This window comes from Salmonella sp. 5800 (genome assembly GCF_046558195.1).
GTDB lineage: Bacteria > Pseudomonadota > Gammaproteobacteria > Enterobacterales > Enterobacteriaceae > Salmonella > Salmonella enterica.
On sequence record NZ_JBGDOX010000001.1, the window covers coordinates 115,207 to 169,672 of the forward strand.

A 54,466-nucleotide genomic window follows, 5' to 3' on the forward strand; every position below is an offset into this window, starting at 1 on the left:
TATGAAAATAGAGAGGGACATGTTGACCGACAAAAGTACGTAATGACAGTTTTTTGCTTTGCGCCGGCCCCTGGATGGTTTGCATTGCCTGGTCCAGTAACGGCAGTAACGCTGTTTCTTCCATATGTAATGTGAAATGACCAGACTCGATGCGTGAAAAATCCAGCAGATTATTAATAATAGCTAACAAAGACAGTGTACAATTCCTGGCGGTATCAGCTAATCCTTGCTGCTCTATGTTTAAAGGGGTGGTTTGTAATAATTCAATCGCACCGAGTACGCCATTCATCGGAGTACGTAACTCATGACTTATTACCGTAAGATGAATGCTTTTACGTTTGTTAGCTTGCTCAGCGCGTTTTTTTGCTTCATTTAGCGCCTGGGTGCGCTCTGCGACTTTGTTTTCCAGATTGTCGTATTGGACTTGTAGAGTATCAAGCAGTTGGTTAAAAGCACCGGCAATACTATCTAATTCATCCAGTCGTTGTGCTGGTAAACGTGTGCTCAGCGGTGCAGTTGCGGTTTTATTAATGACATCGACAAAACGCCATAACGGTTTGGCCAGTGAGCGATGTAGTAACCAGCAAAAAGCCGACGTCATCAACACCAATGCTGTTAATGTAAAGGGGATTTGTTGAAGGATAATTTTTAAGATGCGATTATGTAGATTACCGTATGGGTACAGCGTAACCAGACTCCATCCGGGGCCATGCAAGGTTGTGCGTAATATCAGAAATCCGGGAATTTGCTGCCATCCATCATGCAGCGTTACATTCTCTAACTGTGTACGTATTTTTTGCGGGATGTATGAAAACGGCAATAAGTGGTTGTTTTGATCCAGCCATACTCGAATACTATCATCTAATGGCAGGTGGCTCTTAGTAATGAGATCGGGAAGTTTAACCGTCACCCCAAAAAATACGCCTTGCGGATCGGCAACCGCAACGGAAGCGTGCCATCCTTTGCCGTTTATGTATTCTGGTTCACTCCAGTAAAACCCGGCATGGGTTGGGTATAAAGGAAAGCTTTTTCGCGTTAAAGGCTGTAGAGTTGAATAATCTGAAGGGTTATCAGTAGATAATAACGAAATCTCATTTTTATGGTTAAGAATAAAACTATCGCGACGAAAGCTTTTTTCATCGATATCAGAGGACTGCAGAAAGAGACGGTGCTTCTCTCCGTTTAGCGTCGGCGTGCAATTTGAAGGACCGACAGAAAGATGCCGGCTCACCTCAGGGAAAATATCGTTATGATGAATCTCAGTCGCTAATGAGCATTGATACATTAAATTTTTAGCATCACGTTCAGCTTCTTCAAACCGTTGATTGCTTAGTACAATATTCATCTCGGATAGAACGGATAAATCCTCTATTATATGCTGCCGTTTCTGAATCATTGATATATAAGCTGCGGTAAGCACAGATAGCAGCCAAATAATTATTATTGTTAATAAAAATAAAAAAGTTAGCCTGATTACTAAAGATGTTTGCAGCGTATTCTTGAGATTGAGCAAATTCATAATGCTTTCCTCCAGTTGCCTGTTGCAAAATCTTTGGCACTTGATCACTATCGCAGTACATATAGTTTCATCAGAAGATTAATCGATGGTGTTATCATTAGGAAGATAAATTTCTTCATATATAACCCAGTCGATGACTACAATTACTTTTTAATAAGGTGGCGATGTAAAAACATCGTAACAGTTTATTTAATAAATAATTTTTCAAATTGTAATTTTTTATGTCAATGCTGAAAGTGTAATTGTGAATTTATCGGAAAATCCGAATGATAGAATCGCCTGTGACAAGGTATATGTAGACAGCATCCTGATATTGTACAAGAAGAGTATAGTCGAAATAAATGTGAATCAGGCTTTTTACGGATGTGGTTGTGAGCGAATTTGATAGAAACTCCCATTTATGTCTGAGGAGGGATTCATGCTGGCAGTTTTAAAAGGCATTCCATTAATTCAGGATATCAAGGCCGAAGGTAATAGCCGATCCTGGATAATGACTATTGATGGGCACCCTGCCAGAGGAGAAATTTTCTCAGAAGCATTTTCTATTTCTTTGTTCTTAAATGACCTGGAAAGCTTACCTAAGCCTTGTCTTGCCTATGTGACACTACTGCTTGCAGCACACCCGGACGTCCATGATTATGCTATACAGCTCACAGCGGATGGGGGATGGTTAAACGGTTATTATACCACAAGTAGTAGCTCTGAGCTTATTGCTATTGAGATAGAAAAACACCTGGCTTTAACTTGCATTTTAAAAAATGTAATACGCAATCACCATAAACTTTATTCGGGTGGGGTATAAAATGGTAGTAAATAAACGTTTAATTTTAATTTTACTATTTATACTCAATACGGCAAAGAGTGATGAGTTATCATGGAAAGGTAATGACTTCACCCTTTATGCCAGACAAATGCCATTAGCAGAGGTTTTACATCTGCTCTCAGAGAACTATGATACGGCTATTACTATTAGCCCATTGATAACAGCTACATTTAGTGGAAAAATTCCGCCTGGACCACCGGTCGATATTTTGAATAACCTGGCAGCACAATATGATTTGCTTACCTGGTTTGATGGCAGCATGTTATATGTATATCCTGCATCGTTATTAAAACATCAGGTTATCACTTTCAATATTTTATCTACTGGGCGGTTCATTCATTACTTACGCAGCCAGAATATCCTTTCATCACCGGGATGCGAGGTTAAAGAAATTACCGGTACCAGCGCTGTGGAGGTGAGCGGTGTTCCCAGTTGCCTGACCCGTATTAGTCAATTAGCTTCAGTGCTGGATAATGCGTTAATCAAACGAAAAGACAGTGCGGTGAGTGTAAGTATATATACGCTTAAGTATGCCACTGCGATGGATACCCAATACCAATATCGCGATCAGTCCGTCGTGGTTCCTGGGGTCGTGAGTGTATTGCGTGAGATGAGTAAAACCAGCGTCCCGGCGTCATCGACGAACAATGGTTCACCCGCTACACAGGCATTGCCCATGTTTGCTGCCGACCCACGCCAGAATGCAGTGATCGTTCGTGATTATGCGGCCAATATGGCCGGGTATCGGAAACTCATCACAGAATTAGATCAACGCCAGCAGATGATAGAGATTTCGGTGAAAATTATCGATGTTAATGCTGGAGATATTAACCAGTTAGGCATCGACTGGGGAACGGCAGTGTCGCTGGGTGGCAAGAAAATTGCGTTCAATACAGGTTTGAATGACGGTGGAGCTAGCGGTTTTTCAACGGTAATCAGCGATACCTCAAACTTTATGGTGCGTTTGAATGCCCTGGAAAAAAGCTCTCAGGCTTATGTACTTTCCCAGCCATCTGTGGTGACTTTAAATAATATCCAGGCTGTGCTGGATAAGAATATTACTTTCTATACCAAACTGCAGGGAGAAAAAGTGGCTAAACTTGAATCCATCACTACGGGTTCTTTGTTGCGCGTTACACCTCGCTTGTTAAATGACAATGGCACGCAAAAAATAATGCTTAATCTTAATATTCAGGATGGACAACAAAGTGATACGCAAAGCGAAACAGACCCGCTGCCCGAAGTGCAAAATTCTGAAATTGCTTCGCAGGCCACATTATTGGCCGGACAAAGTCTATTGCTGGGAGGATTTAAACAAGGTAAACAAATCCACTCGCAAAACAAAATTCCTTTATTGGGCGATATTCCTGTCGTAGGTCATTTGTTTCGCAATGATACGACTCAAGTACATAGTGTAATCAGGCTTTTTTTGATTAAAGCCTCAGTAGTAAATAATGGCATATCTCATGGTTAATCCAAAGAGTTCATGGAAAATACGTTTTTTAGGTCACGCCTTACAAGGCCGGGAAGTATGGCTGAATGAAGGTAACCTGTCACTGGGGGAGAAAGGATGCGATATTTGTATTCCGCTTACTATAAATGAAAAAATTATTCTGAGAGAACAGGCAGATAGTTTATTTGTTGATGCCGGGAAAGCCAGAGTTAAAGTTAACGGCCGCAGATTTAATCCAAATAAGCCGCTACCATCCAGTGGGGTTTTGCAGGTTGCGGGAGTGGCTATCGCGTTTGGTAAACAGGATTGTGAACTTGCTGATTATCAAATACCCGTTTCCAGATCAGGGTACTGGTGGTTGGCTGGCGTATTCTTGATTTTCATCGGTGGAATGGGTGTCCTGTTAAGTATTGGCGGTCAGCCTGAAACGGTAAATGACTTACCTTTGCGGGTTAAGTTTTTATTAGACAAAAGCAATATTCATTATGTGCGGGCGCAATGGAAAGAAGATGGCAGCCTGCAGTTGTCCGGTTATTGCTCGTCAAGCGAACAGATGCAAAAGGTGAGAGCGACTCTCGAATCATGGGGGGTCATGTATCGGGATGGTGTAATCTGTGATGACTTATTGGTACGAGAAGTGCAGGATGTTTTGATAAAAATGGGTTACCCGCATGCTGAAGTATCCAGCGAAGGGCCGGGAAGCGTGTTAATTCATGATGATATACAAATGGATCAGCAATGGCGTAAGGTTCAACCATTACTTGCAGATATTCCCGGGTTATTGCACTGGCAGATTAGTCATTCTCATCAGTCTCAGGGGGATGATATTATTTCTGCGATAATAGAGAACGGTTTAGTGGGGCTTGTCAATGTTACGCCAATGCGGCGCTCTTTTGTTATCAGTGGTGTACTGGATGAATCTCATCAACGCATTTTGCAAGAAACGTTAGCAGCATTAAAGAAAAAGGACCCCGCTCTTTCTTTAATTTATCAGGATATTGCGCCTTCTCATGATGAAAGCAAGTATCTGCCTGCGCCAGTGGCTGGCTTTGTACAGAGTCGCCATGGTAATTACTTATTACTGACGAATAAAGAGCGTTTACGTGTAGGGGCATTGTTACCCAATGGGGGAGAAATTGTCCATCTGAGCGCCGATGTGGTAACGATTAAACATAATGATACTTTGATTAACTATCCATTAGATTTTAAGTGAGTGGAAAATGACAACTCTGACCCGGTTAGAAGATTTGCTGCTTCATTCGCGTGAAGAGGCCAAAGGCATAATTTTACAATTAAGGGCTGCCCGGAAACAGTTAGAAGAGAACAACGGTAAGTTACAGGATCCGCAGCAATATCAGCAAAACACCTTATTGCTTGAAGCGATCGAGCAGGCCGAAAATATCATCAACATTATTTATTATCGTTACCATAACAGCGCACTTGTAGTGAGTGAGCAAGAGTAAAGTAAAAATATCTTAGAGCCTATCCCACCAGGCGTTAATTGGCGCAGCCAGCCTGGACACGGATAGCGCGCAAAAACCGGAGCGTACACGTAGTACGTGAGGATTTTGAGCACTGCCCAGGTCCAAAATGGCAAGTAAAATAGCTCTAATGGGATAGGCTCTTAGTTAGCACGTTAATTATCTATCGTGTATATGGAGGGGAATGATGATAAAGAAAAAGGCTGCGTTTAGTGAATATCGTGATTTAGAGCAAAGTTACATGCAGCTAAATCACTGTCTTAAAAAATTTCACCAAATCAGGGCTAAGGTGAGTCAACAGCTTGCTGAAAGGGCAGAGAGCCCCCAAAAGAGCAGAGAGACAGAGAGTATTCTTCATAACCTATTTCCACAAGGCGTTGCCGGGGTTAACCAGGAGGCCGAGAAGGATTTAAAGAAAATAGTACGTTTGTTTAAACAACTTGAAGTACGACTGAAACAACTTAATGCTCAAGCCCCGGTGGAGATACCGTCAGGAAAAACAAAAAGGTAAAGCATAATGTCTTCAGGAAACATCTTATGGGGAAGTCAAAACCCTATTGTGTTTAAAAATAGTTTCGGCGTCAGCAACACTGATACCGGGGGGCAGGATGACTTATCCCAGCAAAATCCGTTTGCCGAAGGGTATGGTGTTTTGCTTATTCTCCTTATGGTTATTCAGGCTATTGCAAACGATAAATTTATTGAAGTCCAGAAGAACGCTGAACGTGCCAGAAATACCCAGGAAAAGTCAAATGAGATGGATGAGGTGATTGCTAAAGCAGCCAAGGGAGATGCTAAAACCAAAGAGGAGGTGCCTGAGGACGTAATTAAATACATGCATGAACACGGTATTCTCATCGATGGTATGACCATTGAGGATTATATGGCTAAATATGGCGATCATGGGAAGCTGGATAAAGGTGGTCTACAGGCGGTCAAAGCGGCTTTGGATAATGACGCCAACCGGAATACGGATCTTATGAGTCAGGGGCAGATAACAATTCAAAAAATGTCTCAGGAGCTTAACGCTGTCCTTACCCAACTGACGGGGCTTATCAGTAAGTGGGGGGAAATTTCCAGTATGATAGCGCAGAAAACGTACTCATGAAAAAAGACCCGACCCTACAACAGGCACATGACACGATGCGGTTTTTCCGGCGTGGCGGCTCGCTGCGTATGTTGTTGGATGACGATGTTACACAGCCGCTTAATACTCTGTATCGCTATGCCATGCAGCTTATGGAGGTAAAAGAGTTCGCCGGCGCAGCGCGACTTTTTCAATTGTTGACGATATATGATGCCTGGTCATTTGACTACTGGTTTAGGTTAGGGGAATGCTGCCAGGCTCAAAAACATTGGGGGGAAGCGATATACGCTTATGGACGAGCGGCACAAATTAAGATTGATGCACCGCAGGCGCCATGGGCCGCAGCGGAATGCTATCTCGCGTGTGATAACGTCTGTTATGCAATAAAAGCGCTAAAGGCCGTGGTGCGTATTTGCGGCGAGGTCAGTGAACATCAAATCCTCCGACTGCGTGCAGAAAAGATGTTACAGCAACTTTCTGACAGGAGCTAAAAATGAATCGAATTCACAGTAATAGCGACAGCGCCGCAGGAGTAACCGCCTTAACACATCATCACTTAAGCAATGTCAGTTGCGTTTCCTCGGGTTCGCTGGGAAAGCGCCAGCATCGTGTGAATTCTACTTTTGGCGATGGCAACGCCGCGTGCCTGTTATCAGGGAAAATTAGTCTTCAGGAGGCAAGCAATGCGTTGAAGCAACTGCTTGATGCCGTACCCGGAAATCATAAGCGTCCATCATTGCCTGACTTTTTGCAGACCAATCCCGCGGTTTTATCAATGTTGATGACGACATTAATACTCAGCGTCTTTGGTAATAACGCTCAATCGTTATGCCAACAGCTTGAGCGGGCAACTGAGGTGCAAAATGCATTACGTGATAAGCAGGTAAAGGAGTATCAGGAGCAGATCCAGAAAGCGATAGAGCAGGAGGATAAAGCGCGTAAAGCGGGCATTTTTGGCGCTATTTTTGACTGGATTACCGGCATATTTGAAACTGTGATTGGCGCCTTAAAAGTTGTGGAGGGTTTTCTGTCCGGTAATCCCGCAGAAATGGCTAGCGGGGTAGCTTATATAGCCGCAGGTTGTGCAGGAATGGTTAAAGCCGGAGCCGAAACGGCAATGATGTGCGGTGCTGACCACGATACCTGTCAGGCAATTATTGACGTGACAAGTAAGATTCAATTTGGTTGTGAAGCCGTCGCGCTGGCACTGGATGTTTTCCAGATTGGCCGTGCTTTTATGGCGACGAGAGGCTTATCTGGCGCAGCTGCAAAAGTGCTTGACTCCGGCTTAGGCGAAGAAATGGTTGAGCGTATGGTAGGTGCAGGGGAAGGAGAAATAGAGGAGTTGGCTGAAAAGTTTGGCGAAGAGGTGAGCGAAAATTTTTCCAAACAATTTGAGGCGATTGAACGTGAAATGGTTTCGCCGGGCGAGATGGAAGAGGAGTCTGCTGAGTTTTCTCGTAAGGTAGAAAATAATATGACGCGAAGCGCGGGAAAAAGCTTTACGAAAGAGGGGGTGAAAGCCATGGCAAAAGAAGCGGCAAAAGAAGCCCTGGAAAAATATGCGCAAGAAGGGGAAAAATTTCTGTTAAAAAATTTTCGTAAGAAAGTTCTCTGGAATATGTTCAAAAAAATCCTGTATGCCTTACTGAGGGATTGTTCATTTAAAGGCTTACAGGCTATCAGATGTGCAACCGAGGGCGCCAGTCAGATGAATACTGGCATGGTTAACACAGAAAAAGCGAAGCTCGAAAAGAAAATAGAGCAATTAATAACTCAGCAACGGTTTCTGGATTTCATAATGCAACAAACGGAAGACCAAAAAAAGATAGAACAAAAACGCTTAGAGGAGCTTTATAAGAGTAGCGGTGCCGCGCTTAGAGATGTATTAGATACCATTGATCACTATAGTAGCGTTCAGGCGAGAATAGCTGGCTGTCGCGCTTAATCTGAGGATAAAAATATGGAAGCGAGTAACGTAGCACTGGTATTACCAGCACCTTCCTTGTTAACGCCTTCTTCCAGTCAAGCTCCCTCCGGGGAGGGAATGGGTACTGAATCAATGCTTCTGTTATTTGATGATATCTGGACGAAGCTAATGGAGCTTGCCAAAAAGTTGCGCGATATCATGCGCAGCTATAACGTAGTAAAACAACGGCTGGGCTGGGAACTGCAAGTCAATGTTTTACAGACGCAAATGAAAACAATTGATGAAGCGTTTAGAGCATCAATGATTACTGCGGGTGGTGCAATATTGTCGGGCGTGCTGACGATAGGATTAGGGGCTGTAGGCGGGGAAACCGGTCTTATAGCGGGTCAAGCCGTAGGCCACACAGCTGGGGGCGTCATGGGCCTGGGGGCTGGTGTAGCGCAACGTCAAAGTGATCAGGATAAAGCGATTGCCGACCTGCAACAAAATGGGGCCCAATCTTATAATAAATCCCTGACGGAAATTATGGAGAAAGCAACTGAAATTATGCAACAAATCATGGGCGTGGGGTCGTCACTGGTCGCGGTTCTTGCTGAAATACTCCGGGCATTAACGAGGTAAACATGGTGCAAGAAATAGAGCAATGGTTGCGTCGGCATCAGGTGTTTACTGAGCCTGCATATTTAGGGGAGACCGCCATATTACTTGGGCAACAGTTTATATTATCGCCTTACCTGGTGATCTATCGTATTGAGGCAAAAGAAATGATTATTTGTGAGTTCAGGCGCCTGACGCCCGGGCAACCTCGACCACAGCAATTGTTTCGCTTACTGGGACTTTTACGCGGGATATTTGTGCATCACCCGCAGTTAACATGTTTAAAGATGTTGATAATCACCGACGTTCTGGATGAAAAAAAAGCCATGCTACGCAGGAAATTATTGCGCATCCTGACAGTAATGGGAGCGACCTTTACACAGCTTGATGGCGATAACTGGACAGTTTTATCCGCCGAGCATCTTATCCAGCGACGTTTTTAAATAACCTTCCTGACGTAAATCATTATCACGTGAAAATAACAATCAATAGGTATGATGATGAAAGAAGATCAGAAAAATAAAATACCCGAAGACATTCTGAAACAGCTATTATCCGTTGATCCCGAAACCGTTTATGCCAGTGGTTACGCCTCATGGCAGGAGGGGGATTATTCGCGCGCCGTAATCGATTTTAGCTGGCTGGTGATGGCCCAGCCATGGAGTTGGCGTGCCCATATTGCATTAGCTGGCACCTGGATGATGCTTAAAGAATACACGACGGCCATTAATTTCTATGGACATGCCTTAATGCTGGATGCCAGCCATCCAGAACCGGTTTACCAAACGGGCGTCTGTCTCAAAATGATGGGGGAACCCGGGTTGGCGAGAGAGGCTTTTCAAACCGCAATCAAGATGAGTTATGCGGATGCCTCATGGAGTGAGATTCGCCAGAATGCGCAAATAATGGTTGATACTCTTATTGCTTAAATAACAGAACGAAATATGAAAATTCATATTCCGTCAGCGGCAAGTAATATAGTCGATGGTAATAGTCCTCCTTCCGATATACAAGCGAAGGAGGTATCGTTTCCTCCCCCTGAAATTCCAGCCCCTGGCACCCCCGCAGCCCCTGTGCTGCTTACGCCTGAACAAATAAGGCAGCAGAGGGATTATGCTATACATTTTATGCAATACACTATTCGTGCGCTGGGTGCGACAGTCGTGTTTGGGTTATCGGTTGCTGCAGCGGTAATTTCTGGCGGGGCAGGATTACCCATTGCTATTCTTGCGGGGGCGGCGCTCGTGATTGCTATTGGGGATGCTTGCTGTGCGTATCATAATTATCAATTGATATGTCAGCAAAAGGAGCCGTTACAAACCGCCAGTGATAGCGTTGCTCTTGTGGTCAGTGCGCTGGCCTTAAAATGTGGGGCAAGTCTTAACTGCGCTAACACTCTTGCTAATTGTCTTTCTTTATTAATACGTTCAGGAATCGCTATTTCTATGTTGGTTTTACCCCTACAGTTTCCACTGCCCACGGCTGAAAATATAGCAGCCTCTTTGGACATGGGGAGTGTAATTACCTCCGTTAGCCTGACGGCGATAGGTGCGGTACTGGATTATTGCCTTGCCCGCCCCTCTGGCGACGATCAGGAAAATTCTGTTGATGAACTTCATGCCGATCCCAGTGCGTTATTGGCGGAACAAATGGCATCGCTCTGTCAATCTGCTACTGCACCTGCATTAATGGACAGTTCTGGTCATACATCTCGGGGAGAACCATGAAACCTGTTAGCCCAAATGCTCAGGTAGCAGGGCAACGTCCTGTTAACGCGCCTGAGGAATCACCTCCATGTCCCTCATTGCCACATCCGGAAACCAATATGGAGAGTGGTAGAATAGGTCCTCAACAAGGAAAAGAGCGGTTATTGGCCGGACTTGCGAAACGAGTGATAGAGTGTTTTCCAAAAGAAATTTTTAGTTGGCAAACGGTTATTTTGGGCGGACAGATTTTATGCTGTTCCGCTGGAATAGCATTAACAGTGCTAAGTGGTGGAGGCGCACCGCTCTTAGCCCTGGCGGGAATTGGCCTTGCTATTGCCATCGCGGATGTCGCCTGTCTTATCTACCATCATAAACATCATTTACCTATGGCTCACGACAGTATAGGCAATGCCGTTTTTTATATTGCTAATTGTTTCGCCAATCAACGCAAAAGTATGGCGATTGCTAAAGCCGTCTCCCTGGGCGGTAGATTAGCCTTAACCGCGACGGTAATGACGCATTCATACTGGAGTGGTAGTTTGGGACTACAGCTTCATTTATTAGAGCGTCTTAATGATATTACCTACGGACTAATGGGTTTTACTCGCTTCGGTATGGATGGGATGGCAATGACCGGTATGCAGGTCAGCAGCCCATTATATCGTTTGCTGGCTCAGGTGACGCCAGAACAACGTGCGCCGGAGTAATCGTTTTCAGGTATATACCGGATGTTCATTGCTTTCTAAATTTTGCTATGTTGCCAGTATCCTTATGATGTTTTTATTTTAAGGAAAAGCATTATGGATATTGCACAATTAGTGGATATGCTCTCCCACATGGCGCACCAGGCAGGTCAGGCCATTAATGACAAAATGAATGGTAATGATTTGCTCAACCCAGAATCGATGATTAAAGCGCAATTTGCCTTACAGCAGTATTCTACATTTATTAATTACGAAAGTTCACTGATCAAAATGATCAAGGATATGCTTAGTGGAATCATTGCTAAAATCTGAAGTTATTAGCGACGATGTTCGACGGTTGCTGCTGGAAATCATGTTTGCGGGCGTTAACCATAGCCTGATTTCCCAGGTACATGCGATGTTACCAGCGCTAACGGTTATTGTTCCGGATAAAAAATTACAGTTGGTATGTCTGGCATTATTGTTGGCGGGTTTAAATGAGCCGCTAAAAGCCGCGAAAATTTTATCGGATATTGATTTGCCAGAGGCTATGGCGCTGCGTCTGTTATTTCCTGCACCAAATGAGGGGTTTGAAAATTGAATATTTCTGATATGAGCGTAGTGCCTGTAAGCACTCAATCTTATGTAAAGTCCTCTGCAGAACCGAGCCAGGAGCAAATTAATTTTTTTGAACAATTGCTGAAAGATGATGCATCCACCAGTAACGCCAGTGCTTTATTACCGCAGGTTATGTTGACCAGACAAATGGATTATATGCAGTTAACGGTAGGCGTCGATTATCTTGCCAGAATATCAGGCGCAGCATCGCAAGCGCTTAATAAGCTGGATAGCATGACATGAAGGTTCAGCGTATAGTATTTCTTACTGTCCTTACGTTCTTTCTTACGGCATGTGATGTGGATCTTTATCGCTCATTGCCAGAAGATGAGGCGAATCAAATGCTGGCATTACTTATGCAGCATCATATTGATGCGGAAAAAAAGCAGGAAGAGGATGGTGTAACCTTACGTGTCGAGCAGTCGCAGTTTATTAATGCGGTTGAGCTACTTAGACTTAACGGTTATCCGCATAGGCAGTTTACAACGGCGGATAAGATGTTTCCGGCTAATCAGTTAGTGGTATCACCCCAGGAAGAACAGCAGAAGATTAATTTTTTAAAAGAACAAAGAATTGAAGGAATGCTGAGTCAGATGGAGGGCGTGATTAATGCAAAAGTGACCATTGCGCTACCGACTTATGATGAGGGAAGTAACGCTTCTCCGAGCTCAGTTGCCGTATTTATAAAATATTCACCTCAGGTCAATATGGAGGCCTTTCGGGTAAAAATTAAAGATTTAATAGAGATGTCAATCCCTGGGTTGCAATACAGTAAGATTAGTATCTTGATGCAGCCTGCTGAATTCAGAATGGTACCTGATGTACCCGCGAGACAAACATTCTGGATTATGGACGTGATCAACGCCAATAAAGGGAAGGTGGTGAAGTGGTTGATGAAATACCCTTATCAGTTGATGTTATCGTTGACAGGACTGTTATTAGGAGTGGGCATCCTGATCGGCTATTTTTGCCTGAGACGCCGTTTTTGAGCCGACCTGATCCCGAGGTGTTGCAACTTTATCGTTATTTTTGGCAACCTGCTCGTTACGCTGTACCGGAATGGCTGGATAAGCTGGGCTTTCATCTTTCAAACTGCTGGCGTTATGGCAATCGGCCCGAATTGGATCGTCTTCTTGACAGAGCGTTAAATAGACTAAGGGGAAGCTCTGTTATTCCAGCCTGTTTAAATGACAGGCAAAAACGGCAGGTTCGTCTTGCGCCGCGTATATCGGCATTTGCCTTTGGGCTGGGATTATTCAAACTCAGGTGTAGTGACTATTTTATGCTACCAGAGTATCGGCAATTGCTTCTACAGTGGTTTAGCGAGGATGAGATCTGGCAGCTATATGGTTGGTTGGGGCAAAAAGATGGCAAATTACTTCCTCCGCAAGTGATGCAACAAACTGCATTGCAGATCGGTACCGCCATTCTTAATCGGGAAGCGCATGATGATGCGGTTTTACATGCGCTATTAGTATTATTACCCCCTCCGCAGCGTATACTTTGGCCGAAGACTTCTCTTACCGAGATTATCTTCATGGAGCATTTGCTATGAGTTTTACTTCACTTCCTCTGACGGAAATTAACCATAAGCTACCCGCTCGAAATATTATTGAGTCACCGTGGATAACATTACAATTAACTTTATTTGCACAAGAGCAACAAGCTAAGAGAGTTTCACATGCTATTGTGAGCTCCGCTTACCGTAAGGCTGAAAAAATCATCCGAGACGCCTATCGTTATCAGCGTGAACAGAAAGTTGAGCAGCAACAAGAACTAGCGTGGTTGCGTAAAAATACGCTGGAAAAAATGGAAGTGGAATGGCTGGAACAGCATGTAAAACATTTACAAGAAGATGAAAATCAATTTCGTTCATTGGTCGATCAAGCAGCGCATCATATTAAAAATAGTATAGAACAGGTTCTGTTGGCCTGGTTCGACCAACAGTCGGTAGACAGTGTTATGTGCCATCGTCTGGCACGCCAGGCCACGGCTATGGCGGAAGAGGGAGCGCTTTATTTGCGTATTCATCCTGAAAAAGAGGCATTGATGCGTGAAACTTTTGGCAAGCGGTTTACGTTGATTATCGAGCCTGGTTTCTCTCCCGATCAGGCTGAACTTTCCTCAACACGATATGCCGTTGAATTTTCACTTTCTCGTCATTTCAACGCGTTACTGAAATGGTTACGTAATGGTGAAGATAAAAGAGGTAGCGATGAATATTAAAATTAATGAGATAAAAATGACGCCCCCTACAGCATTTACCCCTGGTCAGGTTATAGAGGAACAAGAGGTTATTTCGCCTTCAATGTTAGCTCTCCAGGAGTTACAGGAAACGACGGGGGCAGCGCTCTATGAGACGATGGAAGAAATAGGAATGGCGCTGAGTGGTAAACTGCGCGAAAGTTATAAATTCACGGATGCTGAGAAACTGGAGCGCAGACAGCAGGCTTTACTGCGTTTGATAAAACAAATACAGGAGGATAATGGGGCAACGTTGCGTCCGCTTACTGAAGAGAATAGTGATCCTGATTTACAGAATGCGTATCAAATTATCGCTCTTGCAATGGCGCTTACTGCCGGCGGGTTGTCAAAAAAGAAAAAACGCGATTTGCAATCGCAACTGGATACGCTTACAGCGGAGGAGGGATGGGAACTTGCCGTTTTTAGTTTACTGGAACTTGGCGAAGTGGATACCGCTACGCTGTCCTCGCTGAAGCGTTTTATGCAACAAGCGATAGACAACGATGAAATGCCCTTATCGCAGTGGTTCAGACGCGTGGCAGACTGGCCGGATCGCTGTGAACGGGTCCGTATTTTGCTAAGAGCAATAGCCTTTGAACTTAGCATATGCATCGAACCCTCGGAGCAAAGTCGTTTGGCCGCAGCATTAGTACGTTTGCGTCGTTTGTTGTTATTCCTTGGCCTTGAAAAAGAGTGCCAGCGTGAGGAGTGGATTTGCCAGTTGCCGCCTAATACATTACTGCCGCTACTACTCGATATCATTTGTGAGCGTTGGCTTTTCAGTGATTGGTTGCTTGATAGACTTACCGCTATAGTTTCTTCATCGAAGATGTTCAATCGGTTACTCCAACAACTTGATGCGCAGTTTATGCTGATACCCGATAACTGTTTTAACGACGAAGATCAACGTGAACAAATTCTCGAAACGCTTCGTGAAGTAAAGGTAAATCAGGTTTTATTCTGATACCTGGCTTTCAATATTTAGGTAAATTGGCGTTCTGGCTCATCATGAGGCGGCAGGATGGATTGGGATCTCATTACTGAACGTAATATTCAGCTTTTTATTCAATTAGCAGGATTAGCTCAACGGCCTTTAGCAACCAATATGTTCTGGCGGCAAGGACAATATGAAACCTATCTAAACTATCATAACGGTCGTATTCACTTATGTCAGATACTCAAGCAAACCTTCTTAGACGAAGATCTGCTTTTTAAAGCCTTAACTCACTGGAAACCTGCAGCGTTCCAGGGTATTCCGCAGCGATTATTTTTGTTGCGCGATGGGCTTGCAATGAGCTGTTCTCCTCCTCTTTCCAGCTCCGCCGAGCTCTGGTTACGATTACATCATCGACAAATAAAATTTCTGGAGTCGCAATGCGTTCATGGTTAGGTGAGGGAATCAGGGCGCAACAGTGGCTCAGTGTATGCGCGGGTCGGCAGGATATGGTTCTGGCGACGGTGTTATTAATCGCTATTGTGATGATGCTGTTACCTTTACCGACCTGGATGGTTGATATCCTGATTACTATCAACCTTATGTTTTCAGTGATCCTGCTCTTAATTGCTATTTATCTTAGTGACCCTCTCGATTTATCGGTATTTCCGTCTTTATTACTTATTACTACATTATATCGTTTGTCACTCACAATCAGCACATCACGGCTGGTACTGTTACAACATAATGCCGGTAATATTGTGGATGCTTTCGGTAAGTTTGTCGTAGGAGGAAATCTCACCGTTGGGTTGGTCGTATTTACCATCATTACTATCGTGCAGTTTATTGTCATTACAAAAGGTATCGAGAGGGTGGCGGAAGTTAGCGCACGTTTCTCGCTTGATGGGATGCCAGGCAAACAAATGAGTATCGATGGCGATTTGCGTGCCGGAGTTATCGATGCAGACCATGCCCGTACATTAAGACAGCACGTCCAGCAGGAAAGCCGTTTTCTCGGTGCGATGGACGGTGCGATGAAATTTGTTAAAGGCGATACGATTGCCGGTATTATTGTTGTTCTGGTGAACATTATCGGCGGTATTATTATCGCTATCGTACAATATGATATGTCGATGAGTGAGGCTGTTCACACTTATAGCGTACTGTCAATCGGAGATGGTTTATGTGGGCAAATTCCATCGCTGCTGATTTCCCTTAGCGCGGGAATTATTGTCACCCGTGTTCCGGGTGAGAAACGCCAGAACCTGGCGACAGAGTTGAGTTCTCAAATTGCCAGACAACCTCAGTCGCTCATATTAACCGCTGTGGTTTTAATGCTCCTCGCTTTAATTCCTGGCTTTCCTTTTATCACTCTCGCTTTCTTTTCAGCGTTGTTAGCATTGCCAATTATCCTCATTCGCCGCAAAAAGTCTGTGGTTTCCGCAAATGGCGTCGAAGCACCGGAAAAAGATAGTATGGTTCCCGGCGCATGTCCTCTAATCTTACGTCTTACCCCGAAGTTACATTCTGCCGACCTGATTCGTGATATTGACGCCATGAGATGGTTTTTATTTGAGGATACTGGCATCCCTCTCCCTGAGGTGAATATTGAAGTTTTGCCTGAACCCACCGAAAAATTGACGGTACTGCTATATCAGGAACCCGTATTTAGTTTATCTATCCCCGCCCAGGCGGATTATTTATTGATAGGCGCGGACGCTAGTGTGGTGGGTGACAGCCAGACGTTACCGAACGGGATGGGGCAGATCTGTTGGCTTACAAAAGAGATGGCCCATAAGGCGCAAGGTTTTGGACTGGACGTTTTCGCGGGCAGCCAACGTATCTCTGCCTTATTAAAATGTGTCCTGCTTCGCCATATGGGAGAGTTTATTGGTGTTCAGGAAACGCGTTATCTAATGAATGCGATGGAAAAAAACTACTCTGAGCTGGTGAAAGAGCTTCAGCGCCAGTTACCCATTAATAAAATCGCTGAAACTTTGCAACGGCTTGTATCAGAACGGGTTTCTATTAGAGATTTACGTCTTATTTTCGGCACCTTAATTGACTGGGCGCCACGTGAAAAAGATGTCCTGATGTTGACAGAATATGTCCGTATCGCGCTTCGCCGTCATATTCTGCGTCGTCTTAATCCGGAAGGAAAACCGCTGCCGATTTTGCGGATCGGCGAAGGTATTGAGAACCTCGTGCGTGAATCCATTCGCCAGACGGCAATGGGGACCTATACTGCGCTGTCGTCTCGTCATAAGACGCAGATCCTGCAACTTATCGAGCAGGCGCTGAAGCAGTCAGCCAAATTATTCATTGTCACTTCTGTCGACACCCGACGTTTCTTGCGAAAAATTACAGAAGCCACCTTGTTCGACGTACCGATTTTGTCATGGCAGGAATTAGGAGAGGAGAGCCTTATACAAGTGGTAGAAAGTATTGACCTTAGCGAAGAGGAGTTGGCGGACAATGAAGAATGAATTGATGCAACGTCTGAGGCTGAAATATCCGCCCCCTGATGGTTATTGTCGATGGGGCCGAATTCAGGATGTCAGCGCAACGTTGTTAAATGCGTGGTTGCCTGGGGTATTTATGGGCGAGTTGTGCTGTATAAAGCCTGGAGAAGAACTTGCTGAAGTCGTGGGGATTAATGGCAGCAAAGCTTTGCTATCTCCTTTTACGAGTACTATCGGACTTCACTGCGGGCAGCAAGTGACGGCCTTAAGGCGACGCCATCAGGTTCCCGTGGGCGAAGCGTTATTAGGGCGAGTCATTGATGGCTTTGGTCGTCCCCTTGATGGCCGCGAACTGCCCGACGTCTGCTGGAAAGACTATGATGCAATGCCTCCTCCCGCAATGGTTCGACAGCCTATCACTCAACCATTAATGACGGGGATTCGCGCTATTGATAGCGTTGCGACCTGTGGCGAAGGGCAACGAGTGGGTATTTTTTCTGCTCCTGGCGTGGGGAAAAGCACGCTTCTGGCGATGCTGTGTAATGCGCCAGACGCAGACAGTAATGTTCTGGTGTTAATTGGTGAGCGTGGACGAGAAGTCCGCGAATTCATCGATTTTACACTGTCTGAAGAGACCCGAAAACGTTGTGTCATTGTTGTCGCAACTTCTGACAGACCCGCCTTAGAGCGCGTGAGGGCGCTGTTTGTGGCCACCACGATAGCAGAATTTTTTCGCGATAATGGAAAGCGAGTCGTCTTGCTTGCCGACTCACTGACGCGTTATGCCAGGGCCGCGCGGGAAATCGCTCTGGCCGCCGGAGAGACCGCAGTTTCTGGAGAATATCCGCCAGGCGTATTTAGTGCATTGCCACGACTTTTAGAACGTACAGGAATGGGAGAAAAAGGCAGTATTACCGCATTTTATACGGTACTGGTGGAAGGCGATGATATGAATGAGCCGTTGGCGGATGAAGTCCGTTCACTGCTTGACGGACATATTGTGCTATCCCGACGGCTTGCAGAGAGGGGGCATTATCCTGCCATTGACGTGTTGGCAACGCTCAGCCGCGTTTTTCCAGTCGTTACCAGCCATGAGCATCGTCAACTGGCGGCGATATTGCGACGGTGCCTGGCGCTTTACCAGGAGGTTGAACTATTAATACGCATTGGGGAATACCAGCGAGGAGTTGATACAGATACTGACAAAGCCATTGATACCTATCCGGATATTTGCACATTTTTGCGACAAAGTAAGGATGAAGTATGCGGACCCGAGCTACTCATAGAAAAATTACACCAAATACTCACCGAGTGATCATGGAAACTTTGCTGGAGATAATCGCGCGGCGTGAAAAGCAATTACGCGGCAAACTTACCGTACTTGATCAGCAGCAACAGGCGATTATTACGGAACAGCAGATTTGCCAGACGCGCGCTTTAGCAGTGACTACCAGACTGAAAGAATTAATGGGCTGGCAAGGTACGTTATCTTGTCATTTATTGTTGGATAAGAAACAACAAATGGCCGGGCTATTCACTCAGGCGCAGAGCTTTTTGACGCAACGGCAGCAGTTAGAAAATCAGTATCAGCAGCTTGTCTCCCGGCGAAGCGAATTACAGAAGAATTTTAATGCGCTTATGAAAAAGAAAGAAAAAATTACTATGGTATTAAGCGATGCGTATTACCAAAGTTGAAGGAAGTCTAGGGTTGCCATGCCAGTCTTATCAGGATGATAACGAGGCGGAGGCGGAACGTATGGACTTTGAACAACTCATGCACCAGGCATTACCCATTGGTGAGAATAATCCTCCTGCAGCATTGAATAAGAACGTGGTTTTCACGCAACGTTATCGTGTTAGTGGCGGTTATCTTGACGGTGTAGAGTGTGAAGTATGTGAATCAGGGGGGCTAATCCAGTTAAGAATCAATGTCCCTCATCATGAAATTTACCGTTCGATGAAAGCGCTAAAGCAGTGGCTGGAGTCTCAGTTGCTGCATATGGGGTATATAATTTCCCTGGAGATATTCTATGTTAAGAATAGCGAATGAAGAGCGTCCGTGGGTGGAGATGCTTCCAACGCAAGGCGCTACCATTGGTGAGCTGACATTGAGTATGCAACAATATCCAGTACAGCAAGGGACATTATTTACCATAAATTATCATAATGAGCTGGGTAGGGTGTGGATTGCAGAACAATGCTGGCAGCGCTGGTGTGAAGGGTTAATTGGCACCGCTAATCGATCGGCTATCGATCCTGAATTGCTATATGGAATAGCTGAATGGGGGCTGGCGCCGTTATTGCAAGCCAGTGATGCCACCCTCTGTCAGAACGAACCGCCAACATCCTGCAGTAATCTACCACATCAGCTAGCGTTGCATATTAAATGGATAGTTGAAGAACATGAGTTCCATAGCATTATTTTTACATGGCCAACGGGTTTTTTGCGCAATATAGTCGGAGAGCTTTCTGCTGAGCGTCAACAGATTTATCCTGCTCCTCCTATTGTAGTCCCTGTATATTCAGGCTGGTGCCAGCTTACATTAATTGAACTTGAGTCTATCGAAATCGGCATGGGCGTTCGGATTCATTGCTTTGGCGACATCAGACTCGGTTTTTTTGCTATTCAACTACCAGGGGGAATCTACGCAAGGGTATTGCTGACAGAGGATAACACGATGAAATTTGACGAATTAGTCCAGGATATCGAAACGCTACTTGCGTCAGGGAGCCCAATGTCAAAGAGTGACGGAACGTCTTCAGTCGAACTTGAGCAGATACCACAACAGGTGCTCTTTGAGATCGGACGTGCGAGTCTGGAAATTGGACAATTACGGCAACTTAAAACGGGGGACGTTTTGCCTGTAGGTGGATGTTTTGCGCCAGAGGTGACGATAAGAGTAAATGACCGTATTATTGGGCAAGGTGAGTTGATTGCCTGTGGCAATGAATTTATGGTGCGTATTACACGTTGGTATCTTTCCAAAAATACAGCGTAAACCTGATAAGAAAAATAATATGCGAACAATATAATAGCGTTCCAGGTCGTGTCATGAGAGATACAGTATGTCTTTACCCGATTCGCCTTTGCAACTGATTGGTATATTGTTTCTGCTTTCAATACTGCCTCTCATTATCGTCATGGGAACCTCTTTCCTTAAACTGGCGGTGGTATTTTCGATTTTACGAAATGCTCTGGGTATTCAACAAGTTCCCCCAAATATCGCACTGTATGGCCTCGCGCTTGTACTTTCCTTATTCATTATGGGGCCGACGCTATTAGCTGTAAAAGAGCGCTGGCATCCGGTTCAGGTCGCTGGCGCTCCTTTCTGGACGTCGGAGTGGGACAGTAAAGCATTAGCGCCTTATCGACAGTTTTTGCAAAAAAACTCTGAAGAAAAGGAAGCCAATTATTTTCGGAATTTGATAAAACGAACCTGGCCTGAAGACATAAAAAGAAAGATAAAACCTGATTCTTTGCTCATATTAATTCCGGCATTTACGGTGAGTCAGTTAACGCAGGCGTTTCGGATTGGATTACTTATTTATCTTCCCTTTCTGGCTATTGACCTGCTTATTTCAAATATACTGCTGGCTATGGGGATGATGATGGTGTCGCCGATGACCATTTCATTGCCGTTTAAGCTGCTAATATTTTTACTGGCAGGCGGTTGGGATCTGACACTGGCGCAATTGGTACAGAGCTTTTCATGAATGATTCTGAATTGACGCAATTTGTAACGCAACTTTTATGGATCGTCCTGTTTACGTCTATGCCGGTGGTGTTGGTGGCATCGGTAGTTGGTGTCATCGTAAGCCTTGTTCAGGCCTTGACTCAAATACAGGACCAAACGCTACAGTTCATGATTAAATTATTGGCAATTGCAATAACCTTAATGGTCAGCTACCCATGGCTTAGCGGTATCCTGTTGAATTATACCCGGCAGATAATGTTACGAATTGGAGAGCATGGTTGAATGGCACAACAGGTAAATGAGTGGCTTATTGCATTGGCTGTGGCTTTTATTCGACCATTGAGCCTCTCTTTATTACTTCCCCTATTAAAAAGTGGCAGTTTAGGGTCCGCGCTTTTACGTAATGGCGTGCTTATGTCACTTACCTTTCCCATCTTACCAATCATTTACCAGCAGAAGATTATGATGCATATTGGTAAAGATTACAGTTGGTTAGGGTTAGTCACCGGAGAGGTGATTATTGGTTTTTTAATTGGGTTTTGTGCGGCGGTTCCCTTTTGGGCCGTTGATATGGCGGGGTTTCTGCTTGATACTTTACGTGGCGCGACAATGGGTACGATATTCAATTCTACAATGGAAGCTGAAACCTCACTTTTTGGCTTGCTTTTCAGCCAGTTTTTGTGTGTTATTTTCTTTATAAGCGGCGGCATGGAGTTTATATTAAACATTCTGTATGAGTCATACCAATATTTACCACCGGGGCGTACTTTATTATTTGATCGGCAATTTTTAAAATATATCCAGGCAGAGTGGAGAACACTTTATCAATTATGCGTCAGTTTTTCTGTTCCTGCCATAATATGTATGGTATTAGCCGATCTGGCTTTAGGTCTTTTAAATCGGTCGGCACAACAATTGAATGTATTTTTCTTCTCAATGCCGCTCAAAAGTATATTAGTTTTACTAACGCTCCTGATCTCATTCCCTTATGCTCTTCATCACTATTTGGTTGAAAGCGATAAATTTTATATTTATCTGAAAGACTGGTTCCCATCTGTATGAGCGAGAAAACAGAACAGCCTACAGAAAAGAAATTACGTGATGGCCGTAAGGAAGGGCAGGTCGTCAAAAGTATTGAAATAACATCATTATTTCAGCTGATTGCGCTTTATTTGTATTTTCATTTCTTTACTGAAAAGATGATTTTGATACTGATTGCGTCAATAACTTTCACATTACAATTAGTAAATAAACCATTTTCTTATGCATTAACGCAATTGACTCATGCTTTGATAGAGTCATTGACTTCTGCACTGCTGTTTCTGGGCGCAGGGGTAATAGTTGCTACTGTGGGTAGCGTGTTTCTTCAGGTGGGGGTGGTTATTGCCAGCAAGGCCATTGGTTTTAAAAGCGAGCATATAAATCCGGTAAGTAATTTTAAGCAGATATTCTCTTTACATAGCGTAGTGGAATTATGTAAATCCAGCCTAAAAGTTATCATGCTATCTCTTATCTTTGCCTTTTTCTTTTATTATTATGCCAGTACTTTTCGGGCACTACCGTACTGTGGGTTAGCCTGTGGCCTGCTTGTAGTTTCTTCTTTAATAAAATGGTTATGGGTAGGGGTGATGGCTTTTTATATCGTCGTTGGCATACTGGACTATTCTTTTCAATATTATAAGATTAGAAAAGATCTAAAAATGAGTAAAGATGACGTAAAACAGGAGCATAAAGATCTGGAGGGAGACCCTCAAATGAAGACACGGCGTCGGGAAATGCAGAGTGAAATACAAAGTGGGAGTTTAGCTCAATCTGTTAAACAATCTGTTGCGGTAGTGCGTAATCCAACGCATATTGCGGTTTGTCTTGGCTATCATCCCACCGATATGCCAATACCACGCGTTCTGGAAAAAGGTAGTGATGCTCAAGCTAACTATATTGTTAACATCGCTGAACGCAACTGCATCCCCGTTGTTGAAAATGTTGAGCTGGCCCGCTCATTATTTTTTGAAGTGGAACGTGGAGATAAAATTCCTGAAACGTTATTTGAACCCGTTGCAGCCTTGTTACGTATGGTGATGAAGATAGATTATGCGCATTCTACCGAAACACCATAAATGCCTTTGGTATGCTTCTTCAGGCCACTGCGAAGGTTAAGAGGGGTAATAGCGTATAGAGCAGCGCGTTGATTTGTTTGACGATAAAGATGAGAGACTGAAAATAATCGCGTTTAGCCTGACACAAGCACCAGATAGCGTATTATAAAATTAAACAAGATAATGGATTGGTGCGTCTGAATGGACTCGAACCATCGACCCCCACCATGTCAAGGTGGTGCTCTAACCAACTGAGCTACAGACGCATTAAAATGATGGTGCGTTCAATTGGACTCGAACCAACGACCCCCACCATGTCAAGGTGGTGCTCTAACCAACTGAGCTATGAACGCAACGTTGTAGGTGACAACGGGGACGAATATTAGCGTCACAACTGCAATGAGGCAAGAGGGAAATCGCAATTTTCTTCCTGAAATCACCTGATTGCGGTGGAAATATGCAACATGTCGAGAAAATAGCCGCCATGCGACGGCTATCGTCGTATTATCGCGCAGCGCGCTGCAAAATGATGGCGGACGGCTGACGTTGTAGATAGCGCATCCGTAGCATCATTAACACCGCCGCCGAGGTCAGGCCGATGATGAACCCCATCCAGAAGCCTGCCGGTCCCATACGATCCACCACCAGATCCGTTAACGCCAGGATATAACCGCTGGGTAAACCTAACACCCAGTAGGCGGTAAAGGTGATAAAAAAGATGGAACGCGTATCTTTATAACCGCGTAGAATACCGCTGCCGATAACCTGGATAGAGTCGGAAATCTGATAAACCGCAGCGAGCAGCATTAATTGCGCGGCAAGCGCCACGACCTCAGGGTTGTCATTGTAGAGCAAAGCAATATGTTTACGCAGAGTAACGGTAAAGATCGCGGTAACCACAGCCATACAAATGCCGACGCCTAAACCGGTGCGCGCTGCGGTTTGCGCATCCAGCGTTGAGCCCTGGCCCAGACGATAACCCACTCGAATCGTTACCGCCGCAGCCAGCGACATCGGCAGCACGAACATCAGCGAGCTAAAGTTAAGCGCAATCTGATGACCCGCGACATCCACAATACCTAATGGCGAAACCAGCAGCGCAACGACCGCAAACAACGTCACTTCAAAGAACAGCGCCAGCGCAATCGGCAACCCCAGTTGAATCAGGCGCTTCATGACGACGCTATCGGGTTTGCCAAAGCCTGTTTCATTACGAATATCACGCATTGAACGCGCGTGTTTAATGTAAGAAAGCATGGCGATAAACATCACCCAATAGACCGCCGCGGTTGCAACGCCGCAGCCGATACCGCCGAGTTCAGGCATACCAAAATGACCATAGATAAAAATATAGTTCACCGGAATATTCACCAGCAGGCCCAAAAATCCCATCACCATACCCGGTTTGGTTTTGGCCAGACCTTCGCACTGGTTTCGCGCTACCTGAAAGAAAAGGTATCCTGGCGCGCCCCACAGCAGCGCGCGAAGATAACCCACGGCTTTATCGGCCAGCGCCGGATCAATATTATGCATGGAGCGGATAATGTATCCGGCATTCCACAGGACGATCATCACCAGCACGGAGACAAAGCCCGCCAGCCAGAACCCTTGTCGAACCTGATGCGCGATACGCTCACGACGGCCGGAGCCATTGAGTTGCGCAATCACAGGCGTCAAGGCCAGCAGTAAGCCGTGACCAAACAAAATGGCGGGAAGCCAGATAGAGGTGCCGATAGCGACGGCAGCCATGTCCGTAGCGCTATAGCCTCCTGCCATGACGGTATCGACGAATCCCATTGCGGTCTGTGCCACTTGCGCAAGGATCACCGGTATCGCTAACGCTAATAACTGACGCGCTTCACTGGTATACTTCTGCACGTATTCACCTTTTATTTTGTTGTTATATGAAAGACTAAAAAGCCGCCGTAGTGGCAGCCAAAAGAAATAGCAGGGGAAATTTCAGTCTATTGTAGCGGGGTATTACTATTTCTCCAGCGAAAAAACAGTTGTTAACGGCGCATTGCTGGCAAGCTGTTTTTCCACCTGCTATTGTGCTGAACAGTTCTGCTTTTATTTATTTCAGGAGTTGAAGATATGTTTACGGGGATCGTACAGGGTACCGCGAAACTGGTATCGATTGATGAAAAACCCAACTTTCGCACCCATGTGGTGACGTTACCGGACTACATGCTGGAGGGGCTGGAGACGGGGGCGTCGGTAGCGCATAACGGATGCTGTTTGACGGTGACTGAAATAAACGGCAACCAGATAAGCTTTGATCTGATGAAAGAAACGTTGCGCATCACCAATCTGGGCGCGTTGAGGGTAGGTGATGAGGTCAACGTAGAGCGCGCCGCCAAATTCAGCGATGAAATCGGTGGTCATCTGATGTCGGGGCATATTATTACGACGGCGGAGATCGCGAAAATCCTGACCTCCGAAAATAACCATCAGGTGTGGTTTAAAGTGCAGGATGCGTCCCTGATGAAGTATATCCTGTATAAAGGCTTTATCGGCGTCGACGGCATCAGTTTGACCGTCGGCGAGGTAACGCCAACGCGCTTCTGCGTGCATCTCATTCCGGAAACGCTGGAACGTACTACGCTTGGCAGAAAAAAACTGGGTGAGCGTGTGAATATCGAGATCGATCCGCAAACGCAGGCGGTTGTCGATACCGTAGAACGCGTACTGGCTGCGCGAGAAAATGCGGTCAGAAATCAGGCCGACATTGGCTAACGGAAAATAAGATTCCCCCGCATGAAATGCGGGGGAGATGATTAGCGAGGAACGCGCAGTCCGTTTTCAACGCCGCGCGTAAATACCACCTGCCAAAGCTGGATATCACGCGCGCGAAACGCACCCGCGCAGGCGTTGAGATAATAGCTGAACATACGTTTAAAGCGCTCGTTATAATTGCCCGCAATCTCTGGCCAGGCATTGATAAAGCGCTCATGCCACGCCATCAGAGTCGTATCATAGTCGGCGCCAAAGTTATGCCAGTCTTCCATTACAAAGTGTGATTCGCTGGCCTCGGCGATTTGACGAACAGATGGCAAACAACCGTTGGGGAAAATATACTTATTGATCCACGGATCGACATTATGATCGGTTTTTTTAGAACCAATAGTATGGAGCAGGAAAAGACCATCCGGTTTTAAATTCCTGTCAACGACCTCAAAATAGGTGTTGTAGTTTTTTGGCCCGACATGTTCGAACATGCCGACAGAGACGATTCGGTCAAACTGATCGTTAAGGTCGCGATAATCTTCGAGGAGAATAGAGACATCCAGACCTTCGCAACGCGTCTGCGCCATTTTTTGTTGTTCAGCGGAGATCGTTACGCCCACCACGCTAACGCCATAATGGGTCGCCATATATTGCGACAGGCCGCCCCAGCCGCAGCCGATATCCAGCACACGCATCCCCGGTTGTAGCTGTAGCTTTTCGCAAATTAATTTCAGCTTGGCTTGCTGTGCCGCTTCCAGCGTATCGGCATCTTTCCAGTAGGCGCAAGAATATTGCATATAGGGATCGAGCATACGGGAAAAAAGGTCATTACCAAGATCGTAATGTTCCTTGCCGACAATCCAGGCGCGTTTTTTACTTTGTAGATTAATCAGACGCGCGCCGAGGATACGGAGCGTATCTTTAACATGGTGGGGGAGTTGATTTTCAAGACCGGCACGTAAGACTTTGCTGAAGAAAATATCCAGACGCTCGCATTCCCACCAGCCATCCATGTAACTCTCACCTAACCCCAACGATCCTTCCTGAAGGACGCGTTTAAAAAAATCGGGATTCTTAACACGAATGTCAGACGGGGCGGAACCATTAATTGTAATATCCGCGCGACTTAACAATTCGTTGGCGATTCGGTACCAGTTATCATCCGGTACGCTGACTTCTTCTATACACGATGAACTCATAGCTTCTCCATCACTGGACGGTGATCAGAACCTTAAAACAGCGTAGACGCTTTTTTGGCTTTGTGAGAAATCCCACGGACAATTCCGTGAGCCAGTTATCCGACGTAGAACAGAGGAAGGGAGGAGCCCTTGCCGAAAAGGCCATCCATGGTGAATCGGGAACGCTCCGGTTCCCGTTAATGCCTAATAATTATCGTAATATAAACAACCGTGAATCAGTATAGGCCGCAATTTTTAATGATTCAACCGAAAATTGTTAGCGTGCTAATTACCAGCGGTTAACAAGCTTTTAGTGAGACTTGTCGTGGGCGACATTGGCATGAGGAAACCTGGTCTCAGCGCACTCTGCATGAGACTGCATTTTGTAGCCTAACGCCGCCAGAACAACGGTAGAGAGCATTACGCTGGTGGTGGTCAGCAGCGGCGTGCTGATGAGCCATGAAACCACCAGGCTTGCCAGGAAACATAACCCCAGTTGCAGCGTATTTTGTAGCGCCGCAGCGCGCCCCGTGGCTTGAGGGAAAGGGCGTAACGCTTGCGCGACGACGATAGGGTAGATGGCGCCATTAGCAATCGCCATTACGCAGAAAGGAATCAGGATCTCCACCAGTGAGGCATTATTCAGAAGGCCCGCTCCCCAGGTGGCGATAACGCTCAGCGCGTACAGCCCTAACAGCCACGGAAGCAATTGGTAGCCCTGCCATTTTTGTAGCGCCGCGCGGCAACCATATCCGCCAATCAGAAAAGCGATGGTTTGCGGAACATAGCTCAGGCCAATCACTGCCGGGCTGTAACCCATCGCGCTGAGAATAAACGGCGACCCTGTTAGCCACGCAAAAAAGCTGGCGGAACAGGCGGCATAAATCAGCACATTACCGCGATAGGTTTTAGAGCGTAACAACGTCGCGAAAGTGAGTTTATCCTGTCCCTCGGTACGCGCTTTTACCGATGGTTTTAAGCGCAGCGCTGGCAACATCAGCAACAACGTAATCACGAACAGGGTGGCGAAAATCGCCTGCCATGAGAAATGCGTCAGTATCCAGCTTCCCAGTAAGGGCGCAAGCGCCGGGGATAATCCCACCAGTGGCATGATAGTGGCGAAGATACGATTAATTTTTTGCGAAGGATAATAATCGGTCACTAGCGCTTGCCAGATTACCGTTGCCGCACAAACGCCGACGGCCTGCACAAAGCGCAGCGTCAGCAGTGCTGCCGCGCTTTCTACCCACAGCATCCCCAGACTTCCGAGTGCAAAGATAGATAACCCCAGCAGTAAAATCGGTTTACGGCCATAACGATCCGATAGCGGTCCCCAGAGGAGTTGCGCGACGGCAAAGCCAGCTAAAAACAGGCTGAGGCTGGCGCTGACCGCGGCGGCAGGCGTTTGTAAATCCGCCTGTATGGCGGCAAACGCGGGCAGGTACATGTCCGTAGCCAGAAATCCCAGCACGCTAAGGCCGGCTAACCAGACTAAAAAACCTTTTCCAGGTTGCATATTTGTTTCTCTTTCTTATCAGACAGACATTGTCGCAGAGTGTAGGGAGTGAAATTACGGTTGTGAAACGTTAATATTTGTCCAGTGAATTCAAAATTTTTGTAGGCAAATTATGTGGTCGGAATACTCGCTTGAAGTGGTTGACGCCGTGGCGCGCAATGGCAGTTTTAGCGCGGCGGCGCAGGAACTGCACCGTGTGCCTTCAGCAGTCAGTTACACCGTTCGTCAGTTAGAGGAGTGGCTGGCCGTACCGCTTTTTGTACGACGTCACCGTGATGTTGAACTGACGCCTGCTGGCGTCTGGTTTTTAAAAGAAGGGCGTTCTGTTATCAAAAAAATGCAGATCACTCGCCAACAGTGTCAGCAAATTGCTAATGGCTGGCGCGGGCAGTTAGCTATTGCGGTGGACAATATCGTCAGACCAGAACGTACCCGGCAGATGATCGTCGATTTCTATCGCCATTTTGACGATGTGGAACTGCTGGTTTTTCAGGAGGTGTTTAACGGCGTCTGGGACGCGCTCTCCGACGGGCGTGTCGAACTGGCGATTGGGGCGACGCAGGCGATTCCGGTAGGGGGGCGTTACGCTTTTCGGGATATGGGGACCCTGAGCTGGAGCTGCGTAGTGGCAAGCGATCACCCGCTGGCGTCGATGCCTGGGCCGTTAAGCGATGATACCCTGCGCAACTGGCCGTCGCTGGTCAGGGAAGACACTTCGCGAACCTTACCGAAACGGATTACCTGGTTGCTGGATAACCAAAAAAGGGTCGTCGTACCGGACTGGGAGTCATCGGCAACCTGCCTGTCGGCAGGACTATGCGTGGGAATGGTGCCGACGCATTTTGCCCGCCAGTGGATAGACAGCGGAAAATGGGTGGCGCTGACGTTAGAGAATCCGTTTCCCGATGCGGCCTGTTGCGTGACGTGGCAGCAAAACGAAGCCTCGCCCGCGCTGGCATGGCTGCTGGACTATTTGGGCGATAGCGAAACGTTGAATCGGGAGTGGCTGCGGGAGCCAGAAGAGGCTCCCGACAGTGGGGATTAACGCCGATAGTCGCGGAACGGGCCGTCAGCGACCGAGCGACGCTCAACCAGGCGTGGATGAACTTCAATAGACTGTGACTCTTCACGCTTATTGACGATGCGATCCAATAGCATATTAAATGCGGTTTCACCTAAAGAGTCTTTGGGCTGGTGAATCGTCGTCAGCGCCGGGGTAAAGAAACGGGCGTTACGCACATTGTCATAACCGATCACCGAAACGTCCTGCGGTACGCGAAGCCCCATTTCGTCAGCCGCGCAAAGCGCGCCCATCGCCATAATATCGCCGCCGCAGAAAACGGCGGTAGGGCGATGTGACTGCGATAAGATTTGCTGCATCGCGTGGTAACCGGATTCCGGCTCGAAGTCGCCCTGAACAATCCAGTTGTCCGGCACGTTGATCAGCGCCTCCTCCATGGCTTTCATGAAGCCTGCCAGCCGGCCCGCGCCGGTGTTGCGCTCCAGCGGGCCGGGAATAACGCCGATATCCCGGTGGCCGCGCTCAACCAGATAACGACCCGCCATATAGCCGCCTGCAAAGGCGTTATCAATCACCGTGTCGGTAAAATCGGCCTTCGCCTCACCCCAGTCCATCACCACCATCGGAATATGGCGATACTCTTCCAGCATGGAAAGCAGAGGTTCTGGATACTCAGAACACATCACCAGCAGGCCATCCACGCGCTTTTGCGCCATCATGGACAGGTAGGCGCGCTGTTTTTCCAGGTTATTCCAGGCGTTGCCTAAAATCAGCGTATAGCCTTTCTGGAAACAGTTTTTTTCAACTGCCTCGATAATTTCGGCAAAATAGGCCGCTTCGCTGCTGGTCGCCAGTAAGCCTATCGACTTGGTATGGTTAACCTTCAGGCTACGCGCGACGGCGCTGGGAGAGTAGTGCAGCTCTTTAATTGCCGCCCAGACCGCGTTACGCGTTTCTTCAGCGACAAAACGCGTTTTGTTGATTACGTGTGATACAGTTGTAGTGGAAACGTTTGCTCGTTTCGCTACATCTTTAATTGTTGCCATTACATTTCACTCCAGACCCTTGCTAAGCTCCTGAGAAACGCCAGGTAAACGTTTGCCTACACACACCCTAATCGCAACATCAGGGTTGCGGCACGCCGGAAAAACGACACGGAACGTCAGGAAGGGGTCAATGGCCGTTACGCTAATTCAGTAAGCCTGGAATTTTGTCTGATCTTGAGGAAAAGGGGAAGCGTTAAAAACAGTTATCAATATAAAACATGAGAGATTTTTGTGCGGGAATGTGCAAAAATGCGCTATATCACTTTTTGTGTGGGAATAAAAAGGAGAAAACTTGATGAGTACCGACCTGAAATTTTCGTTGATTACTACGCTGATTGTTCTGGGCGTGATTGTCGCAGGTGGATTAACGGCCGCTCTGCACTGATTTCCTCTCTTCTGAGGGTGGGCGTCTCCTCTATTCTATCCCTCTCTAAAACGCAGAAGGCGTACCTTCTGCGTACTCAGACTTATGCGGCGAGATTTTTCGCAACAAATTCCCAGTTAACCAGCGCCCAGAAATGCTCCAGATAGTTTGGACGGGCGTTGCGGTAGTCGATGTAATACGCGTGTTCCCACACATCAACCGTCAGCAACGGCGTTGCATCCGTAGTCAGCGGCGTACCGGCATTTGAGGTAGAAACGATAGCCAGTTTGCCATCAGCGCTTTTTACCAGCCATGTCCATCCGGAACCAAAGTTTTTGATAGCGGCATCGGTGAACTGCGCTTTAAATTCCGCGAAGCTGCCAAAAGATGCCGCGATAGCATCAGCCAGTTTCCCGGTCGGTTCGCCGCCAGCGTTTGGCGCCAGGCAGTTCCAGTAGAAGGTGTGGTTCCACACCTGAGCGGCGTTATTAAAGATACCGCCTTCGGAGGCGCGCACGATCTCTTCCAGCGATTTGCCTTCAAACGCCGTGCCTTTGATCAAATTGTTAAGATTGGTCACGTAAGTCTGATGATGTTTGCCATAGTGATATTCCAGCGTCTCAGCAGAAATATGCGGCGCCAGAGCATCTTTGGCATACGGTAATGCAGGTAATTCGAACGACATTGCTTCTCTCCTTATTATTAATATTGCGCACGCACAATACCCCTGGTGCGCGTAAGGATAGGGTAGCAAATTGAGAGGTGGCGCAAAAGAAGAAGTTATCCTGTCGTTAAACGACAGGATAAAATATTAGCGAATTGTTTTAGGCGTCATCACCCGACGGGCGCCGACATAATGACGTTGCCAGTACTCTTCGTTCAGTGAGGTGATCTTAATTTCCTGACCGCTGCGTGGAGACTGAATAAACTTACCGTTGCCGACATAGACGCCAACGTGATCGGCGGTGCCGCGCCCCTGCGTACGAAAGAACACCAGATCGCCGTTTTTCAACTCGCTACGCTCAATGGGCGCCGCGTCACGCAGGTGATACATCTCATTCGCCGTTCGGGGGATACGGATCTTCACTAAATCTTTATAGGCATAATAAACCAGACCGCTGCAATCAAAACCGGTGCGCGGCGACGCGCCTCCCCAGTGATACGGTTTACCAATCTGGTTCATGAGTTTGGACATCGCGGTTTTCGTCGCTTTTTGTACTTTTGCACGATGCGCATCGGCAATAGAGACCGGCAATGTTCCTTTCCCCTTCACGCAGTGCGGCTTACGGCCTTTACGCGTCGTGCATTTTTCCGTTACGTCGAGGGCGGCGATTGACGTGGGCGCGGTTCTGTTACGACGATGCGTCGTATGACGAGATTTTGTGGAGGCGGTGGTACGTTTTGGCGTAGAAGCGGAAGAAGAACGGCTGGTTTTTGAGGTTTTTTTTACGTTTTTTTTGCTGGTTTTACTGATCTTTTTCGTTGTGCTTTTCTTTTTATCTGCCGTTTTCGTGACATGAGAAACAGCAGGCGTCGCTTTGGCTTGCCTGGAAGCATGGGCCATTGGCGTAAAGGGGAGAGTAGTAAAAAGTAAAGCACAGAGCGTGATCGAGATTTTGTTTATCCGCGCCACTGAGCAATCCTCTGTTAAAGGCAGGCGATTCATGCCTGCGTATGATTTACAAAACCTGATAATTCTAATCTACAAAAGCACAGATTGGTAATTGCTTTTGGTTTCTGAAGCTGTGTTTCGTTAACAGATGTAAAAAAATAGCAATTAATGCTAAACACGAACGCGTTATCTACAAATCACTGCGCGGCAACCCGCTTAAAAGATATTTTGTATACAACTTATTCCCGCAGACGGTAAAATAATAAGGCATGATGAAAATGTTATTTTCCGTTGCCAGCCTGACCCGTTACAATGACAGGCTTCGGTCGTAAAAGTAGTTTAAGGAAGCGAGACAATGAGCACCACTATCGAAAAAATTCAGCGCCAGATCGCTGAAAACCCGATTCTCCTGTATATGAAAGGTTCACCGAAACTGCCAAGCTGTGGTTTCTCTGCGCAGGCCGTTCAGGCGCTTTCAGCCTGCGGGGAACGTTTTGCCTATGTTGATATCCTGCAAAACCCGGATATTCGCGCTGAATTACCGAAATACGCCAACTGGCCGACATTCCCACAACTGTGGGTGGACGGCGAGCTGGTCGGCGGGTGTGATATTGTGATTGAAATGTATCAGCGTGGTGAGTTGCAGCAGCTTATTAAAGAAACTGCGGCAAAATATAAAACTCAGGAGCCGGACGCAGAGTAATCTGTGAAAGAGGAAAGCGACCTGTAAAGGTCGCTTTTTTACTGCCATCGTGAGCAAGAACGGCGTTGTTAGCCTCGTTATTTGTCCGTCGGCAAAGGTAACGGCCAGCCGCCCAGGCGCTTCCAGCGATTGACAATTTCACAAAACAGCACCGCTGTCCGCTCGGTATCATACAAAGCGGAATGGGCCTTTTCGCCGTCAAACTCCATACCTGCCGCCAGGCACGCTTTTGATAACACCGTTTGTCCCAGCGCCAGTCCGCTCAATGCCGCAGTATCAAAGGTGACGAACGGATGAAACGGGTTACGTTTCAGCGAGGCGCGCTCTGCGGCGGCCATCATAAAACTGTGATCAAAAGTGGCGTTATGCGCGACCATAATGGCGCGACTACAACCGCTGTCTTTGATACCTTTACGCACCATTTTGAAAATAGCGTGTAGCGCCTCATATTCACTCACCGCGCCGCGTAGCGGGTTAGAGGGATCGATACCGTTAAACGCAAGCGCTTCCGGCTGTAAGTTGGCTCCAGCGAACGGCTCTACATGGAAATGCAGCGTCGTGTCCGGCATCAGCCAGCCTTGTTCATCCATTTTCAGCGTGATGGCGGCGATTTCGAGCAGCGCATCGGTTTTAGCGTTAAATCCTGCAGTTTCAACGTCGATGACGACAGGATAAAAACCACGAAAACGGTCGCACAGACCGGAAAGTTGAGCGTTATCGGACATCTGAGTCTCTTAATACGAAAAAATGCAGCGCGTATTATGGCAAATTTTACGCTGGGATGCAGTAAAACAACGGGCGCAGTGACCTGCGCCCGGCGGGGGATCAGTTACCCAGACCGCGGCCTGCGTCTTTAGCTTCAATCAATTCGATTTTATAGCCATCCGGATCTTCAACGAAGGCGATGATGGTCGAACCGCCTTTTACCGGCCCCGCTTCACGGGTCACGTTGCCGCCGTTCTGACGAATGCGTTCACAGGCTTCAGCAGCATTGTCAACGCTCAGCGCGATGTGCCCATACGCATTGCCCATGTCGTAGCTCTCAACGCCCCAGTTATAGGTTAGTTCGATGACCGCTTCTTCCGTTTCCGGACCATATCCCACAAAGGCCAGCGAGTATTTGTATTCCGGATTCTCACTGGTACGCAGCAATTTCATGCCCAGAACGTTAGTGTAAAAAGCGATGGAACGCTGCAAATCGCCGACGCGCAGCATAGTATGCAATAAACGCATTTTCGTTGTCCTTAAAATAGTCAAGATATTCAAAGTATAGCGGCGATGTGAGGCCGCTATCAATGAAATTACAGAGTAGGGTAGTCAGTGTAGCCTTCCGCGCCGCCGCCATAAAAACTTTCGGGACGCTGTGGATTAAGTTCCGCTTTACGTTGCAGACGCGCCACCAGATCCGGGTTAGCGATGTAATCGCGACCAAACGCCACGGCGTCAATCAGCCCTTTTTCGATCAGATCTTCCGCTTTTTCTGGCGTATAGGCGCCAGCGCCGATGATGGGACCGTGGAAACGCGCGCGCACTTTTTCACGGAACGCGTCGCTGTACGGTTCGCCGCCCGCCCAGTCTGGTTCAGACATATGCAGATAAGCGATGCCGCGTTTGCCTAACGCTTCAATCAGATAAAGGGCGTCAGCTTCTTCATTCGGGCCGTTATCGACATTCTGGAAAGTGCCGACAGGAGAAAGGCGGATGCCGATACGGTCCGCGCCCCATTCCTTAATGCCGGCATCAACCACCTCCAGCACCAGACGGGCGCGATTCTCTACGCTGCCGCCGTACTGATCGGTACGGTGATTAGAAGACGGTGAGAGGAACTGGTGCAGCAGATAACCGTGCGCGGAGTGCAGCTCCACCAGATCGAAGCCTGCCTCTCGGGCATTGGCGATAGCCTGGCGGAAATCGTTGACGATCCCGGGGATCTCGTGAGTATCCAGCGCGCGCGGCGTGGAAGTCTCTACGCGGATGGCCTGGCCGTTTTCGTCACGCAAAGAGGTGCGGGTTCCCGCATTGATAGCGGATGGCGCGACGGGCGCTTGTCCGCCTGGTTGCAGGCTGGCGTGTGAAATACGGCCCGTATGCCACAGTTGCACCGCCATATGGCCGCCCTGGGCATGGACTCCCTGAGTGATTTTTTTCCAGGCGGCGATCTGCTCATCGCTGTGTAATCCCGGTGCGCCGGCATAGCCTTTCGCCTGTGCGGAGATTTGTGTGGCTTCGCTGATGATCAATCCGGCGCTGGCGCGTTGACGGTAATATTCCGCCATTAACGGCGTAGGAATGTCGCCCGGTTCAATACTCCGCAAACGCGTCAAAGGCGCCATAAATACGCGATTTGTCGCCGTGATGGCACCCACCTTGAGGGGGGTAAACAGTTTTGCTGATGACATAGTGGCTCCTGATATAAGTAGACCGGTCGTCTTGTAATAAAGGAAATAAAAACGCCTGTTACTGCTCAGGCGTTGCAATGATGGTCTTAACATGCGCCAACGCATTTTCCAGCGGCGCGGCGCTACGGGATATTTTGGCCTGCAAATTGGCGCCCAGCCACAGGGCATAAAGTACCTGCGCCTGTGGCAACGGCTGGCCGGTGAAATGTAAACAGTGGCTATTACGGCCATCTTCCAGCGCGCGTGCAAGCAGTGCCATGATCTCCTGCGCCCCTTTATCCATCGTAGAGCGCATATCCTCTGACAGATCGCAGACTTCCGCTGACAGTTTCACCGTCAGGCAACCGCTAATGGCGCCTTGCTGGCAAAACTGCTTTAACGTTTCCTGATACCAGGCGAGAAGACGATCGCGATGATTACCGGGACCGGAGGTGAAGTGCGCCGTAAGACGCTGATGATAGCAGGCGTAATGTCGCTCAAGCATGGCGACGCCGAAGGCTTCTTTCGAGCGAAAGTAGTGATAAAACGACCCTTTAGGCACCTGGGCGGTTTTGAGCAACTCGCTAAGCCCCATGCCGGTAAAACCCCGTTGCATACAAAGCTGCTCGCCGGTGGCCAGCAGATGTTCGCGGGTATCGTGTTCGGTTTGCTTATTCATAGCAGGCAGTATAGTAGACCAGTCGGTCTACTGCAAGCAGAGTTGCCATAATGTCAGTTAGCGTCTTCAATAGTCATAAGCGCCAAACGTTGAGGAGGGGATGTGGCCGAGCAGTTGGAGTTTTTTCCTGTAGCAAGCCCATGTCGCGGTATCTGCCAGTCTGATGAGCGTGGCTTTTGTCGGGGATGTATGCGCAGCCGCGACGAACGGTTTAACTGGCAAAAAATGAGCGATGCCGAGAAACAAAATGTACTGCGGCTTTGTCGCCAGCGTTTCTTGCGTAAAATACGCGCAAATAAGCCTCTCCCATCGGAAGATCCTCAACAACCTTCACTCTTTTAAACGCGGAATTGCGTATACTCAACCTCATTATTCTCTATGAGGAATCTGTTATGGTTCAGCGTGTCACCATCGCTCCACAAGGCCCGGAATTTTCGCGTTTTGTCATGGGTTACTGGCGTTTGATGGACTGGAATATGTCCGCGCGTCAGTTAGTGAGTTTTATCGAAGAACATCTGGATTTGGGCGTCACTACCGTTGACCATGCGGACATTTATGGCGGTTATCAGTGCGAAGCGGCGTTTGGCGAGGCGCTAACGCTGGCACCGCATTTGCGGGAAAAACTGCAAATCGTTACCAAATGCGGTATTGCGACCACCGCCAGAGCGGAAAATAGGCTCGGTCATTATATTACCGATCGCCGCCATATTATTCTGAGCGCCGAACAGTCATTAAAAAATCTGGCGACAGATTATCTGGATATGTTGTTAATTCACCGTCCCGATCCGTTAATGGATGCGGATGACGTCGCCGAGGCGTTTCAACATCTGCACCAAAGCGGCAAAGTGCGCCATTTTGGCGTTTCTAATTTTACGCCAGCGCAATTTACGTTACTGCAATCGCGCCTGCCGTTCACCCTGGCGACCAACCAGGTGGAGATCTCGCCGGTTCACCAGCCTTTGTTGCTGGACGGCACATTAGATCAATTACAGCAACTGCGTATTCGTCCGATGGCCTGGTCATGTCTTGGCGGCGGTCGTCTGTTTAATGATGAGGCTTATCAGCCGTTGCGCCAGGAACTTTCCGTTATCGCGCAAGAACTCAACGCCAGTTCTATTGAACAGGTGGTCTATGCCTGGATTTTACGTTTGCCGTCGCAGCCGCTGCCGATTATTGGCTCGGGTAAAATCGAACGCGTACGCGCCGCACTAGAAGCGGAAACGCTGTCATTGTCGCGTCAACAGTGGTTCCGAATCCGCAAGGCGGCACTGGGTTATGACGTGCCGTAATCGCCAACTCGTTGACTTTCCGTTCATGTTTTCGCTAGTGGTTTACACTTAACAGGCGACCACATGTAACGGAGGTTTTATGAAGCGATTAAGTTTAGCGATGGTGACGCTGTTGGCCTGTGCGGGTGCGCAGGCCGCCAGCGAGAAAGTAGAGATGAACCTGGTGACGGCGCAAGGCGTAGGACAGTCTATCGGCACCGTCGTCATCGATGAAACCGAAGGCGGCTTAAAATTTACCCCACACCTTAAAGCGTTGCCGCCGGGCGAGCATGGTTTTCACATTCATGCCAACGGTAGCTGCCAGCCCGCGATTAAAGACGGCAAAGCGGTTGCCGCAGAAGCCGCTGGTGGTCATCTGGACCCACAAAATACCGGCAAGCATGAAGGACCGGAAGGCCAGGGGCATCTGGGCGACCTCCCGGTGTTAGTCGTTAATAATGATGGTATCGCCACCGAACCGGTTACTGCGCCGCGTCTGAAGTCTCTTGATGAAGTGAAAGATAAAGCGCTCATGATCCATGTGGGCGGCGATAACATGTCCGATCAGCCGAAACCGCTCGGCGGCGGCGGAATGCGTTACGCCTGCGGCGTCATTAAATAACCTGGAGCCAGCGTTCCCTGCGCTGGAGCCTGTTCCAGCTGCGACAGCGAACAGTGTAAACGCCAGATAATCGCCGCCAGCTCATGCGCGGCGGGTTGATGATGATGTGCGAGCGTGTCGCAGATACGCTGTAGTTCCTGTAGCGTGACGGCAAGCGGGCGTTGCTGCACGCCGCGCTCGCTCATCACATCGCGCAGCAGGGATATACAAATATCCCGCACCCGGGAAAGCGGATCGGAACGCGACTCCCAGGCGCGCAGCTGCCACACCACATGCGAGCAGTTCAGCAGTACCACTCCCCAACGTAATAACCACCGGCGCGCCAGCGCATCCTGGCTATTGCTGAGCTGACTGACGTGATGATAGGTCAGCGATTCAAACTCGCTTTCGCTATGGGAAGGGTGACGGCTAAGCTGATCGACGAAATCCCGGCGTAGCGCGCGGATATGGCGGCGGCTTTTTACGGCATCGGAACCGGGGCGCAAAATCGCAAACGCCAGCCAGGAAATCGCGACGCCGACGATCTTGGCGGTATTATCGTTAAGGAAGTCGGCGAAGTCGTACACCGGCGGATTGGTCACGGCGATGAATGAGCCCATAAAAACGATAAGCTGCCCCCACAGTCCCGCCAGCTTAGGCATCTGCAGTTTAAGCAGTTGCATCGTGACGAACAGCGGAAAAAGGAAAAGCAAGAATTGCCACAGATCGGTGATTTGCACCATCAGGCCAAATTTCACCACGAAGCTGAATAAGGACAGCAGCACTAAAGTACGCATCAATAAGGTGAGCGACTTAAACGGCGTGGCGACGATGGAGTAGAGGACGCAACTGATCGCCGCCAGGGTTAATGCACCGGGCCCGGATTCCCATTGCGCGCCAATACTCCAGGCGCCAATTACCGTGAGCGTGCAAAAGGTACGCACGCCGCTCCAGATGGCCTCTGCGTTATCCGTATGCCGAGCAAGGCCGGGAGTGCGGCGGATATGGATTTGATCTACCGGCGCGCCGCTTTCGATCAGATATAACTGACGGCTGCTGCGCAGATATAAGTGGCAAAAATAGCGTAATCGCTGCCAGAACGCGAGGTGACGATAATCCTGTTCATCCTGCGGGCGTAGCGGCGCAATAATCCGCGCCACGGTGTAGCTGTCCGCGCGCGGTTTTGCCAACTCAGCTAAGAGTTGTTCAATGACTTCGCGGCTGTTTTCCGGCGGCGTCGGCCAGTTTAAAAGCATTCTACGCAGACTGGAGATCACGCTGGTTAGCCGTAATTGCTGGTGTAACAATGCATTTAGCAATGTATTCTGGCGGCGAAAACGGTAGTGACTCCAGAAGGCCTGAATACGCAGCAGGTTCATGGTCAGGATTTGCCCAATCACGCCCTCATGCGCGGAGCGGATGGCGTCGGTAGTCTCCGGCTGCCACAGTAGACTGGCATGTTCCAGCAAGCGCGCATGCATGTTTTTCAACGCGGTGAGCAGGGCAGTGCCATCCGATGTGCTGGGTAGGATCATCATCATCATGCCGCCACAGAGGATGCCGACGATAACTTCACATACACGTGCCTGGGCGATATCCCACAACTGCGTGATTTCTACAATATTAACCATCGGGAACGCGATGATCGCCGCCGTGTAGCCGGACAACTGGAAAGCATAAGCGACATTATTGGTAAAATGCGCGCAGGCCCAGGTACAAAAACCGATCCAGGCGGCCATGCTAAATAAGAACAACCAGGGTTCATTCAGCGTATGGCCGGCAATAATCAACGCGGCGGTCGCGCCGAGTAAACTCCCGGCAATACGCCCCAGACTTTTACTGATTACGCCGCCTACGGTCGGAAAGCTCACCACTGCGGCCGAAGTCATCGCCCAGTAGGGCTCATCCAGATTGAGATAATAAGCGAATGTCAGCGCGAGACACATGGCAATGGTATTGCGCAACGCGTAACGCCACTGGCCGGAGGTCGCTTTAAACCAGGGCGTATTTCGCAGGGCCGGCAGGGAGAGTTTCATTACCGCTGTCCAATGGCTACGCTGCAGGTAGTGCCGGAGACGAGCGTGATATCCTGCGGCAAAGCGTCAAATTCGATACGTACCGGTACGCGTTGCGCCAGACGTACCCACGGTACGTTGGGTTTGATATCGGGCACTAAACCGGAGTCGCTTTCCACGCTTTGGTCGTAAATAGCGCGCCCGATACTACCAACGTGACCCTGTAACTTAATATTGCCACTATACAGTGTTATTAATGCAGGTTCACCTTCGCGGATATGGCGTAGTTTGGTTTCTTCGAAATATCCCATTACATAAAATGAATGGCTATCTACCAGGGCGAAAAGCGGCTTACCGGTACTGGCATAATCACCGGTACGCGTGGAAAGGTTGGTCACCCAGCCGGATACCGGCGCTTTTACTTCCGTCTGGCTAAGCTGCCACTGCGCCTGTTTTAACGTCGCCAGTGCGACATCTACGCTGGCCTGCATCGCTTTAACATTCAGATTGGCGCTATCCAGATCTTCAGCAGAGATGTAGTTACGCGATAAATGTCGACGTCGATCGGCTTCATTATTCGCTTTTGCCAGATCGGACTGCGCTTTGGCCAACTGCGCCTGCGCGTTAAGTTCTGCAATATGGAAGGGCGTTTTATCAATGACAAAGAGAACGTCCCCGGCGTTGACGAACTGATTATCTTTGATATTGAGTTGGATAATGCTGCCAGAAACCTGCGGCGTTACGCTGACCTGTTCCGCGCGGATTTTACCATCGCGCGTCCACGGTGACTGCATATAGTAATTCCATAACCACCACGCGGCCAGAACGGCGACAACGGCGACAATGAGAGTAGAAAAATATTTTATTGTTTTTAACGACATATTTACCACGCGATCAGTAAAACGAGGCCCAGACATACGCAAAGCGTAAAGAGGGAGAGATCCATTAACAGGGGATGCCAGATTTCATCAGAGTATATCCGGTCACGCAGGAGTCGGTGAATAAACAACCAGATAACGAACCCAAGCGCAAAGGCTTTAAAGAATGGCGGAAAGTAAACAGATGCTCCCAACATGAGATCTTGTAAGGGCAATCCTGTGGCGTTGAGTATACACTTCACAAGCAATGTTCCTTTGCGTCAGACGTTGATGCTTTAGTTTTAGCCAAAACTGAAGCTACAGGTGCCAGGTGCGCACTATGTCTGAAAAAATGTCTATTGGTAAGCAAATTTAGCAATACATTTGTTTTGAGAATACAAATACTGCACACTATTCTAAAATCAGCATAATAACTTAGCAAGCTAATTATAAGGAGATGAAATTGGAATCGCCACTAGGTTCTGATCTGGCACGGTTGGTGCGCATTTGGCGTGCTCTGATTGACCATCGCCTCAAGCCTCTGGAATTGACGCAGACACATTGGGTCACGTTGCACAATATTCATCAATTGCCGCCTGACCAGTCGCAGATTCAATTGGCTAAAGCGATAGGCATTGAGCAGCCATCGCTGGTACGCACGTTGGATCAACTTGAAGATAAGGGGCTAATTTCGCGGCAAACCTGCGCCAGCGATCGTCGCGCTAAGCGGATTAAACTGACCGAAAAAGCGGAGCCGCTGATCGCTGAGATGGAAGAGGTCATTCATAAAACGCGCGGTGAAATTTTGGCTGGGATTTCTTCAGAGGAGATTGAGCTTCTGATTAAACTTGTCGCTAAACTTGAACACAACATTATGGAATTGCACTCTCACGATTGAGGTGCAGGGGCATACGTGTGGCCATGTGACCACACGTAAAGCCTGGTTTAGCGTGGAGAGACAGTAACCTGGCTGCCATTGCTGGCCAGCACGACACGCTGACCTGCCGAGAAACGCGTATTTCCTTGTTTCTGCACAACCATAATGGTGTTGCCATCGTCTTTACGAATTTCCAGTTCCACACCCTGGGTTTTATTCATTGCGCTCTGGACGCCCTGGCCCGCTACGCCGCCAGCCACCGCGCCTGCCGCGGTCGCCAGTGAACGACCCGTACCACCGCCGATAGTGTTGCCGAGGAATCCGCCCAACACCGCGCCGCCGATAGCGCCAATCACGTTAGAATCATCACCGCCCTGAATTTGAACCGGACGAACGTTAACGATAGTACCGTACGTTACATTCTGAACTTGTTTAGCCTCGGATGCGGTATAAACATCACCCGAAAGGCTATCATTGTTAACACACCCAGCTAAGGATAACCCCATCAGTGAAACGGCCAGTACACGTTTAATCATTTACCCATCTCCTGTTCTTCACGAAACGCTATTTCAGCATCCCTATAGCTAAATTATATGGCATTTATGCAGTTAAGGTCATATCTTCTGCCGAAAGAATGTAAAAATCATAATCAGAAGTTAATTAACTAATCTTAAACGAAGTGGGAAGCAAGAAAAGATAGGTTATTGATATCCGTGGACGGCACGGCAAAAAACGTGACGCGGGCATCGCATTGCAAAATACGTTATGCCGAGTGTTAAGGCTTAACCCAGCTTAATAAGGAAGAGGTATGAAATCGGGCCGTTTTATTGGCGTTATGTCCGGGACCAGCCTTGATGGCGTGGATGTTGTACTGGCGGCAATTGATGAAACCATGGTTGCGCAACAGGCAAGTCTCACCTGGCCCATTCCCGTTCATCTGAAAAAAGGCATTCTCGATATTTGCCAGGGACAACCGCTTACGCTCTCGCAACTCGGCCAGCTGGATACCCAGTTAGGCCGGCTTTTTGCACAGGCGGTTAATGCGCTGTTAGCGCAACAACGTTTGCAGCCGCGGGATATCGTCGCCATTGGTTGTCATGGGCAAACGGTCTGGCATGAGCCGACCGGCGAGGCCCCGCATACGCTGCAAATTGGCGATAATAATCACATCGTCGCCCATACGGGGATTACAGTGGTCGGCGATTTTCGGCGGCGGGATATTGCGCTGGGCGGACAAGGCGCGCCGCTGGTGCCCGCTTTCCATCACGCGCTGTTGGGACATCCGACGGAAAAACGTATGGTCCTGAATATCGGCGGCATCGCCAATTTATCTCTGCTTTTCCCCGGACAGGCGGTGCGCGGGTACGACACGGGGCCGGGTAATATGTTGATGGATGCGTGGATTTGGCGACAATGCGCGCAGCCCTACGACAAAGACGCGGCATGGGCGAAAGAAGGTCAGGTTATTCTTCCATTGCTGCAAAAGATGTTGCGCGATCCGTACTTTGCTGCGTCGGCGCCCAAAAGTACAGGACGCGAATATTTCAACTATGGCTGGTTAGAGCGTCATCTTACGGCTTTCCCTGGCGCAGACGCGCGCGATGTACAGGCCACGCTGGCGGAGCTGACGGCGGTCTCCATCGCCCAACAGGTGCTGCTCAATGGCGGCTGCGAGCGGCTGATGGTTTGTGGCGGCGGAAGCCGGAATCCGTTAGTGATGGCCCGTCTGGCGGCGCTGTTGCCCGGTATCGAGGTTTCGACCACCGATAAGGCGGGGATCAGCGGCGATGATATGGAAGCGCTGGCCTTTGCCTGGCTTGCCTGGCGAACGCTCGCGGGCCTGCCGGGAAATTTACCTTCCGTGACGGGGGCTACAGAAGCCAGTGTTTTAGGCGCTATTTACCCGGCTAACCCAATAACTCAGAGTTAACTGAATTTTTCCCGGACCCTATATCGGTAAACTAGCAAGGTCAGGAAGGGGCGTTTGCCCTTCCAGAAGCAGGAGAGCTTTCGGGATATGCCTATGAAAAAGATCGCAATAATGTGTTTACCTGTGCTGCTGACCGGCTGTAGCGTTTATCAACAATTTGTTGAACGTATGCAAACGGATACGCTGGAATACCAGTGTGATGAGAAGCCGCTTACCGTTAAAGTCAATAACCCGCGTGAAGAGGTCAGTTTTGTCTATGACAATAAGCTGCTGACCCTGAAGCAAGGAATCTCGGCCTCGGGCGCGCGTTATACCGACGGGATTTATGTTTTCTGGTCGCAAGGCGAGAGCGCCACGGTCTATAAACGAGACAGAATTGTGCTTAATAACTGTCAGTTACAAAATCCGAAGCGTTGAGATTTTCAGTATGGGGGCGCACAATAGCGCCACCCACTGATTATTTCTGATCAACGCCATGTCTGATAACGACCAATTGCAGCAGATCGCGCATCTGCGCCGTGAATACACGAAAGGCGGCTTGCGTCGCCGCGATTTACCCGCTGAACCGTTAACCTTATTTGAGCGCTGGCTTGGGCAAGCGTGCGACGCCAGACTGGCCGATCCGACGGCAATGGTCGTGGCGACCGTAGATGACAAGGGGCAACCGTACCAGCGTATTGTATTGCTCAAGCATTATGATGAAAAAGGCCTGGTCTTTTATACCAACCTGGGAAGCCGCAAGGCGCATCAGATTGAGCACAATCCGCGTATCAGCCTGTTATTTCCCTGGCATATGCTTGAACGCCAGGTGATGGTGACAGGCAAAGCCGAGCGTCTCTCCACTCTTGAGGTGGTGAGGTATTTCCACAGCCGTCCGCGCGACAGCCAGATCGGCGCATGGGTCTCTAAACAATCCAGCCGCATTTCCGCGCGCGGTATCCTCGAAAGCAAATTCCTGGAGCTTAAGCAGAAGTTTCAACAGGGCGAAGTGCCGCTACCCAGCTTCTGGGGCGGTTTTCGCGTGAGTATTGAACAGATGGAGTTCTGGCAGGGCGGCGAACATCGTCTGCACGATCGCTTTTTATACCAACGCGACGACGGCGCATGGAAAATCGACCGTCTTGCACCCTAAAGATGCAAAAATCTTGTTTTAAGCACTGGTGCGGATGAATCCGCCGTTTTATGCTATGTCTCTTTCGCGTCTGGCGAAAAGTCGTGTACCGGCAAAGGTGCAGTCGTTTTATACATGGAGATTTTGATGGCAAGCAGTAACTTGATTAAACAATTGCAAGAGCGGGGGCTGGTAGCCCAGGTGACGGACGAAGACGCGTTGGCAGAGCGACTGGCGCAAGGCCCGATCGCGCTCTATTGCGGCTTCGATCCTACCGCTGACAGCTTGCATTTGGGGCATCTGGTTCCATTGTTATGCCTGAAACGCTTCCAGCAGGCAGGGCACAAACCTGTTGCGCTGGTAGGCGGCGCGACCGGTCTGATTGGCGACCCGAGCTTCAAAGCCGCCGAGCGTAAACTGAACACTGAAGAGACCGTTCAGGAGTGGGTGGCGAAAATTCGTAAACAGGTTGCCCCATTCCTGGACTTTGATTGCGGCGAAAACTCCGCCATCGCGGCCAATAACTATGACTGGTTCGGCTGCATGAATGTGCTGACTTTCCTGCGCGATATCGGTAAACATTTTTCCGTAAATCAGATGATCAACAAAGAAGCGGTGAAGCAGCGTCTGAACCGTGACGATCAGGGTATCTCTTTCACGGAGTTCTCTTATAACCTGCTACAGGGGTACGACTTCGCTTGTCTGAATAAACTGCACGGCGTTGCCTTACAGATTGGCGGTTCTGACCAGTGGGGGAACATCACTTCCGGTATCGACCTGACCCGTCGCCTGCACCAGAATCAGGTATTTGGTTTGACCGTTCCGCTGATCACCAAAGCTGACGGCACGAAATTCGGTAAAACCGAAGGCGGCGCTGTCTGGCTGGATCCGAAGAAAACCAGTCCGTACAAATTCTACCAGTTCTGGATTAACACCGCAGATGCCGATGTTTATCGCTTCCTGAAATTCTTCACTTTTATGGACATTGAAGAGATCAATGCCCTGGAAGAAGAAGATAAAAACAGCGGTAAAGCGCCGCGCGCGCAGTATGTGCTGGCCGAGCAGGTGACGCGCCTGGTTCATGGTGAAGAGGGGCTGGTCGCGGCGAAACGGATCACTGAATGCCTGTTCAGCGGTTCACTGAGCGCGCTGAGCGAAGCTGACTTTGAGCAGTTGGCGCAGGACGGCGTACCGATGGTTGAAATGGAAAAAGGCGCCGACCTGATGCAGGCGCTGGTAGACGCCGAACTCCAGCCGTCGCGTGGTCAGGCGCGTAAGACTATCGCCTCCAACGCTGTCACTATCAATGGTGAAAAACAATCCGATCCTGAATACATCTTTAACGATGAGGACCGTCTGTTTGGCCGCTATACCTTATTACGTCGCGGCAAAAAGAACTATTGTCTGATTTGCTGGAAATAAGGCATTAAGTAACAGGGAGTGAGAAATCACTCCCTTATTTTTGATGTTCAGGTAAAAAAATGAAGAATATCCTCGCTATCCAGTCCCATGTTGTTTTCGGACATGCGGGCAACAGCGCCGCCGAATTTCCCATGCGCCGTCTTGGCGCGAATGTTTGGCCGCTGAATACCGTTCAGTTTTCTAACCACACGCAATATGGTAAATGGACCGGCTGTGTCATGCCGCCCAGCCATCTGACTGAGATTGTCCAGGGGATTGCGGACATTGGCCAGTTAGCGCACTGCGACGCCGTACTTAGCGGTTACCTGGGATCTGCCGAGCAGGGAGAACACATTCTCGGTATTGTGCGCCAGGTTAAAGCAGCAAATCCGCAGGCAAAATATTTCTGTGATCCCGTGATGGGGCATCCGGAAAAGGGTTGTATCGTGGCGCCTGGCGTCGCAGAGTTCCATGTGCGTTATGCGCTACCCGCCAGCGATATTATCGCGCCTAACCTGATTGAACTGGAAATTCTCAGCAAACATAGCGTGAATAATGTGAATGACGCCGTGCAGGCGGCGCGAGAACTGATTGCTCAGGGGCCAGAAATTGTACTGGTAAAACATCTCGCCCGCGCCGGTTACAGTTCAGAACGCTTTGAAATGCTGCTGGTGACAGCGCAGGAAGCCTGGCATATTAGCCGTCCGCTGGTGGATTTCGGCTCACGTCAGCCGGTTGGCGTTGGCGATGTCACCAGTGGTTTATTGCTGGTCAAACTTTTGCAGGGCGCGACGTTGCAGCAGGCGCTGGAGCACGTTACGGCGGCAGTCTATGAGATTATGATCGCCACCAAAACGATGCAGGAGTACGAACTGCAGGTCGTGGCGGCCCAGGACAGGATCGCTAACCCTGAACATTACTTCAGCGCAACGCGGCTGTAATTATTGCTGCTAAAAAGAGGCCGGATGGCGCTACAGCGAGCTATCCGGCAACATGACATTAATTCAGTCCTTCCGCTTTAAGCGCTGCCGCAACGGTCGGTCTTTTTGCGACACGCTGCATATAACTTTCAATATGCGTTAACCCGTCCATATTCAGTTTTACGCCATAGGCCCAACGCAATACGGTAAACAGATAAGCGTCTGCAATGGTAAAACGCTGGCCGCAAATCCACTGGTCGTCTGAAAGCGACTCATCCACATACTGCAATTTCTTTTCCAGACCGGCGCGAACGGCGGGTTTAAGAGTTTCCGGCGTGTCAGGGCGGAACAGCGGGGTAAAGCCTTTATGCAGTTCCGTTGCAATATAGTTGAGCCATTCCAGCGTATGATAGCGCGCAAGACTACTTACCGGTGCCAGAAGCTGGCGGTCGGGAACGCTGTCTGCGAGGTACTGCATAATGGCGACGCCTTCAGTCAACAGTGTGCCGTCATCCAGCAGCAGAGCCGGAACCTGTCCTTTAGGGTTGACTGCCAGGTAATCATCACCATTTTCCAGGCGTTTTTTTGCGAGATCGACGCCATCAAGCGTAAAGTCTTTGCCAATTTCGCGTAGGGTAATATGGGAAGCAAGAGAGCAGGCACCCGGTTTGTAGAACAGTTTCATCGGTAACTCCTTTTTGCTGAGGTTTAAAGTATGGTAGTGCGGGGACGAGCAAAAAAAAAGCCGCTAACGCACAGTTAGCGGCCTGAATGTTGTTTCCCGGAAAATTAAACTGTAGCGGCTTTAGAGCCTTTTTCAGCGTTATCATCGTCCTGGGTCATACGGTTCAGCTTAGGCGCTGTCAGCAGCATCAGGATGGCGATAACGGCGGTTGCTATGCCAATCTGCATAAATACGCGACCATAGACTTCCAGGGACATCAGTGGGTCAGTCACGTCGCTCGGCACAGCCATCAGGTTGGCGACATAACCGCCGATGATGTTAGCGCCTGCCGTTGTCAGGAACCAGCTACCCATGATGAAGCCCATCAGACGCTGCGGAACCAACTGTGCGACCATTGCCAGTCCCAGACCGGAGATCATCAGCTCACCGATACTTTGCAGGCCGTAGCTTGCGATCAGCCAGTTTACGGATACGATGCCGGCATCGTTCGCAAATTTGGCGCCCAGCGGCAGAATCAGGAACGCGCCGGAACACAGCACCATACCAATGGCGAATTTCATCGGCATCGGCAGCGTATCGCCCATCCTGTTATAGATAGCAGCCAGAATCGGGCTGCCGATAATGATCCAGAATGGGTTCAGCGCCTGATACTGTTCCGGTTCGAACGCGATACCGAGAATAGAGTGCTCGACGTTACGAATGGCAAAGAAGTTCAGCGACGTCGGCATCTGGCTGTACAGTACGAAGAAGATAATCGCCTGCAGCATCAAAATAAAGGCGACGATCATTTTACGGCGAGCCGCGCCGTGCATGGAAAACGCTTCTTTACCGAAGATAATGACGATGCCAAGAGCGATTACGCCCAGCACCATACGCGCGATATCCTGGTTGTGCAGCAGCCAGGTGGCGACCGCAATCAGAACGACAATACCGACGATTGTCAGCAGCAGATTACGGAAGTTGATCGGTTCAAAGTCGGGTTTGGAACCGTAGCTTTTCACCCAGCGCTGGCAGAAAGCAAAGTTAACGACGGTTATCAGCATACCGACGACGCTAAGCGCAAACGCGGTGCTCCAGCCATAACGCGCCGCCAGCCACGGCGTCGCCAGCATAGAGAAGAAGGAGCCGATGTTGACGGACATATAATACATCGTAAATGCGCCGTCGAGACGCGGATCGTCCTTCGCGTAACAGGTAGACAGCAGGGAAGACGGGTTAGCTTTAAACAGACCGTTACCCACAGCGATAGCCGCCATGCCCATATAGACGATGCCAGCGTCATGACCAGACCATGCGACCAGCGCATAACCGATAGCCAGCACCACGGCACCCAGCATAATAACGCGTTTGGTGCCCAGAATTTTATCACCTAACCAACCGCCAATGGCGACCAGGCCGTACACCAGCGCACTGAAGGAAGAGAAAAGGGTGATGGAATCCGCTTCTGACATACCCAGTTGTTTTACCAGGTAGACGGCCATAATGCCTTGCAGGCCGTAATAACCAAAACGCTCCCATAACTCTATCGAGAAGATGAGATAGAACGCCTTCGGTTGTTTGAAAGCGTTCAAACTGACGCTTTCAGTTGGTTTTTTGTTTGCAGTAGACACTTTTACCTCTTTTTTACGCCCCGTATTAACAGGGATTGTCTGGCGCGTGATGAGTCAGACTCATCCGTCCGATTGTTATATTGGAGGGGAAACGGCAGGTAATGTTCACTATCTTTCCTCTCCAGACAAGAGCTTTGTAATAATCTGTTACATATAACTCTTCTGGTTGAATCGTCCGATGTCAGAAATGTTATCCAGCGTTAAATTTCTTCATTTGAAGAATGGCAGATTTTTACACTGCAAAAAGGCCATTGGTTTGGGTGAAAGGCGATATCTTCTGCTATTTAAGGTGAAAAGCAGTGATATAGGCCATTATCTGAAAAAATGGCAGAGTAATATTTTGTAGTGAAAACGGGGCGTCAGTCTATCCGGTTGTAAATGTAACCTTAGGTGTCATTAAATTTCACATGAAGTTATCAAAGTGATCCTGATCACGGATAGATAGAAATTTTTGCGATTAAAAAAATGATTAACCTGACGTGGAGGGAAAACGAAAGCACATTACATCAGAAAAAGGACAGAGACTGGAATGATTGATGGCTAAAATAGATCCAGGCCGAAGGTGGGAGCGCGCTGGCGTGACGGACGCGCTCCGAGCATATCAAATATCGACTTTTTCTTTGTATTCGCAAAGGTCTTCAATGAGGCAGGAGCCGCAGCGGGGTTTTCGGGCGATACAGGTATAGCGGCCATGCAAAATTAACCAGTGATGACAGTCCACTTTGAACTCATTCGGCACCACTTTTAGTAACTTCTCTTCTACCTGCTCGACATTTTTACCCGGTGCGAACTGTGTTCGGTTGCATACACGAAATATATGCGTATCAACGGCGATGGTCGGCCAGCCGAAGGCGGTATTTAGCACCACGTTAGCGGTTTTACGCCCCACGCCGGGAAGCGCTTCCAGCGCCGCCCGATCCTCCGGCACTTCGCCATTATGCTTGTCCAGTAAAATACGGCAGGTCTTAATCACGTTTTCCGCTTTACTGTTAAATAAACCGATGGTTTTGATATAGGATTTCACGCCTTCTACGCCCAGTTCCAGCATCGCGGCTGGCGTATTGGCGACCGGGTAAAGTTTGGCGGTAGCCTTGTTCACGCTGACGTCGGTTGCTTGCGCGGAAAGCAACACGGCAATCAGCAACTCAAACGGCGACGTGAAATTGAGTTCCGTTGTGGGGTGCGGATTGTTGTCGCGCAGGCGCGTCAGAATTTCCAGCCTTTTTGCTTTGTTCATCAGACTTTCCCTGTTTCACCTGCCGGAACAGCGGAAGGCACGGTTTCGGCGCGGCGTTTCTTCATTTTTTCATCAATAAGATATTTTACCGCCAGCATGAGCCCCAGGCCGATAAACGCGCCTGGCGGCAGCATCGCCAGCAGGAAAGGCGAGTCGGTGTGAAATATCTCGACCCGTAATACTTTTGCCCAGCCTCCCAGCAGGCTATCCGCGCCATCGAAAAGCGTACCATTCCCGAGGATCTCGCGCAGCGAACCCAGCACGAACATCGCGCCTGTCGCGCCCATGCCGATGGAAAAACCGTCCAACGCGGAAAGCCACGGTCCTTTTTTCGCGGCAAATGCTTCGGCGCGACCAACAACAATGCAGTTCGTTACAATCAGCGGAATAAAAATCCCTAAAGATTGATACAAACCGAACGCATACGCATTGATCAGCATCTGTACTGCGCTTACCACCGAGGCAATGATCATAACGTAAATCGGGATACGGATTTCTGCCGGCGTCCAGCGACGTAGTGCGGACACCGTAAGGTTGGTCAGCGTTAATACCAGCGTTGTGGCCAGACCCAGCCCCAGAGCGTTGGTTGCCGTAGACGTCACCGCCAGTAAAGGGCACAGGCCAAGTAGCTGCACCAGAGCAGAGTTATTTTTCCATAACCCCTGAACAACAATGTCTTTTATTTCGCTCATGGCTATTCTCCACAGGCGGTTAAATGGGGGAGCTGAGCGGGCAGTGATTCGGCGTACAGCCCGGCGCGTTTAACCGCATTCACTACGGCGCGCGGCGTTATTGTCGCCCCGGTAAATTGATCAAAATCACCGCCATCTTTTTTCACCGCCCAGTGCGTATCATTTTCACCGCTGATGGTTTTACCGCTAAAGTGGGTAATCCAGTCAGACAAACGGCGCTCAATTTTATCACCTAACCCTGGCGTCTCATGATGTTCCGTCACACGCGTTCCCAGGACGGTACCGTTGAAATCTGCGCCAACAATAAGCTGGATAGCGCCGGAATAGCCATCTGGCGCGGTGGCCTCAATGATGGCCGCTACGGGTTTATCATCCTTGCGAGCGATAAAAACACGGTGTGTGCCTTTGCCGAGGGCGGGCGCATCGACCAGATAACAGCTCTCTTGCAGATTATTATTGTAACGATCTGGCGGCAATACCTGATCGAACAGGGCATGTTGTTGTTGTAGCGCTTGTTCGTGGATGGTTGATTTTGTCATCTGATTAATCACCGCGGTCAATCCCGTAGAGCCTGCGGCAAAAAGCGCCAGCGTAATACCGTGTTTACGAATCGTTTTCAGCATGGTTTATCCTTTGCGATGTCCATAGACGCGGGGGCGCGTGTAGTAGTCGATCAGAGGAACCGTGATATTCGCCAACAGGACAGCAAAAGCAACGCCGTCCGGATAGCCGCCGAAGCTACGAATCAGCCACACTAATACCCCAGCCAGCGCGCCGAAAATTAAACGTCCACGGTTGGTCGTGGAGGCGGTAACCGGATCCGTCAAGATAAAAAATGCGCCCAGCATGGTGGCGCCTGACAGCAGATGAAGCTGCGGCGAGGCCAGCGTAGCGGGCGAGAAAAGCCAACCTAACGCGGCGCATAGCGCCAGCGTCAGTAGAAAACTGACCGGGATATGCCAGCGGATAGCTTTTTGCCACAGCAGGAATACGCCGCCGACAAGCCAGGCGAGGTTAATCCACTGCCAGCCCACGCCAGCCAGCGCGCCGCTGTATATCGGGTACTGCATGATTTGCTCAACGGAGTGCCCGGCGCGCAAGGACGTTTTAAACGTATCCAGCGGCGTCGCCTGGCTGATACCGTCAATACCAATACGTAGCAGTGTCATATCGCCGCCGCTGGCGGTATGCCCGGTAAAAATCATCCGCAACGTGTCCAGCATATCGGGCGTTGTTGCGGCTATTTCATAAGGCGGCAACCAGCTTGTCATTTGCACCGGAAAGGAAATTAATAGCACCACGTAGCCGATCATGGCCGGATTAAAGGGGTTTTGTCCCAGCCCGCCATATAACTGTTTAGCGATAATAATGGCGAATCCGGTTCCCAGCACGACCATCCACCAGGGCGCAAGCGGAGGGATGCTGACCGCCAGCAAAAGCCCCGTCAATAACGCGGAATAATCCTGCAGGTGACTGGCGACCGATTGTTTGCGCAGTCTAAGGACAATGGCTTCTGCGACGAGCGCCGTGATGGCAGCCAGAACGATCTGGAAAAGCGTTCCCCAACCAAAAAACCACGTCTGCGCGGCAATCCCCGGCAGAGCGGCGATTAATACCAGCAACATGATTCGCGATGTCTGGCGCTGGTTATGGGTATAAGGCGAGCTTGCGATTCTGAATACCATTTAGTCCTCGTTAACAACCTGCTGCTGTGCTGCTTTTTTTGCCTGAACGCGGGCGATCGCCGCAGCAACCGCGGCTTTACGCGGGTCGGCCGGTTCGACAGGTTCGCTTCCGGCCTGCTGCTCCTGCTTGCGGGCTTTGGCGCGGGCGATAGCCGCCTCCACCGCGGCTTTGCGCGGATCGACCGGTTCGCTTCCGGCCTGCTGCTCCTGCTTGCGGGCTTTGGCGCGGGCGATGGCCGCTTCCACCGCAGCTTTACGCGGATCGACCGGTTCGGCAGGTTCGCTTCCGGTCTGCTGCTCCTGCTTGCGGGCTTTGGCGCGGGCGATAGCCGCTTCCACTGCAGCTTTACGCGGATCGGCCGGTTCGCTTCCGGCCTGCTGCTCCTGCTTACGGGCTTTGGCGCGGGCGATGGCTGCCTCCACTGCAGCTTTACGCGGGTCGTCGCCGGGTATCGCGCTGTCAGCCATCGGATGAGCGGCTTGTTTAGCGCGCGCTTGCGCTTTACGCGCTTCACGGGCCGCGATGACGGCGCTATTGTCTGGCAGACTACCCGCCTGAATAACCACCGGTTGCGTGGCCTGCGCCTGTTTCTCTTTTACCCGCGCCAGCGCAGCGGCAATGGCATCCTGATCTTTTGCCGCTGGTTGTACCGCTGCGCTCTTGTGACGTGCAAGGCGGGCGGCTTTTTCGCGCTCCAGTCTTGCCTGACGAGCCTCAAAACGTGCTTTGGCTTCGGCGGCGCGTTTTTCTTCAAGCCTGATCGCATTAATCTCCGCTTTTTCCTGACGGAAATATTGGACGAGCGGAATATTACTCGGGCAGACCCAGGCGCAGGCGCCGCATTCTATACAATCAGCAATATGGTGAGCGGTAGCCTTGTCATGCTGCTGCCCTTTGCTGAACCAATAAAGCTGCTGCGGTAAAAGGTCGGCAGGGCAAGCGTCAGCGCAAGCGCTGCAACGAATACAGCTTTTCTCTTCCTGAGGCGCTCCCATTTCAGTCACGGATGGAGCCAGCAGGCAGT

At 49.0% G+C, this 54,466-nt stretch carries 65 protein-coding genes and 2 tRNA genes (2 of these 67 running past the window's edge); 43 read left to right on the top strand and 24 right to left on the bottom strand.

The annotated features are described in order from the left end of the window. Positions 1-1,519, bottom strand: partial view of a two component system sensor kinase gene (locus tag ACLJZ5_RS00540; protein WP_024798041.1) — the 5' portion only. Its footprint begins 1,244 nt before the window's first position; the window shows 1,519 of its 2,763 coding nt (coding positions 1-1,519); it begins with the start codon at positions 1,517-1,519; the stop codon falls past the left edge of the window. A gap of 400 nt (positions 1,520-1,919) precedes the next feature. Between ACLJZ5_RS00540 and spiC the strand changes: the two genes are divergently transcribed. From spiC to ssaU, 30 genes are all read left to right on the top strand, one after another. Then, the gene (gene spiC, locus ACLJZ5_RS00545) at positions 1,920-2,321 is read left to right on the top strand and encodes an SPI-2 type III secretion system protein SpiC (protein ID WP_001562740.1); all 402 of its coding nucleotides are present in this window, start codon (positions 1,920-1,922) and stop codon (positions 2,319-2,321) included. Between the two features lies 1 nt (position 2,322). After that, positions 2,323-3,816: an SPI-2 type III secretion system protein SpiA gene (gene spiA, locus ACLJZ5_RS00550; RefSeq protein WP_000261289.1), complete on the top strand. Its 1,494-nt coding sequence runs from the start codon at positions 2,323-2,325 to the stop codon at positions 3,814-3,816. Next, complete coding sequence (gene ssaD, locus ACLJZ5_RS00555; protein WP_000323782.1) at positions 3,797-5,008, top strand: SctD family type III secretion system inner membrane ring subunit SsaD; 1,212 nt, start codon at positions 3,797-3,799, stop codon at positions 5,006-5,008. The genes spiA and ssaD overlap by 20 nt, the downstream gene beginning before the upstream one ends. 7 nt (positions 5,009-5,015) lie before the next feature. Beyond that, positions 5,016-5,258 (top strand): YscE family type III secretion system co-chaperone SsaE, encoded by a 243-nt coding sequence (ssaE, locus tag ACLJZ5_RS00560; protein ID WP_000210202.1) that lies wholly within the window; start codon positions 5,016-5,018, stop codon positions 5,256-5,258. Between the two features lie 202 nt (positions 5,259-5,460). Then, the gene (sseA, locus tag ACLJZ5_RS00565) at positions 5,461-5,787 is read left to right on the top strand and encodes an SPI-2 type III secretion system chaperone SseA (protein ID WP_024798042.1); all 327 of its coding nucleotides are present in this window, start codon (positions 5,461-5,463) and stop codon (positions 5,785-5,787) included. A 6-nt stretch (positions 5,788-5,793) separates the two neighbouring features. Continuing rightward, positions 5,794-6,384 carry an SPI-2 type III secretion system translocon protein SseB gene (sseB, locus tag ACLJZ5_RS00570; protein WP_024798043.1) on the top strand — a complete coding sequence of 197 codons (591 nt, stop codon included), beginning with the start codon at positions 5,794-5,796 and terminating at the stop codon, positions 6,382-6,384. Then, a complete protein-coding gene (gene sscA / locus ACLJZ5_RS00575; protein WP_000711023.1) occupies positions 6,381-6,854 on the top strand; it encodes a SycD/LcrH family type III secretion system chaperone SscA in 474 nt (157 codons plus the stop codon). The genes sseB and sscA overlap by 4 nt, the downstream gene beginning before the upstream one ends. A gap of 2 nt (positions 6,855-6,856) precedes the next feature. Continuing rightward, the gene (gene sseC / locus ACLJZ5_RS00580; protein WP_024798044.1) at positions 6,857-8,311 is read left to right on the top strand and encodes an SPI-2 type III secretion system translocon protein SseC; all 1,455 of its coding nucleotides are present in this window, start codon (positions 6,857-6,859) and stop codon (positions 8,309-8,311) included. A gap of 15 nt (positions 8,312-8,326) precedes the next feature. Beyond that, positions 8,327-8,914, top strand: a complete 588-nt coding sequence (gene sseD, locus ACLJZ5_RS00585; protein WP_000388317.1) for an SPI-2 type III secretion system translocon protein SseD — start codon at positions 8,327-8,329, stop codon at positions 8,912-8,914. A gap of 2 nt (positions 8,915-8,916) precedes the next feature. Next, complete coding sequence (gene sseE, locus ACLJZ5_RS00590) at positions 8,917-9,333, top strand: LcrR family type III secretion system chaperone SseE (protein ID WP_023209473.1); 417 nt, start codon at positions 8,917-8,919, stop codon at positions 9,331-9,333. Between the two features lie 51 nt (positions 9,334-9,384). After that, the gene (gene sscB / locus ACLJZ5_RS00595) at positions 9,385-9,819 is read left to right on the top strand and encodes a SycD/LcrH family type III secretion system chaperone SscB (RefSeq protein ID WP_000979963.1); all 435 of its coding nucleotides are present in this window, start codon (positions 9,385-9,387) and stop codon (positions 9,817-9,819) included. 15 nt (positions 9,820-9,834) lie between these two features. Then, positions 9,835-10,617, top strand: coding sequence for a type III secretion systems effector SseF (gene sseF / locus ACLJZ5_RS00600; RefSeq protein WP_024798045.1), 783 nt, complete (start codon positions 9,835-9,837; stop codon positions 10,615-10,617). Beyond that, the gene (gene sseG / locus ACLJZ5_RS00605) at positions 10,614-11,303 is read left to right on the top strand and encodes a pathogenicity island 2 effector protein SseG (protein WP_000805832.1); all 690 of its coding nucleotides are present in this window, start codon (positions 10,614-10,616) and stop codon (positions 11,301-11,303) included. The genes sseF and sseG overlap by 4 nt, the downstream gene beginning before the upstream one ends. Before the next feature lie 93 nt (positions 11,304-11,396). Further along, positions 11,397-11,612 (top strand): type III secretion system needle filament protein SsaG, encoded by a 216-nt coding sequence (gene ssaG, locus ACLJZ5_RS00610; RefSeq protein WP_000350226.1) that lies wholly within the window; start codon positions 11,397-11,399, stop codon positions 11,610-11,612. Continuing rightward, positions 11,590-11,880 (top strand): EscG/YscG/SsaH family type III secretion system needle protein co-chaperone, encoded by a 291-nt coding sequence (locus ACLJZ5_RS00615; protein ID WP_000444713.1) that lies wholly within the window; start codon positions 11,590-11,592, stop codon positions 11,878-11,880. Before ssaG ends, ACLJZ5_RS00615 begins: the two co-directional genes overlap by 23 nt. 11 nt (positions 11,881-11,891) lie before the next feature. After that, positions 11,892-12,140: a SctI family type III secretion system inner rod subunit SsaI gene (gene ssaI / locus ACLJZ5_RS00620; RefSeq protein ID WP_001562742.1), complete on the top strand. Its 249-nt coding sequence runs from the start codon at positions 11,892-11,894 to the stop codon at positions 12,138-12,140. After that, the gene (gene ssaJ, locus ACLJZ5_RS00625; RefSeq protein ID WP_000868145.1) at positions 12,137-12,886 is read left to right on the top strand and encodes an SPI-2 type III secretion system apparatus lipoprotein SsaJ; all 750 of its coding nucleotides are present in this window, start codon (positions 12,137-12,139) and stop codon (positions 12,884-12,886) included. The genes ssaI and ssaJ overlap by 4 nt, the downstream gene beginning before the upstream one ends. 17 nt (positions 12,887-12,903) lie before the next feature. After that, positions 12,904-13,452: a type III secretion system domain-containing protein gene (locus tag ACLJZ5_RS00630; protein WP_024798046.1), complete on the top strand. Its 549-nt coding sequence runs from the start codon at positions 12,904-12,906 to the stop codon at positions 13,450-13,452. Continuing rightward, positions 13,449-14,123, top strand: a complete 675-nt coding sequence (ssaK, locus tag ACLJZ5_RS00635) for an SPI-2 type III secretion system apparatus protein SsaK (RefSeq protein WP_000011191.1) — start codon at positions 13,449-13,451, stop codon at positions 14,121-14,123. The genes ACLJZ5_RS00630 and ssaK overlap by 4 nt, the downstream gene beginning before the upstream one ends. Next, positions 14,089-15,105 (top strand): SPI-2 type III secretion system apparatus protein SsaL, encoded by a 1,017-nt coding sequence (gene ssaL, locus ACLJZ5_RS00640; protein WP_000238886.1) that lies wholly within the window; start codon positions 14,089-14,091, stop codon positions 15,103-15,105. The genes ssaK and ssaL overlap by 35 nt, the downstream gene beginning before the upstream one ends. A 57-nt stretch (positions 15,106-15,162) precedes the next feature. After that, entirely contained in the window at positions 15,163-15,531 is a 369-nt protein-coding gene (ssaM, locus tag ACLJZ5_RS00645; RefSeq protein ID WP_000383706.1) for an SPI-2 type III secretion system apparatus protein SsaM, read from the top strand. After that, positions 15,516-17,561, top strand: coding sequence for an SPI-2 type III secretion system apparatus protein SsaV (gene ssaV / locus ACLJZ5_RS00650; RefSeq protein WP_024798047.1), 2,046 nt, complete (start codon positions 15,516-15,518; stop codon positions 17,559-17,561). The genes ssaM and ssaV overlap by 16 nt, the downstream gene beginning before the upstream one ends. Then, the gene (gene ssaN, locus ACLJZ5_RS00655) at positions 17,551-18,852 is read left to right on the top strand and encodes a SctN family type III secretion system ATPase SsaN (RefSeq protein ID WP_000787223.1); all 1,302 of its coding nucleotides are present in this window, start codon (positions 17,551-17,553) and stop codon (positions 18,850-18,852) included. The genes ssaV and ssaN overlap by 11 nt, the downstream gene beginning before the upstream one ends. Before the next feature lie 2 nt (positions 18,853-18,854). Further along, positions 18,855-19,232, top strand: a complete 378-nt coding sequence (gene ssaO / locus ACLJZ5_RS00660; protein ID WP_000449092.1) for an SPI-2 type III secretion system apparatus protein SsaO — start codon at positions 18,855-18,857, stop codon at positions 19,230-19,232. Next, entirely contained in the window at positions 19,213-19,587 is a 375-nt protein-coding gene (gene ssaP / locus ACLJZ5_RS00665; RefSeq protein WP_001223304.1) for an SPI-2 type III secretion system apparatus protein SsaP, read from the top strand. Before ssaO ends, ssaP begins: the two co-directional genes overlap by 20 nt. Further along, positions 19,568-20,536, top strand: coding sequence for an SPI-2 type III secretion system cytoplasmic ring protein SsaQ (gene ssaQ, locus ACLJZ5_RS00670; RefSeq protein ID WP_023205901.1), 969 nt, complete (start codon positions 19,568-19,570; stop codon positions 20,534-20,536). The genes ssaP and ssaQ overlap by 20 nt, the downstream gene beginning before the upstream one ends. A gap of 67 nt (positions 20,537-20,603) precedes the next feature. After that, complete coding sequence (ssaR, locus tag ACLJZ5_RS00675) at positions 20,604-21,251, top strand: SPI-2 type III secretion system export apparatus protein SsaR (RefSeq protein ID WP_000056367.1); 648 nt, start codon at positions 20,604-20,606, stop codon at positions 21,249-21,251. Beyond that, a complete protein-coding gene (ssas, locus tag ACLJZ5_RS00680; RefSeq protein ID WP_000999982.1) occupies positions 21,248-21,514 on the top strand; it encodes an SPI-2 type III secretion system apparatus protein SsaS in 267 nt (88 codons plus the stop codon). The genes ssaR and ssas overlap by 4 nt, the downstream gene beginning before the upstream one ends. Continuing rightward, complete coding sequence (gene ssaT, locus ACLJZ5_RS00685) at positions 21,515-22,294, top strand: SPI-2 type III secretion system apparatus protein SsaT (protein WP_023136729.1); 780 nt, start codon at positions 21,515-21,517, stop codon at positions 22,292-22,294. Beyond that, the gene (ssaU, locus tag ACLJZ5_RS00690; RefSeq protein WP_001291707.1) at positions 22,291-23,349 is read left to right on the top strand and encodes an SPI-2 type III secretion system apparatus protein SsaU; all 1,059 of its coding nucleotides are present in this window, start codon (positions 22,291-22,293) and stop codon (positions 23,347-23,349) included. Before ssaT ends, ssaU begins: the two co-directional genes overlap by 4 nt. 168 nt (positions 23,350-23,517) lie before the next feature. Here ssaU and ACLJZ5_RS00695 read toward each other — a convergent pair. The 3 genes from ACLJZ5_RS00695 to mdtK all read right to left on the bottom strand — a co-directional run bounded on the left by ACLJZ5_RS00695 (position 23,518) and on the right by mdtK (position 25,206). Next, a tRNA-Val gene (locus ACLJZ5_RS00695) sits at positions 23,518-23,594 on the bottom strand. A 10-nt stretch (positions 23,595-23,604) separates the two neighbouring features. Beyond that, positions 23,605-23,681, bottom strand: a tRNA-Val gene (locus ACLJZ5_RS00700). 151 nt (positions 23,682-23,832) lie between these two features. Further along, a complete protein-coding gene (gene mdtK, locus ACLJZ5_RS00705) occupies positions 23,833-25,206 on the bottom strand; it encodes a multidrug efflux MATE transporter MdtK (RefSeq protein ID WP_001175081.1) in 1,374 nt (457 codons plus the stop codon). Positions 25,207-25,422: 216 nt separating this feature from the next. Between mdtK and ACLJZ5_RS00710 the strand changes: the two genes are divergently transcribed. Next, positions 25,423-26,064 (top strand): riboflavin synthase, encoded by a 642-nt coding sequence (locus tag ACLJZ5_RS00710; protein WP_000493971.1) that lies wholly within the window; start codon positions 25,423-25,425, stop codon positions 26,062-26,064. Between the two features lie 41 nt (positions 26,065-26,105). On the opposite strand, the gene cfa is transcribed toward ACLJZ5_RS00710, so the two are convergent. After that, a complete protein-coding gene (gene cfa, locus ACLJZ5_RS00715) occupies positions 26,106-27,254 on the bottom strand; it encodes a cyclopropane fatty acyl phospholipid synthase (RefSeq protein ID WP_000098879.1) in 1,149 nt (382 codons plus the stop codon). 289 nt (positions 27,255-27,543) lie between these two features. Continuing rightward, a complete protein-coding gene (gene punC / locus ACLJZ5_RS00720) occupies positions 27,544-28,749 on the bottom strand; it encodes a purine nucleoside transporter PunC (RefSeq protein WP_023195121.1) in 1,206 nt (401 codons plus the stop codon). A 112-nt stretch (positions 28,750-28,861) separates the two neighbouring features. Here punC and punR point away from each other — a divergent pair, with 112 nt between their 5' ends. After that, positions 28,862-29,794 (top strand): DNA-binding transcriptional activator PunR, encoded by a 933-nt coding sequence (punR, locus tag ACLJZ5_RS00725; protein ID WP_000269523.1) that lies wholly within the window; start codon positions 28,862-28,864, stop codon positions 29,792-29,794. On the opposite strand, the gene purR is transcribed toward punR, so the two are convergent. Further along, the gene (purR, locus tag ACLJZ5_RS00730) at positions 29,791-30,816 is read right to left on the bottom strand and encodes an HTH-type transcriptional repressor PurR (protein ID WP_000190992.1); all 1,026 of its coding nucleotides are present in this window, start codon (positions 30,814-30,816) and stop codon (positions 29,791-29,793) included. The genes punR and purR overlap by 4 nt on opposite strands. Before the next feature lie 295 nt (positions 30,817-31,111). On the opposite strand from purR, the gene ACLJZ5_RS00735 reads away from it, so the two are divergent. Beyond that, on the top strand, positions 31,112-31,201 hold the full coding sequence (locus tag ACLJZ5_RS00735; protein ID WP_000102277.1) for a YnhF family membrane protein: 90 nt from the start codon (positions 31,112-31,114) through the stop codon (positions 31,199-31,201). An 82-nt stretch (positions 31,202-31,283) separates the two neighbouring features. Here ACLJZ5_RS00735 and sodB read toward each other — a convergent pair whose 3' ends face one another. Continuing rightward, on the bottom strand, positions 31,284-31,865 hold the full coding sequence (gene sodB, locus ACLJZ5_RS00740; protein WP_000007294.1) for a superoxide dismutase [Fe]: 582 nt from the start codon (positions 31,863-31,865) through the stop codon (positions 31,284-31,286). Between the two features lie 126 nt (positions 31,866-31,991). After that, a complete protein-coding gene (locus ACLJZ5_RS00745; RefSeq protein ID WP_001520344.1) occupies positions 31,992-32,813 on the bottom strand; it encodes a C40 family peptidase in 822 nt (273 codons plus the stop codon). A 334-nt stretch (positions 32,814-33,147) separates the two neighbouring features. On the opposite strand from ACLJZ5_RS00745, the gene grxD reads away from it, so the two are divergent. Beyond that, positions 33,148-33,495, top strand: coding sequence for a monothiol glutaredoxin 4 (gene grxD, locus ACLJZ5_RS00750; protein ID WP_000108176.1), 348 nt, complete (start codon positions 33,148-33,150; stop codon positions 33,493-33,495). 77 nt (positions 33,496-33,572) lie between these two features. Here grxD and rnt read toward each other — a convergent pair whose 3' ends face one another. The 4 genes from rnt to ACLJZ5_RS00770 all read right to left on the bottom strand — a co-directional run bounded on the left by rnt (position 33,573) and on the right by ACLJZ5_RS00770 (position 36,552). Continuing rightward, positions 33,573-34,220, bottom strand: coding sequence for a ribonuclease T (rnt, locus tag ACLJZ5_RS00755; RefSeq protein ID WP_001282272.1), 648 nt, complete (start codon positions 34,218-34,220; stop codon positions 33,573-33,575). 100 nt (positions 34,221-34,320) lie between these two features. Then, on the bottom strand, positions 34,321-34,728 hold the full coding sequence (gloA, locus tag ACLJZ5_RS00760) for a lactoylglutathione lyase (RefSeq protein WP_001237787.1): 408 nt from the start codon (positions 34,726-34,728) through the stop codon (positions 34,321-34,323). Between the two features lie 68 nt (positions 34,729-34,796). Further along, positions 34,797-35,894 carry an alkene reductase gene (locus ACLJZ5_RS00765; RefSeq protein WP_000092928.1) on the bottom strand — a complete coding sequence of 366 codons (1,098 nt, stop codon included), beginning with the start codon at positions 35,892-35,894 and terminating at the stop codon, positions 34,797-34,799. Positions 35,895-35,952: 58 nt separating this feature from the next. Then, on the bottom strand, positions 35,953-36,552 hold the full coding sequence (locus ACLJZ5_RS00770; protein WP_001041823.1) for a TetR/AcrR family transcriptional regulator: 600 nt from the start codon (positions 36,550-36,552) through the stop codon (positions 35,953-35,955). Between the two features lie 102 nt (positions 36,553-36,654). Between ACLJZ5_RS00770 and ACLJZ5_RS00775 the strand changes: the two genes are divergently transcribed. The 3 genes from ACLJZ5_RS00775 to sodC2 all read left to right on the top strand — a co-directional run bounded on the left by ACLJZ5_RS00775 (position 36,655) and on the right by sodC2 (position 38,442). Further along, positions 36,655-36,894 carry a DUF1289 domain-containing protein gene (locus ACLJZ5_RS00775; protein WP_001538148.1) on the top strand — a complete coding sequence of 80 codons (240 nt, stop codon included), beginning with the start codon at positions 36,655-36,657 and terminating at the stop codon, positions 36,892-36,894. Between the two features lie 50 nt (positions 36,895-36,944). After that, complete coding sequence (locus ACLJZ5_RS00780) at positions 36,945-37,841, top strand: aldo/keto reductase family oxidoreductase (protein ID WP_000250721.1); 897 nt, start codon at positions 36,945-36,947, stop codon at positions 37,839-37,841. A 79-nt stretch (positions 37,842-37,920) separates the two neighbouring features. After that, positions 37,921-38,442, top strand: a complete 522-nt coding sequence (gene sodC2, locus ACLJZ5_RS00785; protein WP_000826820.1) for a superoxide dismutase [Cu-Zn] SodC2 — start codon at positions 37,921-37,923, stop codon at positions 38,440-38,442. Here sodC2 and ACLJZ5_RS00790 read toward each other — a convergent pair. From ACLJZ5_RS00790 to ACLJZ5_RS00800, 3 genes are read right to left on the bottom strand one after another with little or no spacing between them, the layout of a single operon-like run. After that, the gene (locus tag ACLJZ5_RS00790) at positions 38,418-40,457 is read right to left on the bottom strand and encodes an FUSC family protein (RefSeq protein WP_024798048.1); all 2,040 of its coding nucleotides are present in this window, start codon (positions 40,455-40,457) and stop codon (positions 38,418-38,420) included. The genes sodC2 and ACLJZ5_RS00790 overlap by 25 nt on opposite strands. Continuing rightward, on the bottom strand, positions 40,457-41,317 hold the full coding sequence (locus ACLJZ5_RS00795; protein WP_024798049.1) for an HlyD family secretion protein: 861 nt from the start codon (positions 41,315-41,317) through the stop codon (positions 40,457-40,459). Before ACLJZ5_RS00795 ends, ACLJZ5_RS00790 begins: the two co-directional genes overlap by 1 nt. 2 nt (positions 41,318-41,319) lie before the next feature. After that, positions 41,320-41,556: a DUF1656 domain-containing protein gene (locus tag ACLJZ5_RS00800; protein ID WP_000649755.1), complete on the bottom strand. Its 237-nt coding sequence runs from the start codon at positions 41,554-41,556 to the stop codon at positions 41,320-41,322. A 194-nt stretch (positions 41,557-41,750) separates the two neighbouring features. Between ACLJZ5_RS00800 and slyA the strand changes: the two genes are divergently transcribed. Then, positions 41,751-42,191 (top strand): transcriptional regulator SlyA, encoded by a 441-nt coding sequence (gene slyA / locus ACLJZ5_RS00805; protein ID WP_000764554.1) that lies wholly within the window; start codon positions 41,751-41,753, stop codon positions 42,189-42,191. Between the two features lie 47 nt (positions 42,192-42,238). Here the strand turns inward: slyA and slyB are convergent, their stop codons facing one another. Beyond that, positions 42,239-42,706 (bottom strand): outer membrane lipoprotein SlyB, encoded by a 468-nt coding sequence (gene slyB, locus ACLJZ5_RS00810; RefSeq protein WP_000597179.1) that lies wholly within the window; start codon positions 42,704-42,706, stop codon positions 42,239-42,241. Between the two features lie 272 nt (positions 42,707-42,978). On the opposite strand from slyB, the gene anmK reads away from it, so the two are divergent. The 5 genes from anmK (at position 42,979) to pdxY (ending at position 47,553) form a co-directional block, all read left to right on the top strand. Continuing rightward, positions 42,979-44,100 (top strand): anhydro-N-acetylmuramic acid kinase, encoded by a 1,122-nt coding sequence (gene anmK, locus ACLJZ5_RS00815; RefSeq protein ID WP_000835021.1) that lies wholly within the window; start codon positions 42,979-42,981, stop codon positions 44,098-44,100. Between the two features lie 87 nt (positions 44,101-44,187). Further along, positions 44,188-44,517, top strand: a complete 330-nt coding sequence (mliC, locus tag ACLJZ5_RS00820; RefSeq protein WP_001132086.1) for a C-type lysozyme inhibitor — start codon at positions 44,188-44,190, stop codon at positions 44,515-44,517. Between the two features lie 58 nt (positions 44,518-44,575). Further along, the gene (pdxH, locus tag ACLJZ5_RS00825) at positions 44,576-45,232 is read left to right on the top strand and encodes a pyridoxamine 5'-phosphate oxidase (protein WP_001282334.1); all 657 of its coding nucleotides are present in this window, start codon (positions 44,576-44,578) and stop codon (positions 45,230-45,232) included. A 126-nt stretch (positions 45,233-45,358) separates the two neighbouring features. After that, the gene (gene tyrS / locus ACLJZ5_RS00830) at positions 45,359-46,633 is read left to right on the top strand and encodes a tyrosine--tRNA ligase (protein ID WP_023891828.1); all 1,275 of its coding nucleotides are present in this window, start codon (positions 45,359-45,361) and stop codon (positions 46,631-46,633) included. A gap of 59 nt (positions 46,634-46,692) precedes the next feature. Next, positions 46,693-47,553, top strand: coding sequence for a pyridoxal kinase PdxY (gene pdxY, locus ACLJZ5_RS00835; protein WP_000789736.1), 861 nt, complete (start codon positions 46,693-46,695; stop codon positions 47,551-47,553). Positions 47,554-47,611: 58 nt separating this feature from the next. On the opposite strand, the gene gstA is transcribed toward pdxY, so the two are convergent. The 7 genes from gstA to rsxC all read right to left on the bottom strand — a co-directional run. Continuing rightward, positions 47,612-48,217 carry a glutathione transferase GstA gene (gene gstA, locus ACLJZ5_RS00840; protein WP_000765727.1) on the bottom strand — a complete coding sequence of 202 codons (606 nt, stop codon included), beginning with the start codon at positions 48,215-48,217 and terminating at the stop codon, positions 47,612-47,614. Positions 48,218-48,321: 104 nt separating this feature from the next. Beyond that, positions 48,322-49,827 (bottom strand): dipeptide/tripeptide permease DtpA, encoded by a 1,506-nt coding sequence (gene dtpA, locus ACLJZ5_RS00845; RefSeq protein WP_000100909.1) that lies wholly within the window; start codon positions 49,825-49,827, stop codon positions 48,322-48,324. Positions 49,828-50,428: 601 nt separating this feature from the next. Then, the gene (gene nth / locus ACLJZ5_RS00850) at positions 50,429-51,064 is read right to left on the bottom strand and encodes an endonuclease III (RefSeq protein ID WP_001030318.1); all 636 of its coding nucleotides are present in this window, start codon (positions 51,062-51,064) and stop codon (positions 50,429-50,431) included. Beyond that, a complete protein-coding gene (locus tag ACLJZ5_RS00855) occupies positions 51,064-51,756 on the bottom strand; it encodes an electron transport complex subunit E (protein WP_023195533.1) in 693 nt (230 codons plus the stop codon). Before ACLJZ5_RS00855 ends, nth begins: the two co-directional genes overlap by 1 nt. Before the next feature lie 2 nt (positions 51,757-51,758). Beyond that, positions 51,759-52,379 carry an electron transport complex subunit RsxG gene (gene rsxG, locus ACLJZ5_RS00860; RefSeq protein WP_000920822.1) on the bottom strand — a complete coding sequence of 207 codons (621 nt, stop codon included), beginning with the start codon at positions 52,377-52,379 and terminating at the stop codon, positions 51,759-51,761. 3 nt (positions 52,380-52,382) lie between these two features. Then, positions 52,383-53,441: an electron transport complex subunit RsxD gene (rsxD, locus tag ACLJZ5_RS00865; RefSeq protein ID WP_000231889.1), complete on the bottom strand. Its 1,059-nt coding sequence runs from the start codon at positions 53,439-53,441 to the stop codon at positions 52,383-52,385. Then, positions 53,442-54,466: the final stretch of an electron transport complex subunit RsxC gene (gene rsxC / locus ACLJZ5_RS00870; protein ID WP_024798531.1), read on the bottom strand. The gene runs 1,072 nt beyond the window's last position; 1,025 of the gene's 2,097 nt are visible here — the last part of the coding sequence; its start codon lies beyond the right edge, outside the window; it ends in the stop codon at positions 53,442-53,444.

What these genes read in the sequence shown, in the direction of transcription:
- mliC (WP_001132086.1), top strand. Translation starts at nt 44,188, where the DNA reads ATGCCTATGAAAAAGATCGCAATAATGTGTTTACCTGTGCTGCTGACC.
- cfa (WP_000098879.1), bottom strand. Translation starts at nt 27,254, where the DNA reads ATGAGTTCATCGTGTATAGAAGAAGTCAGCGTACCGGATGATAACTGG.
- ssaR (WP_000056367.1), top strand. Translation starts at nt 20,604, where the DNA reads ATGTCTTTACCCGATTCGCCTTTGCAACTGATTGGTATATTGTTTCTG.
- purR (WP_000190992.1), bottom strand. Translation starts at nt 30,816, where the DNA reads ATGGCAACAATTAAAGATGTAGCGAAACGAGCAAACGTTTCCACTACA.
- sseF (WP_024798045.1), top strand. Translation starts at nt 9,835, where the DNA reads ATGAAAATTCATATTCCGTCAGCGGCAAGTAATATAGTCGATGGTAAT.
- ACLJZ5_RS00780 (WP_000250721.1), top strand. Translation starts at nt 36,945, where the DNA reads ATGGTTCAGCGTGTCACCATCGCTCCACAAGGCCCGGAATTTTCGCGT.
- ssaK (WP_000011191.1), top strand. Translation starts at nt 13,449, where the DNA reads ATGAGTTTTACTTCACTTCCTCTGACGGAAATTAACCATAAGCTACCC.
- slyB (WP_000597179.1), bottom strand. Translation starts at nt 42,706, where the DNA reads ATGATTAAACGTGTACTGGCCGTTTCACTGATGGGGTTATCCTTAGCT.
- sseD (WP_000388317.1), top strand. Translation starts at nt 8,327, where the DNA reads ATGGAAGCGAGTAACGTAGCACTGGTATTACCAGCACCTTCCTTGTTA.
- ssaQ (WP_023205901.1), top strand. Translation starts at nt 19,568, where the DNA reads ATGTTAAGAATAGCGAATGAAGAGCGTCCGTGGGTGGAGATGCTTCCA.
- ssaP (WP_001223304.1), top strand. Translation starts at nt 19,213, where the DNA reads ATGCGTATTACCAAAGTTGAAGGAAGTCTAGGGTTGCCATGCCAGTCT.
- punC (WP_023195121.1), bottom strand. Translation starts at nt 28,749, where the DNA reads ATGCAACCTGGAAAAGGTTTTTTAGTCTGGTTAGCCGGCCTTAGCGTG.
- sscB (WP_000979963.1), top strand. Translation starts at nt 9,385, where the DNA reads ATGATGATGAAAGAAGATCAGAAAAATAAAATACCCGAAGACATTCTG.
- ssaV (WP_024798047.1), top strand. Translation starts at nt 15,516, where the DNA reads ATGCGTTCATGGTTAGGTGAGGGAATCAGGGCGCAACAGTGGCTCAGT.
- gstA (WP_000765727.1), bottom strand. Translation starts at nt 48,217, where the DNA reads ATGAAACTGTTCTACAAACCGGGTGCCTGCTCTCTTGCTTCCCATATT.
- ACLJZ5_RS00735 (WP_000102277.1), top strand. Translation starts at nt 31,112, where the DNA reads ATGAGTACCGACCTGAAATTTTCGTTGATTACTACGCTGATTGTTCTG.
- ssaE (WP_000210202.1), top strand. Translation starts at nt 5,016, where the DNA reads ATGACAACTCTGACCCGGTTAGAAGATTTGCTGCTTCATTCGCGTGAA.
- ACLJZ5_RS00765 (WP_000092928.1), bottom strand. Translation starts at nt 35,894, where the DNA reads ATGTCATCAGCAAAACTGTTTACCCCCCTCAAGGTGGGTGCCATCACG.
- pdxH (WP_001282334.1), top strand. Translation starts at nt 44,576, where the DNA reads ATGTCTGATAACGACCAATTGCAGCAGATCGCGCATCTGCGCCGTGAA.
- nth (WP_001030318.1), bottom strand. Translation starts at nt 51,064, where the DNA reads ATGAACAAAGCAAAAAGGCTGGAAATTCTGACGCGCCTGCGCGACAAC.
- gloA (WP_001237787.1), bottom strand. Translation starts at nt 34,728, where the DNA reads ATGCGTTTATTGCATACTATGCTGCGCGTCGGCGATTTGCAGCGTTCC.
- spiC (WP_001562740.1), top strand. Translation starts at nt 1,920, where the DNA reads ATGTCTGAGGAGGGATTCATGCTGGCAGTTTTAAAAGGCATTCCATTA.
- ssaD (WP_000323782.1), top strand. Translation starts at nt 3,797, where the DNA reads ATGGCATATCTCATGGTTAATCCAAAGAGTTCATGGAAAATACGTTTT.
- ACLJZ5_RS00790 (WP_024798048.1), bottom strand. Translation starts at nt 40,457, where the DNA reads ATGAAACTCTCCCTGCCGGCCCTGCGAAATACGCCCTGGTTTAAAGCG.
- ssaN (WP_000787223.1), top strand. Translation starts at nt 17,551, where the DNA reads ATGAAGAATGAATTGATGCAACGTCTGAGGCTGAAATATCCGCCCCCT.
- punR (WP_000269523.1), top strand. Translation starts at nt 28,862, where the DNA reads ATGTGGTCGGAATACTCGCTTGAAGTGGTTGACGCCGTGGCGCGCAAT.
- grxD (WP_000108176.1), top strand. Translation starts at nt 33,148, where the DNA reads ATGAGCACCACTATCGAAAAAATTCAGCGCCAGATCGCTGAAAACCCG.
- spiA (WP_000261289.1), top strand. Translation starts at nt 2,323, where the DNA reads ATGGTAGTAAATAAACGTTTAATTTTAATTTTACTATTTATACTCAAT.
- ssaT (WP_023136729.1), top strand. Translation starts at nt 21,515, where the DNA reads ATGGCACAACAGGTAAATGAGTGGCTTATTGCATTGGCTGTGGCTTTT.
- ssaL (WP_000238886.1), top strand. Translation starts at nt 14,089, where the DNA reads ATGGTGAAGATAAAAGAGGTAGCGATGAATATTAAAATTAATGAGATA.
- ssaO (WP_000449092.1), top strand. Translation starts at nt 18,855, where the DNA reads ATGGAAACTTTGCTGGAGATAATCGCGCGGCGTGAAAAGCAATTACGC.
- anmK (WP_000835021.1), top strand. Translation starts at nt 42,979, where the DNA reads ATGAAATCGGGCCGTTTTATTGGCGTTATGTCCGGGACCAGCCTTGAT.
- rsxD (WP_000231889.1), bottom strand. Translation starts at nt 53,441, where the DNA reads ATGGTATTCAGAATCGCAAGCTCGCCTTATACCCATAACCAGCGCCAG.
- sseE (WP_023209473.1), top strand. Translation starts at nt 8,917, where the DNA reads ATGGTGCAAGAAATAGAGCAATGGTTGCGTCGGCATCAGGTGTTTACT.
- ssaM (WP_000383706.1), top strand. Translation starts at nt 15,163, where the DNA reads ATGGATTGGGATCTCATTACTGAACGTAATATTCAGCTTTTTATTCAA.
- pdxY (WP_000789736.1), top strand. Translation starts at nt 46,693, where the DNA reads ATGAAGAATATCCTCGCTATCCAGTCCCATGTTGTTTTCGGACATGCG.
- sseC (WP_024798044.1), top strand. Translation starts at nt 6,857, where the DNA reads ATGAATCGAATTCACAGTAATAGCGACAGCGCCGCAGGAGTAACCGCC.
- ssaU (WP_001291707.1), top strand. Translation starts at nt 22,291, where the DNA reads ATGAGCGAGAAAACAGAACAGCCTACAGAAAAGAAATTACGTGATGGC.
- sseB (WP_024798043.1), top strand. Translation starts at nt 5,794, where the DNA reads ATGTCTTCAGGAAACATCTTATGGGGAAGTCAAAACCCTATTGTGTTT.
- ssas (WP_000999982.1), top strand. Translation starts at nt 21,248, where the DNA reads ATGAATGATTCTGAATTGACGCAATTTGTAACGCAACTTTTATGGATC.
- ssaJ (WP_000868145.1), top strand. Translation starts at nt 12,137, where the DNA reads ATGAAGGTTCAGCGTATAGTATTTCTTACTGTCCTTACGTTCTTTCTT.
- ACLJZ5_RS00855 (WP_023195533.1), bottom strand. Translation starts at nt 51,756, where the DNA reads ATGAGCGAAATAAAAGACATTGTTGTTCAGGGGTTATGGAAAAATAAC.
- tyrS (WP_023891828.1), top strand. Translation starts at nt 45,359, where the DNA reads ATGGCAAGCAGTAACTTGATTAAACAATTGCAAGAGCGGGGGCTGGTA.
- sscA (WP_000711023.1), top strand. Translation starts at nt 6,381, where the DNA reads ATGAAAAAAGACCCGACCCTACAACAGGCACATGACACGATGCGGTTT.
- slyA (WP_000764554.1), top strand. Translation starts at nt 41,751, where the DNA reads ATGAAATTGGAATCGCCACTAGGTTCTGATCTGGCACGGTTGGTGCGC.
- rnt (WP_001282272.1), bottom strand. Translation starts at nt 34,220, where the DNA reads ATGTCCGATAACGCTCAACTTTCCGGTCTGTGCGACCGTTTTCGTGGT.
- sseG (WP_000805832.1), top strand. Translation starts at nt 10,614, where the DNA reads ATGAAACCTGTTAGCCCAAATGCTCAGGTAGCAGGGCAACGTCCTGTT.
- sseA (WP_024798042.1), top strand. Translation starts at nt 5,461, where the DNA reads ATGATGATAAAGAAAAAGGCTGCGTTTAGTGAATATCGTGATTTAGAG.
- ssaG (WP_000350226.1), top strand. Translation starts at nt 11,397, where the DNA reads ATGGATATTGCACAATTAGTGGATATGCTCTCCCACATGGCGCACCAG.
- ACLJZ5_RS00795 (WP_024798049.1), bottom strand. Translation starts at nt 41,317, where the DNA reads ATGTCGTTAAAAACAATAAAATATTTTTCTACTCTCATTGTCGCCGTT.
- rsxG (WP_000920822.1), bottom strand. Translation starts at nt 52,379, where the DNA reads ATGCTGAAAACGATTCGTAAACACGGTATTACGCTGGCGCTTTTTGCC.
- ssaI (WP_001562742.1), top strand. Translation starts at nt 11,892, where the DNA reads ATGAGCGTAGTGCCTGTAAGCACTCAATCTTATGTAAAGTCCTCTGCA.
- sodC2 (WP_000826820.1), top strand. Translation starts at nt 37,921, where the DNA reads ATGAAGCGATTAAGTTTAGCGATGGTGACGCTGTTGGCCTGTGCGGGT.
- ACLJZ5_RS00710 (WP_000493971.1), top strand. Translation starts at nt 25,423, where the DNA reads ATGTTTACGGGGATCGTACAGGGTACCGCGAAACTGGTATCGATTGAT.
- sodB (WP_000007294.1), bottom strand. Translation starts at nt 31,865, where the DNA reads ATGTCGTTCGAATTACCTGCATTACCGTATGCCAAAGATGCTCTGGCG.
- ACLJZ5_RS00770 (WP_001041823.1), bottom strand. Translation starts at nt 36,552, where the DNA reads ATGAATAAGCAAACCGAACACGATACCCGCGAACATCTGCTGGCCACC.